34 protein-coding genes (1 of these 34 only partly in view) are annotated in these 41,750 nt (G+C 49.4%); 13 read left to right on the plus strand and 21 right to left on the minus strand.

The window, feature by feature from the left end:
* Together argA and B3A20_RS08025 are read right to left on the minus strand one after the other, a co-directional pair.
* Positions 1–467 carry the start of an amino-acid N-acetyltransferase gene (gene argA / locus B3A20_RS08020; RefSeq protein WP_290763374.1) on the minus strand. Its footprint begins 889 nt before the window's first position, so the window shows 467 of its 1,356 coding nt (coding positions 1–467); the start codon lies at positions 465–467; its stop codon lies beyond the left edge, outside the window.
* Positions 468–489: 22 nt separating this feature from the next.
* Positions 490–1,299: an FKBP-type peptidyl-prolyl cis-trans isomerase gene (locus B3A20_RS08025; RefSeq protein WP_290763376.1), complete on the minus strand. Its 810-nt coding sequence runs from the start codon at positions 1,297–1,299 to the stop codon at positions 490–492.
* A 172-nt stretch (positions 1,300–1,471) separates the two neighbouring features.
* On the opposite strand from B3A20_RS08025, the gene B3A20_RS08030 reads away from it, so the two are divergent.
* The 3 genes from B3A20_RS08030 (at position 1,472) to B3A20_RS08040 (ending at position 3,719) form a co-directional block, all read left to right on the plus strand.
* On the plus strand, positions 1,472–1,720 hold the full coding sequence (locus B3A20_RS08030; protein ID WP_290763377.1) for a hypothetical protein: 249 nt from the start codon (positions 1,472–1,474) through the stop codon (positions 1,718–1,720).
* Between the two features lie 118 nt (positions 1,721–1,838).
* Positions 1,839–2,678 (plus strand): bifunctional methylenetetrahydrofolate dehydrogenase/methenyltetrahydrofolate cyclohydrolase FolD, encoded by an 840-nt coding sequence (gene folD / locus B3A20_RS08035; protein WP_290763378.1) that lies wholly within the window; start codon positions 1,839–1,841, stop codon positions 2,676–2,678.
* Positions 2,679–2,759: 81 nt separating this feature from the next.
* The gene (locus tag B3A20_RS08040; protein WP_290763380.1) at positions 2,760–3,719 is read left to right on the plus strand and encodes an alginate O-acetyltransferase AlgX-related protein; all 960 of its coding nucleotides are present in this window, start codon (positions 2,760–2,762) and stop codon (positions 3,717–3,719) included.
* 15 nt (positions 3,720–3,734) lie between these two features.
* Here the strand turns inward: B3A20_RS08040 and B3A20_RS08045 are convergent, their stop codons facing one another.
* The 6 genes from B3A20_RS08045 to B3A20_RS15610 all read right to left on the minus strand — a co-directional run bounded on the left by B3A20_RS08045 (position 3,735) and on the right by B3A20_RS15610 (position 8,151).
* The gene (locus B3A20_RS08045) at positions 3,735–5,075 is read right to left on the minus strand and encodes a B12-binding domain-containing radical SAM protein (RefSeq protein WP_349680071.1); all 1,341 of its coding nucleotides are present in this window, start codon (positions 5,073–5,075) and stop codon (positions 3,735–3,737) included.
* Between the two features lie 30 nt (positions 5,076–5,105).
* Positions 5,106–6,086: an SIR2 family protein gene (locus B3A20_RS08050; RefSeq protein WP_290763382.1), complete on the minus strand. Its 981-nt coding sequence runs from the start codon at positions 6,084–6,086 to the stop codon at positions 5,106–5,108.
* 119 nt (positions 6,087–6,205) lie between these two features.
* Entirely contained in the window at positions 6,206–6,883 is a 678-nt protein-coding gene (locus tag B3A20_RS08055; RefSeq protein WP_290763383.1) for a histidine phosphatase family protein, read from the minus strand.
* Between the two features lie 168 nt (positions 6,884–7,051).
* Positions 7,052–7,597: a phosphatase PAP2 family protein gene (locus B3A20_RS08060; RefSeq protein WP_290763384.1), complete on the minus strand. Its 546-nt coding sequence runs from the start codon at positions 7,595–7,597 to the stop codon at positions 7,052–7,054.
* Between the two features lie 33 nt (positions 7,598–7,630).
* Entirely contained in the window at positions 7,631–7,930 is a 300-nt protein-coding gene (locus B3A20_RS08065) for a hypothetical protein (RefSeq protein ID WP_290763385.1), read from the minus strand.
* Positions 7,915–8,151: a DUF4258 domain-containing protein gene (locus B3A20_RS15610; RefSeq protein ID WP_366916697.1), complete on the minus strand. Its 237-nt coding sequence runs from the start codon at positions 8,149–8,151 to the stop codon at positions 7,915–7,917. The genes B3A20_RS08065 and B3A20_RS15610 overlap by 16 nt, the downstream gene beginning before the upstream one ends.
* Positions 8,152–8,253: 102 nt before the next feature.
* On the opposite strand from B3A20_RS15610, the gene B3A20_RS08070 reads away from it, so the two are divergent.
* A complete protein-coding gene (locus tag B3A20_RS08070) occupies positions 8,254–8,523 on the plus strand; it encodes a hypothetical protein (RefSeq protein ID WP_290763386.1) in 270 nt (89 codons plus the stop codon).
* Between the two features lie 212 nt (positions 8,524–8,735).
* Entirely contained in the window at positions 8,736–9,917 is a 1,182-nt protein-coding gene (locus tag B3A20_RS08075) for an acetate/propionate family kinase (protein WP_290763387.1), read from the plus strand.
* Positions 9,918–10,215: 298 nt separating this feature from the next.
* Here B3A20_RS08075 and B3A20_RS08080 read toward each other — a convergent pair whose 3' ends face one another.
* Together B3A20_RS08080 and B3A20_RS08085 are read right to left on the minus strand one after the other, a co-directional pair.
* The gene (locus tag B3A20_RS08080; protein WP_290763388.1) at positions 10,216–13,287 is read right to left on the minus strand and encodes an Ig-like domain-containing protein; all 3,072 of its coding nucleotides are present in this window, start codon (positions 13,285–13,287) and stop codon (positions 10,216–10,218) included.
* An 87-nt stretch (positions 13,288–13,374) separates the two neighbouring features.
* Positions 13,375–15,231 carry an ATP-binding cassette domain-containing protein gene (locus B3A20_RS08085; RefSeq protein WP_290763389.1) on the minus strand — a complete coding sequence of 619 codons (1,857 nt, stop codon included), beginning with the start codon at positions 15,229–15,231 and terminating at the stop codon, positions 13,375–13,377.
* Positions 15,232–15,419: 188 nt separating this feature from the next.
* Between B3A20_RS08085 and B3A20_RS08090 the strand changes: the two genes are divergently transcribed.
* The gene (locus B3A20_RS08090; protein WP_290763390.1) at positions 15,420–16,511 is read left to right on the plus strand and encodes a hypothetical protein; all 1,092 of its coding nucleotides are present in this window, start codon (positions 15,420–15,422) and stop codon (positions 16,509–16,511) included.
* 109 nt (positions 16,512–16,620) lie between these two features.
* Here B3A20_RS08090 and B3A20_RS08095 read toward each other — a convergent pair whose 3' ends face one another.
* Positions 16,621–17,013 carry an NADH-quinone oxidoreductase subunit A gene (locus tag B3A20_RS08095; RefSeq protein ID WP_290763391.1) on the minus strand — a complete coding sequence of 131 codons (393 nt, stop codon included), beginning with the start codon at positions 17,011–17,013 and terminating at the stop codon, positions 16,621–16,623.
* Between the two features lie 69 nt (positions 17,014–17,082).
* Here B3A20_RS08095 and B3A20_RS08100 point away from each other — a divergent pair, with 69 nt between their 5' ends.
* The 3 genes from B3A20_RS08100 to B3A20_RS08110 all read left to right on the plus strand — a co-directional run bounded on the left by B3A20_RS08100 (position 17,083) and on the right by B3A20_RS08110 (position 20,272).
* Positions 17,083–17,979 (plus strand): FISUMP domain-containing protein, encoded by an 897-nt coding sequence (locus tag B3A20_RS08100; protein WP_290763392.1) that lies wholly within the window; start codon positions 17,083–17,085, stop codon positions 17,977–17,979.
* Between the two features lie 96 nt (positions 17,980–18,075).
* Positions 18,076–19,479: a TrkH family potassium uptake protein gene (locus B3A20_RS08105; RefSeq protein WP_290763393.1), complete on the plus strand. Its 1,404-nt coding sequence runs from the start codon at positions 18,076–18,078 to the stop codon at positions 19,477–19,479.
* A gap of 133 nt (positions 19,480–19,612) precedes the next feature.
* A complete protein-coding gene (locus B3A20_RS08110) occupies positions 19,613–20,272 on the plus strand; it encodes a potassium channel family protein (RefSeq protein WP_088661365.1) in 660 nt (219 codons plus the stop codon).
* On the opposite strand, the gene B3A20_RS08115 is transcribed toward B3A20_RS08110, so the two are convergent.
* From B3A20_RS08115 to B3A20_RS08125, 3 genes are all read right to left on the minus strand, one after another.
* Positions 20,269–20,688 (minus strand): Fur family transcriptional regulator, encoded by a 420-nt coding sequence (locus tag B3A20_RS08115; RefSeq protein WP_290763394.1) that lies wholly within the window; start codon positions 20,686–20,688, stop codon positions 20,269–20,271. The two genes, B3A20_RS08110 and B3A20_RS08115, sit on opposite strands and share 4 nt — an antisense overlap.
* 77 nt (positions 20,689–20,765) lie before the next feature.
* Entirely contained in the window at positions 20,766–21,323 is a 558-nt protein-coding gene (locus B3A20_RS08120; protein WP_072830998.1) for an NADH peroxidase, read from the minus strand.
* A 228-nt stretch (positions 21,324–21,551) separates the two neighbouring features.
* Positions 21,552–22,130: a hypothetical protein gene (locus tag B3A20_RS08125; RefSeq protein ID WP_290763395.1), complete on the minus strand. Its 579-nt coding sequence runs from the start codon at positions 22,128–22,130 to the stop codon at positions 21,552–21,554.
* A 104-nt stretch (positions 22,131–22,234) separates the two neighbouring features.
* Between B3A20_RS08125 and aroC the strand changes: the two genes are divergently transcribed.
* The 4 genes from aroC to B3A20_RS08145 all read left to right on the plus strand — a co-directional run bounded on the left by aroC (position 22,235) and on the right by B3A20_RS08145 (position 26,920).
* Positions 22,235–23,320 carry a chorismate synthase gene (gene aroC, locus B3A20_RS08130; protein ID WP_290763396.1) on the plus strand — a complete coding sequence of 362 codons (1,086 nt, stop codon included), beginning with the start codon at positions 22,235–22,237 and terminating at the stop codon, positions 23,318–23,320.
* A 37-nt stretch (positions 23,321–23,357) separates the two neighbouring features.
* Positions 23,358–24,299 carry a tetraacyldisaccharide 4'-kinase gene (locus tag B3A20_RS08135; RefSeq protein ID WP_290763397.1) on the plus strand — a complete coding sequence of 314 codons (942 nt, stop codon included), beginning with the start codon at positions 23,358–23,360 and terminating at the stop codon, positions 24,297–24,299.
* An 81-nt stretch (positions 24,300–24,380) separates the two neighbouring features.
* Positions 24,381–25,880 carry a hypothetical protein gene (locus tag B3A20_RS08140; RefSeq protein ID WP_290763398.1) on the plus strand — a complete coding sequence of 500 codons (1,500 nt, stop codon included), beginning with the start codon at positions 24,381–24,383 and terminating at the stop codon, positions 25,878–25,880.
* Positions 25,881–25,969: 89 nt separating this feature from the next.
* Positions 25,970–26,920, plus strand: coding sequence for a hypothetical protein (locus B3A20_RS08145; RefSeq protein ID WP_290763399.1), 951 nt, complete (start codon positions 25,970–25,972; stop codon positions 26,918–26,920).
* A 6-nt stretch (positions 26,921–26,926) separates the two neighbouring features.
* Here B3A20_RS08145 and B3A20_RS08150 read toward each other — a convergent pair whose 3' ends face one another.
* The 7 genes from B3A20_RS08150 to B3A20_RS08180 form a co-directional block, all read right to left on the minus strand.
* The gene (locus B3A20_RS08150; RefSeq protein WP_290763401.1) at positions 26,927–27,403 is read right to left on the minus strand and encodes a hypothetical protein; all 477 of its coding nucleotides are present in this window, start codon (positions 27,401–27,403) and stop codon (positions 26,927–26,929) included.
* 21 nt (positions 27,404–27,424) lie between these two features.
* Positions 27,425–27,772, minus strand: coding sequence for a hypothetical protein (locus tag B3A20_RS08155; RefSeq protein ID WP_088661373.1), 348 nt, complete (start codon positions 27,770–27,772; stop codon positions 27,425–27,427).
* A gap of 118 nt (positions 27,773–27,890) precedes the next feature.
* Positions 27,891–29,741 carry an ABC-F family ATP-binding cassette domain-containing protein gene (locus B3A20_RS08160; protein WP_290763403.1) on the minus strand — a complete coding sequence of 617 codons (1,851 nt, stop codon included), beginning with the start codon at positions 29,739–29,741 and terminating at the stop codon, positions 27,891–27,893.
* A 113-nt stretch (positions 29,742–29,854) separates the two neighbouring features.
* Positions 29,855–30,649: a hypothetical protein gene (locus B3A20_RS08165; RefSeq protein WP_290763404.1), complete on the minus strand. Its 795-nt coding sequence runs from the start codon at positions 30,647–30,649 to the stop codon at positions 29,855–29,857.
* A 105-nt stretch (positions 30,650–30,754) separates the two neighbouring features.
* Positions 30,755–31,894: a hypothetical protein gene (locus tag B3A20_RS08170; protein WP_290763405.1), complete on the minus strand. Its 1,140-nt coding sequence runs from the start codon at positions 31,892–31,894 to the stop codon at positions 30,755–30,757.
* Positions 31,895–32,236: 342 nt separating this feature from the next.
* Positions 32,237–36,514, minus strand: coding sequence for a fibro-slime domain-containing protein (locus B3A20_RS08175; RefSeq protein WP_290763407.1), 4,278 nt, complete (start codon positions 36,512–36,514; stop codon positions 32,237–32,239).
* Positions 36,515–36,681: 167 nt separating this feature from the next.
* Positions 36,682–41,043 (minus strand): fibro-slime domain-containing protein, encoded by a 4,362-nt coding sequence (locus B3A20_RS08180; protein WP_290763408.1) that lies wholly within the window; start codon positions 41,041–41,043, stop codon positions 36,682–36,684.
* Positions 41,044–41,750 lie beyond the last annotated feature (707 nt).

Consider the following 41,750-nt stretch of genomic DNA (forward strand, 5'->3'; position numbering starts at 1 on the left):
AAGTCGCGCTGGATGCGTTCAATACGGCCGGTGCGCATGTAGTCGACACCGTTGATGACGCCCATGCTGCGTGCCAAAATCCAGTTGCCCTGAATGCCGCTAAGCCCGCTCGCCGTGAGGTGGCTCATGATACGCTGAGCCACTCCCAAAGACGCCTGCTCCACAAGCGGGAGCGCCTCTTCGTTCGTGAGTCTCACGCCGTTATGGAATTCCGTTTCAAGGCCCCATGCCTTGAGCTGAGCGTCAATGCTATTTCGCGTGCCCGGCACGATAATTATACGGATGCCCGCCTTATGCAAAAGGGCGATATCGCGCATCAGCACGGGGAACATCGGATGGTCCATCAGGCTATCGTCAATCTTCAGGACAAAAAGCTGCCCCTTGAACCTATCCATGTAGCCAAACACTTCCCGGATGAATCCGGCAACTTCGAAGTGCTGAGAATAAAAATCAGACGCTGTACTCATGCGCTAAAAAGTAGCAAAACAACTAAGGGGCTACAACATCCAACAGCTCCACTTCGAACACCAAAAGCGCGTTCGGCGGAATCGAAGGAGGAGCGCCCGTCTCACCGTAAGCCAAGGCACTCGGAATCCACGCCCTGACCTTTTCGCCAACCTTCATTTCAAGGAGCAGATCCTGCCAGCCTTCGATGACAGAGGTCACAGCAAACTCCATCGGAGCGCCGCGTTTGACACTATTGTCAAATTCAACACCGTTTAGGAGCGAACCGACGTAGTGGACTTTAACCTTGTCGGTCGCCTTGGGCTTAATTCCAGTTCCTTCCTTGAGGATGAGATACTGCACGCCCTTTTTCGTGACCCAGATTCTCGGATCCTGGATGTTCTTTGCAAGGAATGCCGCCTGGTCGCTCAACGACTTGCGTGCAGCCGACGCCTCGTCAATATCCTTTTGTATCTGCATCTGGTTGAGCAAGTCCTGAAGCGCGGCTTCTGACTGGGAATCCGTCATAAGGATTTCGCGAGAGGAATCTAAGACATCGCGCATGGCATCCATAAGGACATCAAGCTTTACGGGCACATTGATATTCGAGACAGCCCTGCCAAAGTCAACGCCAAGCGCATAGCTGTAGCGGTCTACGGCATTGTCCAAAAAGACCTTCTGTTCATGGGATTCGCCAGGTTCTGGCACCGGGTTCAAATCAGGAGCCGATGGGGCAGTTTTCTCTTCAGCAACCGGGGCGATACACGGGCTAACAGCGGGTGCAGGTTTACTGCCACCGCATGCGACAAGAGCTCCCCCAATAAAAATGATCGGCAAACAACGAAAATTTTTCATAAAATCAGATCCGATACTGAATTACGCTCCTTAAAAATACCTTTTTTAGCTAAAAAATGGAAAAAAATGTGTTCTATATCTCTAATTTACTATAAATGTAAAGAAAATCACACACTACCCCTTTAAAAATACTTACTTTTTTGCTATCTTCGCATTGAAAGGAAAATTTACAATGAATAAAAGCTTTAAGTGTTATATAGATTCGGCAACAGCACAAAAAGCGCTATTCGAAGAATCCATTAATAACGTTAAAGACGCCCTTGAAAAAGCTGTAGCGGAATCCACAATACAAGATGACCAGGAAATTCAGCTTATCAGGAAGTCTGAACCTGTCTACTCGACCGGCTGGCTAAAGGGTTCCCTCTCCTATCCGTGGGCAATCGTAAGCGTCATCATACCGTCGATCATCGAAAATCTGTAATTTAAAGTTCATACTTTAACTCCGAAACGCCCGCCCCAAGCGGGCTTTGTTTTTTTAAAGAAAAAACACCTTTGGCGGTTAGCCTATTTTTTTTATTTTTGCAAAAAACGGAGATTTTATGGCAGCACTCATTTTAGACGGCAAGGCTCTTGCCAAGACTACTGAAGAAGAACTCAGCGCCCGCGTGGCAAAGCTCAAGGAAAAGACCGGCAAGACCCCGATTCTTGCGACGATTCTCGTGGGCGACGATCCGGCAAGCGCCACTTACGTCAAGATGAAGGGCAATGCCTGCGCCCGCGTGGGCATGGAAAGCATCCGCGTGGTGATGGACAAGAATACCACGACCGAAGAGCTCCTGGGCAAGATTCAGGAACTCAACGAAAACCCGAACGTGCACGGCATTCTCTTGCAGCACCCGGTTCCGCGCCACATCGATGAACGTGCCGCATTCGAAGCCATCGACGCCCGCAAGGACGTGGACGGCGTGACCTGCCTCGGCTTTGGCCGCATGTCCATGGGCGAGAAGGCTTACGGTTGCGCAACGCCGGCCGGCATTATGCGCCTCCTCAAGGCTTACAACATTCCGCTTTCTGGCAAGCACGCTGTAGTCGTTGGCCGTAGCGCCATCCTCGGAAAGCCGATGGCCATGATGCTCCTCAACGCGAACTGCACCGTCACCATTTGCCACAGCAAGACCGAAAACCTTCCGGAATTCGTGAAGCAGGCAGACATTCTCGTGGGTGCAGTCGGCAAGCCGGAATTCATCAAGAAGTCCTGGATCAAGCCGGGTGCAGTCGTCGTGGACGCAGGTTACCATCCGGGCGGCGTCGGCGATATCGAAAAAGGCCTCGAAGAAGTCGCTTCCGCATACACTCCGGTTCCGGGCGGTGTAGGCCCGATGACCATCAACACCCTCATCTACCAGAGCGTGGAATCCGGAGAATCATTGATTAAATAGGTTTTAGGTATTAGGTTTTAGGAGTTAGGTTAAATTAGCCCGATACCTATGACCTTGCATTCTGTTAATGGTCGGTGATTAATGGTCAAGGTCGTTATTCAAACCTTCGCAAAAGGTGCCCTCGTGGCACTTTTCGCTTTATGCACTTTGTGGCCTGCACAAGCCATCGCCGCATCCGAACTCCACAAGCAGATGGTGCACGACATGAAAAAGTGCGGCAGCACCACCGAAGAAGTTGCATGCGCCATCGAAGGCAAGGACGGCTGGCTCTTTTTGCAAGAAAGCCTGCTGAACGCCACCAAGCGCTGGAACGACAACACGCCACAAATTATCGCGTTTAGGGACTCGCTCGAAGCACGCGGCATCAAGCTCATCGTCGTTCCAGTTCCAGACAAGCTCTTAGTCGTTCCCGAGCAGTATTCCGACAAAGCCAAAAAAGGAATCAAGCTCCCGCAATACAAGAAGTGGGTCGACAAACTCCGCAAAAAAAATGTCACCGTCATTGACGCGCTCGACAAGTTCAAGGAACTTCACAAAACAGGCAGCGATACGCTGATGTTCGAACCGTACGAAAGCCACTGCACAGGCCAAGCAAGGCTCGTGCTTGCAAGCATGGCCGCCGACTCCATCGCGCCGCTCCTCTACGGCATGAACCGCAAGCGTTACCCACTGCACGACACCATTGTCGATGGTACCGGAAACCTCTACGACCTGCTCCACGGCGAAGAAATCGAGTACAAAATCCAGGAACCAAAAGTTGTAGGCACCGACGGCTACAAATACCGTGGATCCAAAAAAGCGCCCATCATCGTCATCGGCGATAGCAACGTGGGGCAGGGAAAATCTTACGGAGCACAAATCGGCGCGTACATTGCGTCACTGACAAGCGTCGAAACGTTTTCCATCAGCAAAGTCGGTGGCGGCAACATCGGACCGCAAATGTTCAAAGGCAAGGGGAGCTTTTTAGAAGGCAAAAAAGCTGTCGTCTGGGTATTCGACGGCCGCGAGCTTTACGGGCATTTCAAAGCGCCGGAATTTTAAAAACCGCTGAGTTTTTTAAATGGATTTTGCTATTCTCTCAGCAATTGATCCAATCTTTTCATATGACAGCGCACGGCAGAGTTTATCTGTAAATTTTCCATATTTACGATAAAGAAAATTAAACGTAAAATAAGAAGCTCTTACACTTTTCGATTCTGGACACCGACGTATTATATTTTTCAGGCTATATATTTGCTTGTATATCCAAAGATAACCTTGATACAGTTCCTGTTTAGTCATTCCTTTCGGTTGATAAACCACATGAGCGGTATTGTAAAGCGAGAGGTCTTCAGTCAAAATTCTTCCTTCAGCTTTCATCCTGTCATAGAGAGCCGTCCCAGGATAAGGAGTCAGAATGTGCGACGTAACCGTTTCAATTTTATTTTTCACAATCCAGTCAAGCGTTGTTCTAAACGTTTCAGGAGAATCTCCGTCTAGCCCGAATACAAAACTTGCATTAATCATTATTCCTTTTTCATGAATCGCCCTAATCGCCTTTTCGTATTCCTGCGTATGGTTCTGCACTTTATGAACACCACGTACAGATTCTGGATTGATGCTTTCAAAACCGATAAATAAACTTTGGCACCCCGATTCTTTCATCAAGTCAAGCATTTCTTCGTCAAAGGCGGTATTGATGGATACCGCTGCTCTCCATTTTAAATGCAAAGGCATGATTTCTTTAAGAAACTGTTTCGTCCATTTCGGGTTTCCCGCAAAATTATCATCGATAAACATGATATGCCTTGAACGAACCGCTTTGATATCAGCCAGAACATCTTTGATATTGCGATTTACATATTGATGCGCTTTTGCGCTGTTATAACAAAAATCACAACGGAAGGGGCAACCACGGCTCGTATGTACAACATGGCAATACAAATATTCACCTTTTTTTAGAAAATCGTATGCTGGCGAAACGATTTGATTCCCTTCGAGCGCCTTTTGGCAACGATAGACTGGCTTTAAATTATTTTCCTGAAAATCCTTGATAATCTGCGGCCACGTTCCCTCAGCAGCTCCGATACAAAGTACATCAAAAACATTTTCCGGAATGGTATCATAAGCTGTAGTTATATGAATCCCTCCGGCAACAACGATACAGCCTTTTTCACGGAAACGCCGAGAAATCTCGATTGCCCGCGGCAAAGTGTCAACCGTGACCGAAATCCCAACAATATCAGGCGTATCGTCATAATGAATTTGTTGAATATTCTCATTTTCTAATTGCACTTGGTGTTCTTTTCGAACAAGATTTACAATCGTAAGCAAACCTAGAGGAGGCGCCATGTGCAACTTGATATCCGTATCCATCGGACGACGGTACATCTTAGGTTGAATCAATTTAATAAACAAACTCTTTTTCATTTACTTTATTATGGCAATTTAAAGTTTTTCCAAGAACTCTTTTGCGTCGCAGGACTCGACGAGGCTTTCGCCGAGCAGTTTCTGCAAGCGTTGCAGGTCATGGCTGCCATCGTGTTCAAAGACGACCACCTTCTTGAAGCGGTCGCGATGGCGCAACAGAAATTCCAGATTGTTGATGTCCGTCTTCGGGAATCCGTAACCGATAAAGTAAATCTCTTCGGCATTTTTCAGGTAGTAATCGGCCTTAGACCAAAGCAAGTTGAAAAGACTCCCGCGCAAGAAAGATTCCTTGGCATGCGCCATCGGAATGAAAATGGGCGTGTCTTCGCAGTAGATGGGGAAACTGCGGTCTTGCGGTTCGACTTCGCAGACATTTTTCAAATCGAGTTCATCGCTTGCACCCTTGACAGGGAACCAGTTGAGCGAGCCATGCAATTTGATAAGGTCTATGGTGCGGTTGGATTTACCGCGTTTTGCCGAGCGGTCAGCAGGGTCAATCTTTACACCATAATCAACAGAAACTTGTTCGCAAAGTTCCTTATCCTTGGCAATTGCAGTTTCAATAAGCGTGTCGTAATTGAACGAGAGCAAAAGCGTTTCGCGGGCACCCGATGCCGAATCGTTTTCGCAAGACTCCAAAAACTTTTTGAGAATCGCCGCAGCGGATTCGTCTAACACGTTGTCGCTACGGATGACACTTGCAATAAAACGCAACAGTTCAAAGCGAAGCGACGCATGGTAAAGGCGTTCACGCTCGCCCGGGAAAATCTGCGCCGAGAGAATAGAAGTCGCCAAAGGCTCAATGCCCAAGTAATCGCTATCGCCGTTGCAAAGCGTCAAAAAGCGCTTGCAGTAATCGCGAAAATGCGGGAACTCGTCCGGGATTCCAAAAGGGATAAGTTCGTTCAAGTCGCGGAGCGTAGGCATCTGCGGCGAAAAAGACTTGCTGAAACCAGAACCAAGTACAAAAATACGGCGATAACAATTCGACTGCATCATACCGTTAATGTATAAAATTAGACGAAAGAACGCTTCGCTCTCAGACGAGAGACTAGAGATTATTTAATAAGATATTTCTTTCGTCTCTCGTCTATAGGACCGCAGGTCCGTTCTCTCATCTAAAAATGCAACCAGCCGGTTTCAAGTGCGGTCACGGGAGTTACTTTCACGTTGCCCTTTTCAGGGCGTTCAAAAGCAAGCCCCGTCAGAAAATTCATCCAGCATTTCGGTTCAAATTTAAAACCGCAAAAATGCGAAAGGCACGGCACAATCCAGGCATCGTGCGTCACGAAGATGTTGAAACGCGAATCGCCTTTTGCAAACATCATCTCGCGCATCTGTTCCGCTCGCTCGTGAAGCGGCCAGAACGCGCCATGTTCACCCGATTCCAGCCACTTGCAGATACCTTCGTAAAAGCCTTCTCGCAACGTCTGCTCATACGCAGGCACATCACGAACAAAGAAATCACCAAGTTCATTGAGCGGCGTGACATTAACCGAGGCGCCCGCACAAGCCCCAAAGCCCGCGAGCTTGCGACCTTCACCAATGCACTTCGCGGTTTCCATACAACGCCCGACCGGGCTCGAAAAGTACACCGCATCGCCAATCGCAGGAATCATTTTCCCAAGCGCTACCGCCTGGCGGCGCCCACAATCCGTAAGCCCCACATGCGCACCAAAGTCCTTATCGTCCGGCGTGATGTGATTGCGTTCGGCATGGCGCAACAGCAGATAAATTTTAGAATTCCAGTCAACCTGGGCAAAAAAGTCAGAAAGTTGTATAAAGTCGTTAGTCATTGGTCGGAAGTGGTTAGTGATTAGTGGTTAGTAAACAGGATTGTAAAAATAAACCTTATCTGCAACAAAAACTGCATAAGGAGATTCCGGCATCCTTCGACCTTGCTCAGGACGGGCTCTAGCCGGAATGACGTAGCGAAATGAGAAAGTAAAAAGGAAATGCCGTTATTATGCTCCTATCGCAGCAGCGAGCGGAACCCACAAAGCGTGTCCGAGCGCAAAACTCAAGATGCCAAGCAAGAATCCGCAGACGATATCCGAAAACCAGTGCACGCCAAAATAAACACGCAAAAGCCCCCACGTGAGCGGCAACAGCATCATGATCCATCCGTACTGCGGCACGCAAAAGAACACCGTGCTCGCCACCGCCAGATTGTTCATCGTATGGCCCGACGGAAAACTGTACTTGTCGAGCGGCGGGACCTCCGCCTTGATTTGCGGATTTGCGGCAAACGGACGCGGACGCTTAGTGCTGAGCTTAACGCCTTCATAAATCAAAAGGCTCATCGCCAGCGAAACAAGCGCCTGCCAAAGAATCGGCAAAAAACTTTCCCAACCAATTTTCCAAATCAAAAACGCAATGAACAAAGCCCAAATATAGCCGTCACCCAGACGCACGTAAAACTTGAGGAACTTCGTCGTCTTCGCTGAGAAATGCCGGTTCGTCCAGTAAACCGAAACGCGATTGTCAAAATCAGAAATCTTCTTGAACATGGATGAGAATTTAGTTTTTTTCGATGATGTAAGTTACTTGGCTGCTTTAGCAAGCGCCGCTATGGCATATTCGCTATACTTCACGCCGCCTTTAGCCGCATTGCGCTTAAGGCCCTCAATAATCCACTTGGGAATCCGAAACGAAGCCATCTGGGTCGCTTCGCGAGCCTTTTTAGCCTTTATCGCCTTGACCGTTTCTTCCCAGGAACCATCGGAGACGATAGTAGAACCATCCTCCAAACCTTTACGCATTTCCTCACCAAAATCGTGATTTTCAAGATATTCCATTTCTTCTTTTGAAATATCAATATCATCCACTACTTTGAATTCCATAATACCTCCTCATCTTCATGAGAACGTCTAACTGTAATAACCGTATAAAGATCCGAGTCAGTGACAACCGACCATAACTTCGAATCAGCTTTCCCGATAATGACAAATCTTCCATTTCTCGATTTTCGGATATATTTTTTCCCTTTCAACAAGGATGAAAGCATTTCAACCGTTATTCCCCGTTCGCTCATTCGCTCGAAAGCGTGTTTCGTTATATTCATAATTTACAATTTGTAATACAATTCGTCAATACATTTAAAAGCCATTTTATTGGCTTTTCTCGAACCGAGTATCATCGGACCTTCTCAAAGAAAGACGGGTCGTTGGTTGATTCCACGATTTTCAATCCAAATGAAAAGAAAGCGATTGTATCACTTCTTCGCAAATATGCGGAAAAATACTATGCCAACGCCGATGCCATCCACATGGATTTCAAGCTGGAGCCTTCTTTTTTGAAGGACGGTATCGGTTTTGACGGGTACTCTTTCGAAATCGGCTGGCATTCCCACGGTAGCGTGATGATCGTGGTGCCTTACAAGGAAATTCTGCCCTATATGGAAACTTGGGCCCGCAGAATATATGGTTTCAATTGACGCATTCGTAATCCGCCTTAGATCCCCCCGCACCAAAATACTATTATTTAGAAAAAAGAACGGGGCAAAATGTCCTATAGACCAAAGACGATCAATTGATTAGATTCTTCGACTTCGTCCTACGGACTCCGCTCAGAATGACACCTCTATCATGTTCTGCCAGCTGAGCCGAAGGCTCCCTAATCACTAACCACTAACCACTGATTACTAAAATGCGCGTACTCGTTCTCAACTGCGGCAGCTCCTCTGTAAAATTTGCTGTCATCGATACAAAGACCCAGGAATCCATCGCTAGCGGCCTCGTCGAAAACATCGGCGTGAACGGCCACACCAAGGCCAAGGGTCCTGAAGGCAAGATTGACTTCAACTTCGACTGCCCCACGCACGCCGAAGCTGTAGACCAGGTCAAGAAATTCCTCGACGCCCAGAAGCTCACCGACACGATTGAAGCCATCGGCCACCGCGTCGTGCATGGCGGCAAGTACATCAAGAGCGAAAAAGTCTCGCAAGAAGTCATCGACTACATCCGCAGCATCACGCTCTTTGCCCCGCTCCACGAACCGGCACACGCTACCGGCATGGAATGCGCAACCAAGTTCTTCCCGGGCCTCCCACAGGTCGCCGTGTTCGATACGGCTTTCCACCAGACCATGCCGCAAAAGGCTTACCTCTACGGTATCCCGTACAAGTTCTATGAAAACGACGGCATCCGCCGTTACGGTGCCCACGGCACAAGCCACCGCTTCGTTACCGCCGAAGCTTGCAAGGTTCTCGGCACCAAGCCCGAAGAAACCTGCCTTATCACAGCTCACCTCGGCAACGGCTCCAGCTGCTCCGCCATCTTGAACGGCCAGTGCGTCGATACCACGATGGGCTTCACCCCGCTCGAAGGCCTTATCATGGGCACCCGTTCCGGCAGCCTCGACCCGGCAATCCTCTTCTACATCGCAAAGAAGTACGGCGATGAATACGGCACCATCGACAAGCTCGACCACCTCGTGAACAAGGAATCCGGCTTGCTCGGCCTCTCCGGCCTCAGCAACGACATGCGCACTCTCACGCAGGCTGCAAGCGAAGGCAACAAGCGCGCCCAAATCGCCCTCGACGTCTTCTGCTACCGCCTCACCCGCGAAATCGGCGGCATCGCCATGGCTCTCCCGCGCATTGACGCCATCGTCTTCACGGGCGGCATCGGCGAAAACAGCTTCTACGTCCGCAAGCAGGCTTTGGACAACTTAAAAATTCTCGGTTACCAAGTTGACGAAGAACGCAACCTCAAGAGCGGCAAGGAATCCAACCACCTCATCACGAAGGATGGCACGCCGAAGGCAATCGTCGTTGCAACAAACGAAGAATTGCTCATCGCTCTCGACACCGAAGCACTTGTCAAGTAACGCAAAGCAGAATAGTGAGCAACAAGTCCCATGCGTTAAGCTGGGACGGTTGCGACCTTTGGACACTTGCGCTTTAGCGCTTAGTGTACATGGCCACCTTTAGGTGGGAGTGAGCGCCAGCCCTGCACATGTTTTGCAGATTCTAGCGCGAACGGTCAGAAAAAGGCTCCGCATCGCGGAGCCTTTGCTTTTTGAATTTAGCTGGATCCTTCGACTTCGAACCTACGGTTCTTCGCTCAGGATGACACATTCAACGGCAGGAGAGTAAAACTGTCTACTTCCTACCGTCTACTGCCTACTACTTAATTGTCCAGGTCTGATTATTGACGCGGAGGATCTTGCGACCCTGAACCTTTGCAGAAGCATTGAGCACTTCAGAGGGGTTCACTGGGAGCTTTGCATTCCAGACCACGCGGCCCTTCATGTCCATAATCTTAGCCGTTCCGCGCTTTGCCATCACAGCATTCTGCCATGTGTTCTTCACCTTTGCAAGCTGCGGCTTAAGGCCTACACCATCTTTGATGATAATGTAAAGCGGAATCGTCACGCTAGACTTGCTCGGGTCAGTCACCTTCACGCCAAGAGCGTACGGTTGGCCATCCTTGAACTTGACACCCTGCACAGCACTTACAGAAAGTTCGGAACCCTTAATCGAAATCGTCATGTACTTGGTCAAGGCCGAAGTCTCATTCGGCGAGAACGTGAGCGAATCACGGTCAACATCAAATACAAGTGTATCCAAGTTCCACTTGACTTTCCAGTCCGACAGCCCGACATAAACCGTGTCGGCATGGCGCAGCACAGGCTTATCGTTTACCGGGGTGATGTTCACCAAGAATTCGAAACTCTTGGAGCCGGACTTCTTGTCCGTTGCGGTCACGACGACGTATGCCTTGCCGCAGGAATCCGGAACCGAATTGATTTCAAGAATACCATTATCCTTGATTTCAACCTTGAGCTTTCCGTCCTTACTCTTAGCGCTGTAAGACAGCGAATCGCCTTCCGGATCCTTGAACCAGGAAGCAACCACAGACTTCGTGTACTTCAAGGCTCTAGCCGTCGAGAAGTCTTCAGTAACAGTCGTATCGAGCGTTTCCGGCTTTACGACTACAGTCGGGAGCAAGTTGCGCTTTCCAACAATAATCGTTACAATAGCGGGCTTCGACTTTGTGCCATTGATGACGCTATAGTAGCCAAAGTAATCAACATCCTCAAAGTTGGCTTCCGGTTTGTATGTAAAGCTGCCGTCCTTATTGAGGGTAAGCGTACCATGAGCAGGCTTCTGGGCAATTTCAGCTTCCATTCCCTTCGTTACACCTTCCGGGTACAAATCATTTGCAAGGACACCCTTCTTGGCATCCACCGTAAGGACACTGTCGTTAAACGTCGTGTACTCGTCCTTTACCGCCTGGGCGACATCCCTCGGCGAAATAAGTTTTACGTAGAGATTGACACCCACGGAATCAGAACCATCCGATGCAAAGAAGAAGATGTTTGCAAGACCTGTAGCACCTGCAACCGGTTTTACAGAAATAAAGTAGTTGTCGGCAGTCACGCTATCGACAGTTGCGATAATCTTTGTACCAACAGCCTTGTATGTAAATGTCTGCGTTCCTTCGGTAACTTCACGATCCTTAAATACGAGAGACTTTGTCGAAATCTTGATTTGCTTGACCGTGTCTTCGTCAAAATCCATATCAAGAGCAAGCGTATCCTTGAGGAATGCGCTATCGGCAATGGCCAACGTCGGCTTTGCGTTAATCGGAAGCACATGGATGACCACAGTAGCCTTGTTACTAATCATTTGGTGGTTCGCCGTTTCCACAAGCACATAGGTCAACGTATCATCGCCACGGAAATCCTTTTCCGGGGTATAGACAAACGAGCCGAGTTCATTGAAGTTCGTCAACAGGCCATGCTTTGTAGAATCAATAGGCACGACAAGGAAATCATCTCCGTCAAGGTCTACGCCAAGTGTTGCAAGTCCACGGACAATCGGAACAATGAGGTCCGTGCCTTCTTCCATCTTGAATTCCGCATCGGCTGCAATCGGCGGGGTATTGGAGTCCTTGATTGGCACAACGAAATTGACGACAACATTCTGGATGTCTGTTTTTCCGTCCGTCGCATAGACTGCGATAATAACAGATGTATCGGCCTTGACACCCGAAGGAACAATCTTGAGCGTGTCCTTTAGAGTAGCCTTGTCAAGCGAAGTCAATACCTTCATCAGCTTTGCGGACATATCGACAACAAAGGTGAGTTTTTCGTTGTCTTCATCTGCAAAGAGGAGGCCAAGAGGAATCTTTAGCGTATCCGTTTCAAGAATCGTATCCAATGAGACAAGCTCTACATTGTACGGAGCAAGCACAACCGTCGGGTGATTTTCTGCCGGCGGATCGTCCGGGCATTCAGGATCTCCGGGGCAAGTCGGTTCGACCGGACCAGGGCCTTCCGCATTATCGGTAATCTTTATAGTAATCTGAGCCTTGACGGACTCCGTTCCGCTCAAAGCCAAAAGGGTCAGAATCAAAGACGTATCCTTGTCAAGATTCTTGGATACATAGACAAGCGTATCGCTCAAAGTCGGAGACCCTGCAGGCTTAACCATCGTCAAGATATTGGATGCAGTCAAGGATGTCGCAAGCGTCACCTCGGCACCTTCTTCTGCAGCAAATATTGTAGACAGAGGAATTTTCAAGGAGTCGGTGTCCTTCATGGTCATGGCCTGAGCCTTGCCATAAGGTTCAAGTACCTTGAGGGTCGTCTTTTCGACAGGAGCTTCGCAATCGCCAAGAGAAATTGCGGCAATTGTAACAACGTTCTTCGCAATATTTTCGGCAAAGCCTTCCTTGTAGCTCATCTGGATTGCGACTTGTTGGGTAAGATCCAAGGCCGTCTGCTGGCCCCAGCCTTCTTCCTGTGCGAAATTATGGAAATCCAGGAACTTCGCCGAGAATTCACTCTGAGCAGGCAGAACCATGCCAAAATAGTTGAAGTCGGTAATCGTGGCTTGCTTCAAATCAAGACGGAAAGGACGATCGGCCTTATAGGTTAAGCAAAGCCCAGAATAGGAGGAAAGGTCTACAGCGACATCTTCCTTGTTTGATTGCTTCCAGACAAGTCCTATGCCTGAAACACTGTATTCACTTGAATTGAGGGCCAGATTCGCAGTAAACTGCTTATATCCTTCATCGGTGTCCGTTAGCACGGCAGTTGCGCCATCGGCCTTAGGCTGAGCATAGTCATACCAATAGGCCGGCTGCATTTGATTGCCCGTTTTCTTGTCAAAACTCCAAACAGTCGTGCCGGCGAAACCCATCGTCACGCCAGCCAACGCCATCACCAAAGACAAAGATAGCGATTTCATTTTTTCAACTCCTCTAGTTAACACCAAGACCCATCAGATTAAATCTATATTATGCAATGAGTTTTGTCACTAGGGGTGCAAAAAAAATCATCCCAAATTGTCAAGGGCTTCGAAGCGCTCGTAGGCCTGTTCGAGCAAAGCCTCGTCATCGGCAATCTTTTTCTGGAGCTCCACGATGAGGGTCGCGTTCGTGTAGACCTCGGGCTTGGAAAGTTCCAGCTGGTAGTCGGCAATTTCCTTTTCAAGCTTTTCGATTTTTTCGGGGAGGGCGGCGTATTCGCGCTCCTCGTTGTAGCTGCGTTTTTTCTTTTTCGCGGGCGCGGGGGACGCGGAGGCGGCGCCGGCGCCAGCATTTGAGCGGGCTTGCTTTTCGGCTTCGCGTTCGGCGGCCAGGCGGGCGGCCTGGGCGGCTTCCTTGTCGCGAATCTTCTTGTTTGCCTCGTAATCGGAGTAACCGCCGACCGCTTCAAAGACGTGGCCCCCCTCTTCGATGGCGAGGATGCCGGTCGCCACGGAGTCAAGGAAGGCACGGTCATGACTGACAGTCAGGACGGTGCCGTTATAGTCGGCCAAAAGTTCCGCCAAGAGGTCGAGGGTTTCCATGTCCAAGTCGTTCGTCGGTTCGTCAAGCACCAGGACATTGCTCGGGTGGCTAAAGAGGCACGCGAGCAAAAGGCGGTTGCGTTCGCCACCGCTAAGCGCACTGATCGGGCCACGGGCACGGTCTGCCGAGAACAAGAAGTCTTGCAAATAACTTAACACATGGCGTTTGACGCCGTTCAAAGTAATGTAAGCCTGACCGTCGCCAATATTTTCAATAAGCGACTTGTCTTCGCGCAAGCGGGTGCGCATCTGGTCGAAATACGCAATATGGAGGTTACTGCCCAAACGCACTTCACCCGATTCCGGCTGGAGTTCGCCCAAAATCAGGCGCAAAAGCGTCGTCTTGCCGGAGCCATTCGGCCCCACAATGCCAATGCGGTCGCCACGGCTGATTTCAGTCGAGAAATCGCTAATGAGCGGGCTCCCATCGTATGAATAGCTCACGTTCTTGAGGCGCGCAACGAGGCGCCCGGAACGGTCGGCTTCCGTAATCTGCATGTTCACATTGCCCGTACGGGAGCGGCGGGCTGCGCGTTCTTCGCGCATTTTAATCAAGGCGCGGACTCGCCCCTCGTTGCGCGTACGGCGTGCCTGGATGCCCTTGCGGATCCATACTTCTTCTTCAGCCAATTTCTTATCGAAAAGCGCATTCGCCTTTTCTTCTTCGGCAAGCGCCTGGTCCCTGAACTGCACAAACTTGTCGTACGGAAAATCCCAGCTACGCACACGGCCACGGTCCAGTTCAAAAATGCGGGTCGCCGTGCGGCGGACAAATGCACGGTCATGGCTCACGAACATCACCGCACAAGAAAGGCGCGTCACAATCCCTTCCAGCCACTGGATGGCGGGAATGTCCAAATGGTTCGTCGGTTCATCGAGCAAAAGCAAGTCCGGATCTTCGGCCACGGCACGTGCGAAAAGCACACGGCGCTTCTGGCCACCGCTCAGGCTATCGTAAGACGCATCCGCATCGATGCCCGTTTTGCCAAGAACCGCCTCGGCAGTCGCATTGTGCGCCCCATCGTCCAAAATCTTTTTCGAAATCACGGAACCGCCGCTCACCACGGACACACGGCCCATCACAATGTCGCGAACAGTTCCATCGAGATGCGCCGGGATTTCCTGAATCATGCGGGAGACTTTAAGCCCCGTCTTCTTTACGATTTCTCCAGAATTCGCTTCCATCTCGCCTGTGAGCACCTTTAAAAGCGTGCTCTTACCCTCGCCATTACGGCCCACAAGGCAAATGCGGTCACCAGCCTCGATATCAAACGAGACATTGTCTAAAAGTGGCGGGCCACCAAAACGGAGCAAAATATTCTGAGCAGACAAAATGGGCATAATCAAACCCTTCTATAATTACTTTTTCCCTTTGAAAAATAGAAATTTATGGTCTAAAAACATTATTTACCAAGACAAGGCAAAATAAAAGACAGAACGTGGAGCCAATCCGCATAACATACTTTTTTTGTTTTACAGGAAAATATCTCGCTCTTGGAGTTTGTAAAAAAAATCTAAATTTGAGCGAAATGCGTTTCTTGACCCAAAAGCTAATGGCTTTAGCAGCCATCGCAACATCCGCCTTTGCTGAAGAGCAAACCGACTCCTTGGACAGTTTCCAACGGTTCTCCGCCGTTCCCGTCCTTGGCTACACCGAAGAAACGAAGTATCAATTTGGCGCCATGGCGATTATCTTCTTCAAGCCCACGTTTGAAGGAGGCAACGCCTCCGAACTCGACCTTTCTTTCTACGGGACATCGCGCAAGCAGTTCACCGGTTCCATCTCACCCAAGTTCTATATCCTGAACGACCGGATTTCCGGCACCGTAGACCTCCACTACGAAGACTGGGTCGGCAACTACTTTGGTCGTAAGAACTCCCCAGACATCGACGATTTCCGCAGGTTCGACCGCCAGACCTTTTATCTGAAGACGCTCGCCCAAACGAACTTTGGAACAAAGCAATGGCTCAGAAACTTTCGCTACGGGCTGTTTCTCGAGTTCAACCGCACCAACATCGAGTTCAACAACTACCACTATCACGGCTCCATCAAAGAACCCGAGAACACCGACGGATGGCGAAACGGCATTGGCTACCACCTCGCAATCGACGCCCGCGACAACACCAACTGGGCCCGACATGGGTACTTAGTCCAATGGGGACATTACTTCTACAACAAGGGAATCGGCAACTACAGCTACACCCACCAGGAACTGGATATCCGCGGATATTCCGAATTTATCTGGAATACATCCATGGCGGTAGGTTTCCTCTGGCAACGCGTAGACGGGGATGCTCCTTTTGACAAACTAGCAGGCTCCGATGGTCTCAAACGTTACCGCGGTGTCGAAAAGAACTTTTTCTATGGAAACCAGGCGCTTTTTTTGCAAGTAGAATTCCGCAAGAAGCTGTTCTGGCGCCTCGCTGGAGACATATTCTTCGAAGGCGGCAAGACAGGCGACTACTTCAGCGACCTTATGCGTAACAAGTGGCACAGGAGCCTAGGCTTCGGGGGCCGGTTCGCCCTCAACAAAAATGAAAACCTCTACGCCCGCTGCGAACTTTCATGGATTGACTTCAAGCACGTCGGCATGACGATGTACGTCCGCGACGCTTTCTAGAGATTAGTTATTAGTCATTGGTCATTAGTTTTTAGGGGATAAAAAAAGCGGACGCAAACCCATGGTCTGCATCCGCCATTTTGAGATAGAATAATCAACGGTTTAAGGATTAATCCTTAACGCTATTCCAGTCCAGCACACCCTTCTTCAAGAGGTAGATGTAGCCGGCTTCGAGAATCAAAAGGAAGCCAAGGAGGATGAACAAGAGTTCCCAGCCGCCAGCGAGGAACTGGATGGTCCAAGGATAGATAAAGGCGACTTCAAGGTCGAACACCAGGAATAGCATTGCCACCATGTAATACTTCACCGGATAGCGTTCGTTTGCCGTGCCGGAGACATGTGCAAGACCGCATTCGTAGGCTGAACCCTTGATAATCGTATGCTTAATCTTGCCCGGATGAAGCACCCAGTTGGCAACAAGAAGAATCGTGGGGATGCAAAGCGCCATAATCACGAGAATCGTCATGGCGAAGGTGGTGTCGAAAATTTCAACATTACTCATAGTGATTCCAAAGATAGTAAAAAACTTTTTGCTACATCAATACATTTTTGTAAACTATATTTGGTAATCATGAAGAAAAAAATTCTGTCTCTAGGTTTTATAGGTGTATCCACCCTATTTTGGGCCTGTGCGGACGACACAAGTCCAGTAGCGCCGCCCCCGACATCGTATATCGAGTCCTCGTCCTCCGTTTTTGTAGGAAATTCCTCCAGTTCCGCACAGCAACAAACGCCTACGTCTTCTTCCTCTGCCACAGCTAAAGACCCGACAATCAAGCACGTAGTCGTCACCGAACCGGCTCCAGGCGTCAACTACCCCGATATATACAACAAGCCCGTATTCTGCTTTACCGAAGGCTGTGAAAAGACGGTCACGCCGCCTTCGTCTTCGTCCAAGGCCCAACCCACCTCTTCTTCGAACGGTGGCGGTATCACCATTGACGCTCCCGAGAACAAGGAGCCCGTTGTGAACGGCATGACGATGACCGACACTCGCGACAACAATACTTACAAACTCATTCAAGTCGGCGGCAAGCTCTGGATGGCGCAAGACCTCAACTATGCAGGCGCCACAAGCGAATGCTTTAACGAACAAGAAGCCAACTGTGCCTCTAACGGCAGACTTTACACGTTCAATTCCGCCCAGAGGGCATGTCCCACCGGTTGGAGAATCCCGACCAGGGAAGAAGCACAAGCTGCACTCGACGACGAGTCCATTCCTTGGAGCTATAGCGGACGCTGCAAGGACGGCGACTGCAACTTCCTTGGCGATATGGGTTTCCACTGGACATCAGGCACTCCACAGGAAACAGACAAGAAGTTCAGCGAAAATGGCGGCAGCAACGGCGCCCTCATCATCGTGGAGAAATCTCCTGAATACATGAAGGACAAGGAAGGCGAAGACGCAAGGTTCTTCCAGGTTGACCAGAAGAACAAGCGTTTCAGCATCCGCTGCGTCCAAGAATAAAAACGAATTTCCTCCTTACAATAAAGACTCCGCGCGAGCGGAGTCTTTTCCGTTTTCCACAAGAACCGCCTCCTCAACTTTACTAAATTCCCTCTTATGCTACGTTCAAAGTACCAGATGCTCACGGATTCACTTTCCGAGAACATTTTCAAGACAAAGACTCAGGCAAACCCCATTATGCTGGTGGTGCTCGCCTATCTCCTGCTCATTGCCATCGGCACTGCGCTATTAAGCATGCCGCAAGCGACAACGCGCTCCGTGAGCCTCATCGAAGCATTTTTCACCTCCATGTCTGCCGTCTGCGTCACCGGGCTTTCCGTCGTCGACATCTCTTCTACATACACAGATATAGGGCACTGGATTCTTGTCGCCCTGATGCAACTTGGCGGGCTTGGCATCATGACCGCATCCACGACGCTCATCCTGCTTGCCGGCATGCACCCGGGCTTTAGCCACCAAACCGTATTCCTTTCAGAATTCACGCAGGAAGGTAGCATTGACGCAGGCCGCATCCTCCGCGCCGTGATCCCCTTTACGTTTGTTCTGGAACTGATTGGCGGCATCGTCTACTTCACGCAGTTCAACACGATGGAACTCTACGACCGCATCTTGTGCTCCACATTCCAGGCGGTGAGTTCTTTCTGCGGCGTAGGCTTTACACTGTTTCCCGATTCGCTCATTAGCTTCCAGTACAACCCGGCCATAAACATCACCACCTGCATCCTCGTGCTTGCGGGCGGCTTTGGATTTTTGGCCATTGCAGAACTGCGCTACCTAATAGATTTCAAGCACAAGGAAGTCCGCCGTCTCTCGTTACACACGCGCATCGCCACCTACGGAACGTTCATCGTCATTGGCGTAAGCACGCTCGTCTTTGCCTTTACCGAATGGAACAACCTCTTTAGCGGGCACACCTTCGGCGAAAATGCGCAGTCCGTCCTTTTCATGACATTCTCAAGCCGCACGGCAGGGCTCAATTCCGTAAACATCCCCGACCTCACGCAAGCATCGCTATTTTTCTTTATCATTATCATGTTCATCGGCGCAAACCCCGGTAGCTGTGGTGGCGGCATCAAGATTACGACGGCAGCAGTCATCGGGCTCCTCGGCATAAACAGGCTCCTCGGCAGGGAAAAGACCCAGGTCATGGGTCGCACCATCCCAAACAGCACCATCGACAAGGCCATTCGAATTTTCGTCGTCGCCATGGTCGTGATTGCAACAGCAACACTCATCCTCCTCTGCACCGAAATCCCCTCCGGCACCGCCTATACAGCAAACGGCACCCCGTTCCTCAAGATTCTGTTTGAAGTCGTGAGTGCGTATGCCACTTGCGGACTTTCCATGGGACTCACCGAAGAACTTTCCACTATCGGAAAAATCGTCATCTGCGGCGTGATGTTCATCGGCCGCATGGGCCCGCTCTTCCTCATTTCCGCGGTCGCAGGCAAGCTCCAAGACACCGCCTATTACGCCGAAGAAGATATAATGGTGGGGTAGCGCGCCCGATCGGGCGCAGTTGGCAGAACTTAGTCGGTAGAACTTAGATAAAACACATCAAAATCCATTTTTTTCACTCTATTTTCCAAATACTAAGTTCTAAGCTCTAAGCTCTAAGTTCTATATTTACCGCATGGCTTCTAGACAATTCGTTATTATCGGTCTTGGAAATTCGGCAAACTACCTTGCCCGTCACTTGACGTCGCTGGGTCATGACATCATGGTCATCGACTCGCATCCCGAAAAAGTCCAGGACTTCGCCAGCATGGTCTCGCAAGCCGTTGTCGCCGACAGTACCCGCAAAAAGCAGCTCGCCTCCATCCCGTCTTTAACCAAGGCGGATAGCGTCATTGTCTGCATCGGTGATAATTTGGAAGCATCCCTCCTCACCATCCTGAACCTGAAAGAACTCGGCGTAAAGCACATCATCGCAAAGTCGAGCAGTGCAGAACACACGAGCATTTTGGAAAAGCTCGGCGTTACGGACATTTTCCACCCGGAACGCGACGCCGCCATAAGCCTCGCCGAACGCTTGAACCGCCCGAACATGGTGGACTTCCTCCCGTTCATGGAAGGCTACTCTATCGTAGAAATCGTCTGTCCCAAGAACTTTGTCGGTAAAACGCTTAAGACTTTGTCGCTCACGCACAAGTACGGCGTGCAGGTGATCGCCATCCGCGACCCGCAGGAGCCGACGCCCAAGATTGGTAACATCGCAGACGTCATCCTGCAAGAAGACGACGTGCTGTTCATCATCGGGCCAAACGAAGCCCTCGACAAACTGAAAGATTAATTTTTTCCGCCCTCACCGACCGTGCACTTGTCGCATAGCCCAAACATATAGAGCGAAGTACCCTGCAAGGTAAAGCCTGCAGGAATCATTTGTGTGCAATCTGGCGGCGCCACAAAGATATCATAGACTTTGCCGCACTTTTTGCACTTGAAATGGCTATGCGGAGAGCAGTCCGCATCGTAGCGCAAGAAACCGTCGCCAAAATCAAGCGAAATCGCGAGATTGTTTTCTAGCAAAAGCTCCAATGTATTGTAGACCGTCGTGCGCGAAAGCGACGGGTATTTTGGCAAAAGCGCCATATAAATTTCATCGACCGTCGGATGCGTCTTGACGCCACGCAGGTATTGATAGACACAGACCCTCTGTAGCGACGGCCTAATGCCATGATCCTTGAGTATGCTTGCCGTTTCTTGCATATCACACCCCTTTTCAAACATTCCAAAAAAACGGCCCGAACGCCTTAAGACGTCCGGAACCGCACCACACTCCATTCTTACTTGAAGTAGCGTCCGAGCAAGCCCTGGAAAGCAGAGCCGTGACGAGCCTCGTCCTTGCACATTTCATGAACGGTATCATGGATGGCATCGTAGCCGAGTTCCTTGGCGCGCTTCGCAAGAGCGAGCTTGCCTTCGGTTGCGCCCGCTTCGGCAGCCACACGGAGTTCCAAGTTCTTCTTGGTATCGGCATAGACAACTTCACCCAAGAGTTCTGCGAACTTGGCGGCGTGTTCCGCTTCTTCAAAAGCGATGCGCTTGTAAGCTTCTGCCACTTCCGGGAATCCTTCACGATCTGCCTGACGGCTCATTGCAAGGTACATACCCACTTCGGTACATTCACCTGCAAAGTTCTCACGGAGGCCCTGTACCACTTCGGCATCCAAGCCCTGAGCGACACCGACCTTGTGTTCGTCTGCCCACACGATCTTGCCAGCAGCAGGCTGTTCGACCTTTTCAAAGAACTTGCTCTTCGGAGCATGGCACTGCGGGCATTCTTCCGGAGCTTCCGGACCCATGTGAACATAACCGCAAACTTTGCAAACCCAGACCTTCATATCTTCTCCTTTTCCGCAATGCGGAATTAAATGAAAAGTTACAAAAAATCGTTTTAATTTTATTCTTATTTTTGTAACGATTACAAATATATAATTATTTCAATAAAAGTCAATAGTTTAAAGAGAAAAAAATTTAATTCTTGCATTTTGCCGAAATTTCATTAAATCGACAGCATAAAAAAACGACCCGTAAGGGTCGATTTAGCATTTTTAGCTTTTTAGGAAATCTTAAAACGCCGCTGCTTCTGGAGCCTTTTCGCGGGTGCGCTTGGCTTCACTTTCCGTTGCAAGCTGACGGTGCGTTACAGAGCCCACTGCATAATAGCGGTTACCCTTCTGGATCACTGCGGTATAAGCATCGAGGGCTTTCACCGAGAACCATTCCTGGTAAAGATTATGCACATTTTCCTTGAGGCTCGAAAGTTCGCTGATAGCCGGAGCGCCAGAGGGTTTGCCATACTTGAGCGTAAACTGGTCAGACATGTAAGCCACGGCTTCAAAAGTCTTGCTCAAGCGGGCCCGTTCGACACGGCCTGTACGAATTTCAAAGGCATAGAACTTATCGTTCTTGTTGAAAATGAAATCGACCTGAACCGGCAGTTCACCGAACATATAAACAGGAATCACCACGCGTTCGCCAATGCCCGTCTGACCGTAAGGTTCGTAACCTTTTTTCATCATTTCTTCAATGACAGTCTCGCGAGTGGAGCCAAAAGGAATGCCCGCAAAATTATTCTGAGACTGCGCTTGCACATGAAGCGAAAGCACAAGAATCAAAAAAGTGATGACAATTCCAAACTTGGACACGATAGACTCCTCTAGATATTGTAAAAGATAGTAAACTTTTTCTAAGTAAGCAAAAATTTTTCATAAAAAAAAGTTTTTTTAGTCCAGAATTTATATTTGGTCACATGTCAAGCACGTTTGGAAAGATATTTTCTGTCACAACATGGGGCGAATCCCATGGTCCTGCTGTCGGAGCCGTCCTCGACGGATGCCCCGCCGGTCTTACAATCACCGAAGAAATGATTCAGGCAGAACTGAATCGCAGGCGCCCGGGCCAGGGGAAACTCACGACTCCCCGTAACGAAAAAGATACGGTGAAAATTCTTTCCGGCGTTTTCGAAGGCAAGACGACTGGCACGCCCATCTCGTTCGTCGTATTTAACGAAGACCAGCACAGCAAGGACTACGCCGACATCGCCAAGTGGTACAGACCGGGGCACGCAGACCTCTGCTACGACCTCAAGTACGGGTTCCGCGATTACCGTGGCGGTGGCAGAAGTTCCGCCCGCGAGACCATCGGTCGCGTCGCCGCAGGCGCCGTCGCAAAAGCGTTTTTGAAAACCGTTGCAGGCACGGAATTCCTCTCGTGGGTTTCTTCCATTGGCACTGTCGATGGAGCCATGCCCGACTTGAATACGCTCTCGCTTGAACAGATTGAGGCCTCCCCCGTCCGCTGCCCGGATGCAGACGCCAGCTCCAAGATGGAACAAGCCATCCTGGAGGCGAAGTCCAAGGGCGATAGCGTCGGCGGAACAGTTGCGCTCCTCGTGAAAAACGTTCCCGCCGCCCTCGGCGAACCGGTGTTCGACAGGCTCGACGCACTCCTTGCACAGGCGATGCTTTCCATACCGGCATGCAAGGGTTTTGAAATCGGCAGTGGCTTTGCCGCAGCCCGCATGCACGGCAGCGAACACAACGACGAAATTTATGTTGAAGGCAACACCTACCACACGCGTACGAACAACGCGGGTGGTAGCCTTGGCGGCATCTCCAATGGTGAGCCGATTTATTGCCGTATGGCGTTCAAGCCGACCGCCACGATTTCGCAGTTGCAAAAGACCGCGGGCCGCGGTTACGAGAATGGTGAACTTGCCGCCAAGGGAAGGCACGATCCTTGCGTTGCTGTCCGCGCTCCCGTGATTGTCGAAAGCATGGCCGCGCTTGTGCTTGCAGACCTCTACCTGCAACAGAAGCGCAATTGCCTTGACTAAGAGCTTATGAAAAGGTGATGCCGGATCGGAGTCCGGCATGACAAGCATCAGCGCATTGGCAATGACTCTCTTAGCAAAACCTTTTCACCTTGTCGCTTCCGCATTCTACCGGCTTGCGTACAAGCTGCACCACAAGCTCTTTTTGCGACCGCAACCGCCTATCCAGGTTCCTGTCATCATCGTCGGGAGCTATTTGGCTGGCGGTGCCGGTAAGACGCCGTTTACCATCTGGTATGCCAAGCTTCTTCAAAGACTAGGCAAACGCATAGCCGTTCTTTGCCACAGCGTCGCATGGGATGAATTTATCATGATGCAGCGGGAATTTGGCAATGACAGATTGCATTCTGCCGAGCCATTTCAAATAAAAGTTTTCTCGACCAAAAACCGCTACAAGACTGCCAAGGAAATTCAGGACAAGTTCGATATCATCCTTTGCGATGACGGATTTGAAGACACGCGTTTCGCAGGCGTCCACTACATTTGCCTCGACTGGCACGAGCCCCCGACCTCTTGGAAAAGCCTTTTGCCGAGCGGTCCATTTCGCAGTCTCAAGCAAGACCACGACGAACGCAAAGTCATCCACATCGATTGCCTTGGCGCAAACGGCATTCCTCCCGACATCCGCTTCTATATCAAATCCATAACAAATTACATTCCCGGAGAGCCATTATCCGCCACAATTGTTTGCGGTCTCGGCACTCCATATCGTTTCATCGAAGACATCAACGCATTCACCAAAACGTCAGAAAATGCATCCAACATCCACATCAAAAAAATAATCATCCGTCCCGACCACGACAAGCATTTTACGCACATAGTCCAAAGCGAACTTTTCTGCGGTAACGACATTATTATTTCTCAAAAAGACGCCTGTCGCCTACCTCAGCAACTTCTTTGTTCTCCTAAAATTCATATTGCCATCCAGGAAACTAAAATTTCTGACAAAATTCTAGAGCTTTTATTAAACATTCCCTCCTAACATTACGTTCCTTGCAAATAATCGACAACCGTTCTCTCTTTTTTATTGTATTTTTAAAAAACAAGAACTAGGGAGAAAAATATGAATTTGCGCCAGCGCTTTGCCGAACTTCTTCAAATCATCACCAAGGACATTCCCGAAAGAGAATACTACGTGCAGTTGGGATTTCTCACTGCGCTGATTCAGGAACCATTCTACCTTTACGGTCGTCCCGGCTGCGGAAGCTCCCTTTTCATCCGCAGGATTTCGAGCGCATTCAAGGACGCAAGGATTTTAAAACTCGGAAAAAAGCAAAGACAGCTTCCAGACAACATCAATGACTTTAACCTGATTATCTTTGACAACTTCACGCCCGGCGACGAAGTCAGCAAAAACAACCTCCAGATTGTCATTCACGATCACGAAAAAAATTCCATCATCATCTCGGGCGACCAAAAGCCGGAATCCGCACTGAGCCGTTCCGAAGTAAGCGACCAGGTGACGCTCACTATTATGCTCCCCGATAGCATTTCTTCTGAGGCTCTTTGCAAGCTACTCCAGCTACACGGCACAGACAGTAACGTCACCGTACCGCCCGCACTCGCCATCAGCGCCGAAGAACAGGCACAGTGGATTCAGGCCATCAGCAAGGTAACACTTTCTCCAAATACGCTCGCTGTCATTGGCAAGGTCGCAGAGACTTGTGAAAAGAACTGCGTCTACGTGCCCATCCGCAGATGGCTAGCCCTCTCGAACATGATTAAGGCAATCGCATTTCTCAACGGACGCACCGAGACAAAACTCATCGACACGTTCTTCCTCGGCACATCCATCTGGGGCCGCAGCGCCTCGAACACCGCCATTTCCGAAAGTTACAAGCAAATTCTCAAAGCGCAGCTTTACAAGAACACGCCGAGTCTCCTCGACACGCCTTACGATGCAGGCGACTTGCTCATGCGCGTAAACCACCTCGTCCACAGTTCGAACAATCTTTACGAAACAAAACCATTCAACGGAGAAAAATGCCTCGCCTACCGCATTACCATCGCAGGCGAATCCGTCCCACTTTACGTCCCGCTCAAATACATCGAGACCGACACCAATTTCAATCCTTACAACGAGCTCCGTCAAATTGAAAAACGCGTTGTCTGCAATTACCACGGCACCTCAAACTGCACCATTTCCATCGATCCGCAAGTGCGCACTAGCGGGCTACGCAGCTCTGTAAACCACGCAAACGCCACATGCGCCAAGTTCGAAGAGTTCGGAACACTCAATACGTACATCTTGAGAGAAAACGCTCCCGAAATCATTGAAGAGAAAAAGGTCCTTCGCGACACGTTAAGCACCGAAATCAAGGAATCCATGGAACGCGAAACAGCGAACCTTGTCGCCCTCCGAAATACGTACAAGCTATTTAACGAATCGAAAGACGACTTGTTCTGTTTCAAGCAGATGTTCTGTGCAGTCCAGGACGACATCAAGAAACAATTTGACAACACGGCAAATATCATCAAGACTATCAAAAAAGCAAGCGACACAATCGCCACGTTACAGAACATCATGCTCAAGACTCCGAATCTGGTCGGGAAAACTCACTAGCTTCCACAAAACAAGCTGAAGTATCCCATTCACTTCACCTCGCCCGCCTCTGGCGGGCTTTCTTATTTTTAAAAAATTATATTAGCATCGTGAACTTAATCCTCCTTTGGGCGGGTATCGCCTTCATTTGGCTACTATGCATCTGCACGACTAAAAAAGGTCGTGCAGTTATACGCATTCTCTGGAGGAGCATCAAGGTAAAACTCGCCATCATCGCTTGTGCATTGAGCATTGCGGCCATCACAACCGCCTACGCCATACACCCCGAAGAGACCCCGCGAGAGACTATCGACGAAAAACTCGAATACCAGAAATACACCACGTCCGCGATTCAAAAGCTTTGCGACCAAGGCGAACTCATTATCGACATGAATTGCGACCTCGACAGCGCCGCTGCAGAACTCGCCTACATTCTCCCCACCATAATCAACAATTACAATCTCGTCGTCACGCGCCCCACCACGCCGATTCTTGAAAAAATCAAGGACACGCTCCAAATCAAGATGATCGGCTACAAGAAATTCAAGAACAGAGGCATTCGTCTCACAAAAGCGCTACAACGCGATCTCGGCATCCGCTACGATATCGAAATCATTTCCGAAGACACGGACCACACGCTGAAAATCACATACAACGGAAAGCGCTGGGACAGCGAACACCTTTGCAACTTGCCCGTGCTTGAAGCATGCCTCCGCGAACGCACGGACCCTGCTGTTCTCATGTCCATCATCCATCATACTTCCGGATTCCAGATGAACTACCAGGGCAAAAACAACACATCTGGGCTACTCGCACTCGATACAGGCAAGGGGCTAGAACAAATTGACATAGGCGCCCGCCGCCTCCACAAAGTCCTCGCAACATCGCCCACGCTCGCCGACGCCATCGCGCAATTTTATCCAGAAACAGAACACCGCAACAGATTCGAGAACTGGCGCAAGGACCCGCAAAAACATTACTGGGTGGGTCAAGTGCTCACCGACATTCAATACTACCGCAGCAACGGGATGACGCTCAAGCCACGCAAACGCGTGGAATAAGCACTTTTATTTTATCGGTTGATCCCAAGGATAATTCACAAGCGAAGAATCCTTTGGACCGACATTTAAAACAACTTCTTTAGGAAACGTTCCATAAACTCCCGAATGTTTCGATGGAGTTAAAGCAAAGTACGTAATTGTATATAACGGGAAAGTCGTCAGCACATCACCTAACACTTGCAAGCCCTGTCCCGAAGTAGAAGGCGGATTCCAGCCACTCAAAGCGCTTCCAGATGATGAAGTGTCTCCTTCTCGATATACATTCACACCGCCATAAATAACACCATTCCTACGGACTTGCAAATAGACATGGTCATCATTCGTCATAGTCTTCACAACGCAATTGTCGCTTGTCGCACAAGCCAATTTACCATCGCAGTAAATAGAATAATCGTCACGACCATCAGCAACACGCACAGCTATAGAAGCGCTCATGCACCCGACAAACAAAAGAGAAAGAATAAGCAACAAACAATATTTCACTTTACGCCCCACTGCATAAACTCACTTTATCTTGCGAGAAACGTAACTGACAATAGGAATAAAGTCGTTCGGCTCATAAGCGATGTGCCCGTAATTCCAAACGAGCTTTCTATCCTTATTTCTTTTTTCGATAATAACAGCCACACCGACTTCTTCTCTAATCAACTTAATTTGCAATAGATAATCGCAATCATCTTTTTTAGGAACAATGGCATAACCATCTATCGTTGCATATTCCTTGACCAGCGCAACAATTCTTTTGGCGTAATCGCTGTGGACACCATGCAACTGCACAGGCAAAATAAAGTATTCTGTCTTCGCCCACAAAGCAGATGCAAACAGCAATGTTATCGCAACAAATCGGAACATGTATCTAATATAACATTTATCCGCACAAACGCCTAACCCACGCACGTGTCATGCCCGACTTGATCGGGCATCTCCCTTCATAACTAATGACCATTGACTACTGACTAATAACCAACCACTAGTCTAACTTGTACTTGTCTTTCGCGGCTTCAAGTTCGGCACTTGCCTTTTCCCAGGCGGCGTAAAGTTCTTCGGTCAGCTTCTTGTTTTCGTCCATATCTTTTGCGATGGACGTAATCGCATTGCCGTCGCCAGATTCCGAAGCGGCCACAAGCTTTGCTTCAAGTTCGCCGCCGAGAGCTTCGGCCTTCGCGATTTCTGCTTCGAGGCGCGCGGTCTCTTTTTCGAGCGGCTTGATGACCTTGCTGCGTTCGGCAATGTAGTCTGCTCGCGCCCTGCGGTCTTCCTTGGTGCGCGGCGTCGAACTCACGGGCTTGTCGTCCGTGACGTCGATATTCGAGACCTTGATGTTTGCGGAGTTCGCGCCGCCCGGCTTCTTTTCAGAAGCCCAGCCAACCTTTTCAAGGAAGTCCGCGTAAGTGCCTTCGAAGATACGGCACTTACCACCGTCGAAGACGATGAGGCGCGTCGCAAAAGCGTGCAGCAGTTCTTCGTCATGCGTCACGACAAGCGCGGTGCCATCGTAATCTTCGAGCGCATCAATCAAGCTCTCGATGCTTTCCATGTCCAAGTGGTTCGTCGGTTCGTCAAGCAAAAGCATGTTGCTTTCGTTCGCCAAAATCTTGCCCAAAAGCACACGGCTGCGTTCACCACCCGAAAGCACCTTGACCTTCTTCATGGCAGTGTCGCCGCTGAACATCATCACACCCGCGAGGCTACGCGCACGGCTCTTCTGCGACACATCCGCAATCGCACTTGCAATTTCTTCTTCGACCGTATTTTCAAGATTCAGACGGTTGATATTCGTCTGTCCAAAGTAATTTATCTTGAGGTTCGGATTGTAATTGATTGTACCCTGGGTCGGTTCAAATTCTTTCGCAATCAAGTTCAAGAGCGTCGTTTTACCACGACCGTTCGGGCCGATAATCGCAATGCGGTCGCCCTTGAACACTTCCATTTCAAGGTCGCTAATCAGCTCCGGACCGTAACCGTTTTCGTTCTTGTACGCAAAATGGAGTCCATGGATTTGCAACATGCGCTTGCCCGGAAATTCCGCATTCTTGAAATTGAAATCCAGGTTGCGTTCGTGCGTGAGACGCTCGCCCGTCGCAAGCTTTGCCGCAGCCTTAATCTTTGACTGCACCATCGCAGCCTTTGCCGCCTTGTAACGGAAACGTTCAATGACACGCTCAAGCTGTTCCTTTTTGCGCTGCTCGTTTTCTTGCGTGCGCATTGCCACTTCTTCTTCTTCGGCAATCGTCTCGCGCAGCTTTTCGACCGAACCCTTGACCTTGCGCATCTTGTGGCGGTGAATCCCCACCGTGTGCGTACAGACCTCGTCCATAAAATGGTGGTCATGCGTAATCAAGAGCACTTCGCCCTTCCACGCGCGCAAAAAGCGGCTGAGCCAACGCATGGAAACAATGTCCAGATAGTTCGTCGGTTCATCGAGCAAAAGCATGTCCGGTTCCGACGCCAAGACCTTCGCCAAATTCAGACGGATCTGGAAACCGCCCGACAAAAGCATCGGGTCTTTCTGCATGCTCTCTTCGTCAAAGCCAAGACCAAAGAGAATCGCCTCGACCTTGTGTTCTTCGAGCCAGCCGTCCTCATTCACCTTGAGCACGCTGCACGCTTCTTCGTGAACCGTCGGGTGCGTGAACTTGATGTGCTGCTGCAAATAGCCAATCGTATAGCCCTTCGGGATGTCGATGTTACCGCCATCAAGACATTCCTGCCCGAGAATCATCTTGAAAAGGGTCGATTTGCCGCAACCGTTGCGACCTACAAGACCGACGCGTTCATGGTCGGCAACAAGCATGCTAGCGCCATCCAAAAGGACCTGCATGCCAAAAGACTTAGATACATTCTGAATTTGAATCACGAAACCAAAGATAGATTTTTAAAAGGGAGAACTTAGAACTTAGATCTTAGAACTTAGTCAATGTGAAGATAATTGCTTTATTTCAGCATTATCACTTTCTCTTGAATTTTTAAAATGGCGGGGAGCATCGGCGTTTGGATTATTCCCGAACGCACCCATCCTTGTTGCAAAACGCTACCATTCAAATCAAACAACGTATAAGCATCGTCACTTTTCACACCTTGCAAGTAAAACCTATTCTTGCCGATTTTCAAAGCTCGGACACCAATCGATTTGATTTTAACCAACGGCAAAAACATTCTTGACGAATCAACTAACGAACAACAATTTGCCATATCAGGTCCTATTAAATAGTAAGCGCCCTCTTCTTCATTATAATACACCAAATCAATATCTTCACAACCAGACACATTCTTCATTTTATCGATTTCTTGAAGTAGGAAAACTTCTAACGAATCACGATTATTTTGAATCACTCCATATTTTTGCAAACGCATAAGTTCAGCAAAAAGAACTTCGCTAAACAGAGCTGTTCCAGGCGTGCCTTCGGCTACAGCACCTGTAGAAACATCCTTACAAATCTGATTTTCCCTTCTCACCTTCAAATAGGCGGCTTCATTTATATCTAAAGAAAAAACAACTGAATAATCCAACGGCGAATTATATTCAATAACATCACCCATTGCAACGCATAAAGCACGATACCTAGATGTTTCAAACTTAGGTAACCCAGCATAAATAGAATCGCATATTTCATCGCCAATTTGCGACACATCGATTTTCAAAGACTTGAAAATTATTTCATTCGTCTTTGGGGATACAGCAAAAGAAATTTCCGCAAACACAGCAATGATAAGCAATAATTTATCCATTCAATCACTCCATTAGCATCCATTAAAAATATTCTCAATAACATATAATAAAAAAAAGCGACCCCCAAGCCAATGGGAGCCGCTCCTAAACTCAATAGAGCGAGATTACTTCCAGTCGAGAACTTCGCGGTTCCAGGAAACCGGAGAACCCGTCATGATCAATTTCTTATCAAAGCCGCTGCCATTGCTCATCTGCTTTGCAATAAAGCCAGACTTGTACATGGTAGCCTTCTTGCCGTCCTTGTTCTTGCCATCATAGACAATGTCAAATCCGACCCATCTGTAAAGAATAAAGCCGAAGAAGTTTCTGCGGTATTCCCAAGAGTCGCTCGTGATGATGAGCTTCTTCACCTTGTAGCCCTTCACGAGAGCCTTGAGTTCCTTTTCAATCTTCGGACCCTTCCAGGTCTGCTTCGGGAGATCAGCCATCTTGACCGGAGTCGGGCCACGCTTGATAGCTTCCTGAACTTCTTCGATCGGAGACTTGCCCACGATTTCCTTGAAGTCAGTCACTTCAACTTCGTAGAACTTTTCCGGGAAAGCAACGCCCTTGTAAACACCCTGATCGATATAGCCGTATCCTTCCGGCACATAGAAAAACTTGCCACCCTTCTTGTAAACGAAAGCCATCGCAAAAGCGTTCTTGTCGTTGTACTTCATGATGGAGCCAAAGCGGTAAGCGCGCACGAATTCGCTTTCACCCTGTTCCTTGTCGGACGGGCCAATCCAGCGGGACTTGAGATTTCTGATGTCGTTGTCCTTCGTGATCATGTAGACTTCAGCCGGCAATTCGCCTTCGAGCATCGTCTTAGTGGTATCGTCGATTTTCTTCGGATCCCAGTCATACACGAGAGCCTTCGGGGTATTCGGGGTCGGGCCATCGACAACGGGCTTGCCAAAGCACTTCACGCACTTTGCAACATGGTCCTTCCAGAAAACAACGTTGCTATCGGCGTCCCTGTAAAGCACGTCGTAGTTCAACACGTCCGGTTCGCGTTCTTCGGCAAGTTCATCCGTGTGGATAAACACCTTGATGATGCCCTTTTCCTTGTTGTCCTTCCAGTGATAGAAAATGCGTTCGAGGTAACGGTTCGAAATATCGGCGCCTACCGGGAGTTCGCTTCTAGCCATCGTCGGCTTGTCAGAAGCAGGGGCCAAAGCGGCATCGGCAGGGACGTCATCCTGAGCATTCGCCATAGAGAAGGCGAAAAGTCCTGCGGCAAGAGTCTTGAGAATCAGTTTCATTCCATTCAACCTTACGGGTTCCAAATGACAAACGACATTCCTGGCGAACCCGCATTTGCCAAGAATGTGAAATTTTTCGAACAATGTAAAAACAAACGAAACATTTGTCAATAAATTATCACAAAATTAATACAAAAAACTTTATTTTTTCAACAATCTTCAACATCTATCAACACCCTTTGTAAATAAAATTCAGGCATAAAGAAAACCCCGCGTGTAACCCGTTAAGTTTCAAAGAGTTACTTTCCGCGAGGCCTATTCTTAAACTGTTGATAAAATGTTTATATATATTTTTTTCTAAGTTCTAACAACTAAGTTCTGCCAACTGCGCCATAGGCGCATTTATTTCTTGCCGTGACGGCGAATGCCCAAAGTAAACGTTTCGTCGACACTCCCAGCCACATTACCATCCGAGAATATCTTGAACTTGAGCTTGGCGATATACACGCCCGTTCCGACCATGCGACCCTTATTGCTATGGCCATCCCACATCAAGAATACGTTACCCGGATTATCCACGCAGTCCGTCCCGAATATAGACTTGTCGTTACATGCCACGGTGCCACTCTTCTTGTTCACAAAGTGCCCAAGGCTCGAGAAGTATTCCACTTCCCACCTGATCTGCACCTTCGAGAGCAGAACTTCTCGCGGTTCGTCCGAATTCAGCAACAGCGACTTGCCCACTTCGCTCAAGTCAAATGTAATCAACTCGCCAGGATACCCCTTCTCGGTCACAACATCCTTGATTTTCTTGGTCACATCGACACGAACCGGAGCCACATCGTCCTTGTACGGCCACGTTTCCGGAGTCCAGTTGGCGGGGTCAATTCCCACAACGCCCGGCGATTCCACGCCAACACGCTGTTCGCCTTCAATACGACGCCAGGGATTGTTCACATGCGGCACGTTTCCATTCAAGTCCGGGAGCACACCCGGAATCAGGCGCACCATGAAACCAACTTCCGGCAAAATCGTAAAGTCCGTTTTCTTGAACATTACGTCATAATAGTTGCTCTTCCGGCTCGGAGAAACCGATATTGCCGAAATCAGCGACGGATCCACCAGCGCTCCGGACTTGTCCTTAAATTCAAGGAATGGTATTCCGTTAAGCACGTCCGCCTGGGCAGCCTCGCTAATATAGACCGTCAACTTGCTTACACCATCCGATATAGGCTTGATTATAGGCTTTTCCAGAAGAATGGCTCCCATGCGGTCTTCAATGGCAAGCCCATCCAAACTAAGCTGCGTCATCTGCCCCGTTTCCTTGTCCATGTACGTGTAATGGTACCTGAAGGACCCCTGATAAACGTCCTTGTTCCCCCCCGTAAATACCATGGGCTGCAAGCTATCCGCAAAGATAGTGAGGCTGTTATCCCGGTCAACCAACGCCATCACGTTCATCACAGAAGCCGTCGTGTGCCAGTCATCGCTTCCAAAAGTCCACGCAATCGTATCCGGAACCGTCTCGCCAAAAGGCTTGTTGAACACGATAGAAATACTGTCGAGCACGCCATCGCCATTGCGGTCAAATGCTTCGCCGCCATTAGCAAACGGCACCGGGGGCTCCTTGAAATGGATGTTTTTCCACGCAATGACATTCGCAACACCGCTTCCAGAAATTTCGAAGCTGGCATTCGTCACCGAAGAATCCCCCACCACGTAGAACTTCGCGACACCGGTGGAATCGGTTATCAGCTTATTCACGCGCTGCTTCTTTTCGTCGAGGAACGTCATCGGGTACGCCGTCTTCAAATCAAGCACCGCAAAACAGTCCTTGCAGAGATTTGCAATGTAGAACACGCCCACCTGCAAAGGAACCGTATCCGGGTAAGCCACGTGGGTCAAAAGCGTATCGTTCGCGGAGCCGTCAAACGGGAGACCGCGCAAGCTAATGCCGGTCGGGTCAAAAACCTTGACAGAATCCGTACCGCTAAATACATCGACAAAGGCAATGTCCGGGAGCGGGTACGCAGGCACCGTAAAGTAGACTTCGCTAGACTGCCCCGGATCGCTAGCCAAGGAGAACTGCAACATGTAGGAACCCGGCGCCAAAGAGCGGTTACGCACAATTGCCACCGTGTCAATCACGAAGCCCGCCATGTTCGCGTCGATATTGATTCCCGCAATCGTACCCGGCAAAAGCTCCATGCCCGTCGAAGGGATTCTATCGTCGTCGCCATACAGCACAAACGAAGACTGCGCAGGCATCGTGTCTATTTTCGAGGTGCTCGACACATCACAGCTGATAGATTCATCCATCAACAGCTGCAAAATCGTGTACTTGATAGTTCCATCCGTCGTCTTTTCTTCAACCGGATAATATGTCTTTTGCGTCTGCAAGTTGATAGACGTACGCATCTTGAAGTTCGAACCCGTTGCATTGCGTTCCGAGAAGAAGATGTGGAACGGGTACTCGCGGCCTTCAACAAGCTTTAAAGACGGATCATTCTGCCCAATCGTATCCAGGTTCACGCCGCCCTCGACAGGGCTATGGCAACCGCCGATATCAACGACAAGGCGATTATTGATAAACACCCAAACGTCATCGTCGCCACGGAATTCAAAGTACTGTCCCTTCACATAGCGGAACTGCGCCGAAACCTTCATCGCAAAGCTGTAGTTGTGGTGGCACCCCTGGATGTTCCAGTCAAATTTCGGGTTCAGCACGGTCTTTGCAGAGTCCAGATACTGCAAGTCGTCAATCGGATAAAAGCCCGGATTGATGGTGTCGTTACAGTCGCCTTCTTCGTTCGTAAAGTCCGCCTGCCAGAATCCTTCTTCATCAAGCGTAAGGCTAATGTCGCGGCAAACGCCATTCTTGTACTCATTGCCCAAAGCATCCTTCGCCACCACCTGCGGGATAAACCACTTCTCGATTTCATGGGCCGCAGAGCACTGCGACCACGGATAAACAAGGGAGTCCACTCGAGCAGGAGCCCCATTCACAAGCGTGTCCTGCACCATGCCCGGCACATGGCCACTACAAGTTTTAAGTTCCGCTAGCTCGCCATTTTGGTTCAAGCCCATAACGGTCGTATAGGCGTTACCGCCGTAAATGCCGCCAAAGTCCACGTCGATGCTGTCATCATGGGATTCACCCGCCCAGTCGAGAACAAGCGCCGAAATCTTGAGAGACGGGCAAATGCCGAGAATTCCCGGATAGCGGGTCGTATCGCTCGGCTCGTAACGCTGTTTCGGATTCGGGTAAACCCAGACCGTATCATGCAACGCCATGAGGGAATCCAGGGAAATCAGGGAATCGAGATTATCAAGTTCAGCAACAATGCCCTTGCCGCCATAACGTTCCATGCCAAAAGTCTGCTTAAAGTAAACGCGCCAGTCCGTTGCATGCTTGTAAACAGTACCGGTATACCAGCCGCAGGTGTCTGCAAGCGGGCCCATCTTGATGACATCGCCAGTCGATTCAATCACCATCGAAGGGGACTGATTTTCCCATGGGCTCTTGAGGCGGATTACCTTGGGCTCCGGCGGATAAAACACGAGGTCCAGCGTTTCCAGCGAAGTGGATGTGTACATCCAAGTCTCGTAAATGCCAGTCGGGAAAAGCTCGCCTGCACGCGGACGAGACGTTTCCGGGAAATATGGATGCTGCGGCCAGTCGTTCTTGCCACGCAGAATCTGTACAAAAGTTCCCTGGGCGTTCCACTGCGAAGACCCAACCACGGAATCCGCAAAATCAATGTGGCGCCAGTACTTGTATTCGCCTTCAGTGCTAAGCCCCGTCGGTTCGTTCAAGATGTTGTTGTCTATCTTGATAAAGAATGTGCTATCGCGGAAAGTCGTATTCGTACGCCACGGATGATAGATGTGCAGCCTGCGAGTCGGATCAAAGCATTCACCCGGCGTACCGATTTCAGCAGAAACCACAGGATTTTCGACTGTTCCGTCCACAAACAGCGTATCCTGAGACTGCATAATTCCCACAAAGTCCACAAAGGAATCCCTGTCGGCAGGCACCGTATACCACGGAGCCTTGTAGCGCATAAAGTACCCCGTCAAAAGCGGGTTTGCGGCAATCATCGAAGGCGTAAGCGCCCCATAGAACCAGCCGCACTTATCCTTATCGCCCTCGCTAAAGCGCATCAGCACGGAATCCGCACCGAAAACCATCTGAGGGAGCACCTTGTTGCCCCACGGGCTCTTGAACCAGACAATCTTCGAACCCGGCGCCATAAACGACTTTTTAAAGGACTTGTCTGTCACGTCCGTATAAAGCCAAATTTCCGTTTCCGTACCAAAGAATGCGGTAATTCTAGTCTTCCCGCCTTCCTTCCACGAGACGCAGTTGTTGTTATTGTAATTGTAGTCGTCCGTGTTGGGGCACGCCTTGAATTCAAAATCCTGCCAGTCCTGGAAATCGGCAACCGTCTTGCCTTCCCAGGTATAGGCATACCAGTCGTTGCCCTCGCTTTTCATCATCGTCTTGGACGCAGCACCAAATCCCGGATTGTAATCCGTGACGCCACCGACAATATGCGGTATTAAATCAGAAGAAGTCGCATCATCGCGGTAAGGAGACTGCAGATGAACAGTCAAGTCTGCCCATGCGGAAGCAGCCAAAAGCAATGGAGCGACAATACCCAAACAACAGTGTTTCATTCAACACCCTCTTAAATTGTCCCACACTTTTCATTTAAAATATATTCAAGGACAATAAATTCACAACAGAATAATGAAAAAAAATGCTTTTTCTGTAAAAAATCCCGGCGCTACGGCCGGGATAAAGTTTTGGGCGCCCTTTGCTACAGGGCAAATAAAGACTCAGGCTACCTGATTTTCTTTGTACCGGTCTCGTATTTCTCGTTTCGGCGGATACCGAACGTGAACGTTTCCTCGCCCTTGCCCATAACTTCCTTGTCCGAGAAAATCTTGAACTTGAATTTTGCGATGTACACGCCCGTACCGACCATACGGCCCTTGTCGCTCATGGCATCCCATTCAAAGAACATGTTGCCCGCATTCTGGATGCAGTCCGTACCGAAAATGGACTTATCGTTGCAGGCGAACTCGCCCTTGATCCAGTTCACGTACTGTCCGAGACTCGAGAAGAATTCAATATCCCAGCTCACCTTGACCTTGCTCAGGATTTCGTCCCTGCTGGCGTTATCGGCCCCCAGCAAAGTCGTCGTCGCATAATCATCCAGCTGGAACTTCACCAATACACCAGGCAGACCCTTCGATTCAATAATTTCCTTAAGGGTGAGGCCCGGGTCCACACGAACAGGAATCACATCGTTTGTATCGCCCGGCCACGGATTTTCCTCGTTGAACATGCCCGGATTTACAGTCACGACCTTCGGACGTTCCGTTTCAAGCGGCTGTTCACCTTCAATTCGTCTCCACGGGTTCAGCTCATGCGGAGTATTGCCATTCTTGTCCGGCAAGACTCCAGGGATAAGGCGAATCTTGAAGCCCACCTCCGGAGCAATCAGTTCCGGGGACTTCTTGAACAGCAAGTCATAATAGTCGCTTTCCGCATTAGGTCCAACACTGAGCAAAGCAAACTTCGACGGATCTACCAGATTATCGTTCTTGTCCTTCAGCTCAACGAAGAGATTATATCCGATGAGGGTCTTGTCGCAAGCCTCGGACAGCTTGATAGTCACCTTGATGGCGTTATCCGAGACAATCTTGAGCATCGGCTTTTCAAGAATGATAGCACCGATTCTGTCCTGAATCTTCGAGAACAGCGTTTCCGATTCCTGCGTCGAGCCAGACGCCTTGTCCAGGTAAATGTAGTGGTAGCGGAAATTACCTTCTACAATATTCTTCGCATCGCCTGTAAAGACAGTGTCAATCAACTTTTCAGCAGTTATGGCGACAGTCGAATCATCCTTGACAAAACCTTCAATATCGTCAAAGGTGGCGTACTCATGCCAATCCTTGCTGCCAAAATTCCAGGCAATCACGTCGAGGTCGTGCTCGGCAAGAGCGCCATATTCAAACGGAACAAAGATACTGTCTGCAATGCCATCACCATTGCGGTCATAAATGCCACCCGTCTTCGCAAGCGGCACTTCAGGATCCTTGAAGCTGATATTATCCCACTTGAGCGAGTTTTCGACACCGCTAATGCCTACAACACTGAACGAAGCCCCACTAATAGCGCCATCGCCCATCACGTAGAAACGGGCTCGGCCAGTTTCATCCGTAACAACAGTATTCTTCTGCTCATCGGCCTCGGTATAGAACACCAAGCGCGGATCGCTAGGCACCAAGTCCAGCACGACATTGCAGTCCGTGCAAATGCTTCCCATGTAAGTCACCATGACTTCAATGTACGACATATCTGGATAGCGCACGTGAGTCATCAGCGTGTCATTCAGGCCAGTGACAATCGTCTCGCCCTTCAAATTCTTGCCCTTCGGGTCGAACTCGACAGGAGCGCCACCGCCATTTCCATTAAACACATCGACAAAGGCGATTTTCGGCTTCGGATATTCAGGAACCGTAAATTCATAGACATCGTTCAAACGCATGTCGCTTTCAAGATAGAAGAACAAATAGTATGTACCCGGCTGCAAAGAGCGCTGCTTCACAATTTCATCGATATCGATAGCGAAGCTCGACTTGTCGTCGTTAATCAGGATACCGCCATAATTGAGACCGACCTTCAGTTCAGCCTCTCCGGAGAAATTGCCGCCGTCGAGATAGAAAACAGACGGAGCATCAGTCGTATCCACCGGAGCAGCAGCCTTCGGGTTGCAGCTAATCGCCTCAGCATCCATCTTCAGCCTAAGGACACCGGTAACCTTGCTCTTCTTCGAATCGTCGATGCTCGTAAGCAAGGTGTTCTGCCTCTGCAAGTTGATTGAGGTACGCATCTTGAAGTTCGAGCCCGTCGCATTGCGTTCGGCATAGAAAATGTGGAACGGATATTCGCGGCCTTCCTTCAACGCCAAGGACGGATCATTCTGCCCAATCGTATCGAGATTAACGGCGCCTTCAATCTTTTCATGCACACCGCCGATATCCACTACGAGCCTGTTATTGACATAAACCCACACGTCGTCGTCACCGCGGAATTCAAAATACTGACCCTTCACATACTTGAAGCTTGCGGAGACCGCCATGGTATAGCCATAGTTGTGCTTGCAAGTGTCATTCTTGCCGTTGGCCTCGCCAGCCCACTTGACCCATCCTTCGACATCCCAGTCAAATTTCGGGTTCGGTATCGTTTGTGCAGAATCGAGATACCTAAAGTCATCCAGCGGGAAAAATCCCGGGCTTACCGGGTCATTGCAGTCACCCGATTCATTCGTGTAGTCGGCATACCAGAACCCTTCGTTGTCAAGCTGGAGTTCAATGTCCTGGCAGCGGGAGTTCGTATATTCCTTGCCACCAACAGTAGCGACAACTTCCGGCACAAACCACTTGTCAATCTCGTGACCTGCAGCGCACTTGCTCCACGGGAAATCTGTAGAATCCACTCGTGCCGGGCGACCATTTACAAGCGTCTGCTTCACCATGCCCGTTACAGTTCCGGCCTGGCAAGAACTATCCTTCCCGACCTTAGTATAGGCATTACCGCCAAACACATGGCCAAAGTCAATATCAATACTGTCGTGATGGCTTTCGCCCGCCCAGTCCAAAAGCATCGCAGAAATCTTCATGCTCGGGCAATCCCCAAGACGGCCAAGAGGATACTTCGATGATACATCCGGACGGCTGTAGCTCTTATTCTTGTCAGAAGGGTAAACCCAAACTGTATCGAGCTTGCTCAAGACAGAATCCAAGTCCACAAGGACTTCCACCTCGCTACCTTCCCTTACAACCCCCTGCATCGAATACCTTTCAAGGCCAAAACTCTGCTTAAAATAGACCTTCCAGTCCGGAGCATGCTTGTAGTAAGTGCCTTCAAACCAACCGCAAGTATCCTTCGAAAAAGCAGACATCCTCACGACATCATTATTTGCGCTGATAACAAACGAAGTCGGCGTATTTTTCCAGGGTGAAAGCAGACGGACGACCTTGCGTTCAAGCGGGGCAAACGAAATATCAAAATCTTCCATCGTGGTGCTTGCAAAGAACCAAGCTTCATAAACACCTGGCGGGAACAAGTCGCTTGCAACCGGGCGATTCTTTTCACTGAAATAGTGAATCTTTATATTTTCATTGAAACTACGGGTCAACTGCACCTTGGCATCTGCAGATTTCCAAGCCACCCTAGAAACAAGGGAATCCGGGAAATTCATGGAAAGCCAGTACTTGTCACCCGTGTCAAATTCCAGCCCAGCCTGCGCAGGCCCGCCAATCAAAGTGTCCCCGTTCAGAATAGAATCACTCCACACACCGTCAATGCTCAAATAAACTGTGCTATCTCGATAGACGCTGTTCGTGCGCCACGGATTATACACATGCAGGGTACGGCTCTTGTCAAAGCATTCGCCAGTCGTCCCCATGCTAGTCCCCACCGAGGGGACCGGTAAAGTACCATCTACATAAACAGTATCCTTCTTCCTATCCAAAAAAGAAGCTAACTCGATAATTGACTTTTTATCTGCTGGAACAGTCAGCCAGGGAGCCTTAAAACGTGTGAATATAGCGGTCTTGAGAATATGCTTTTCAAGCATTGCCGGCGAAATAGCGGCATAGAACCAGCCACACTTTGCCTCGTCATCGGAAAAATGCATCAAAACAGTATCTTGTCCGAAAATCATTTGCGGAAGAGCCTTATTCCCCCATGGACTCTTGAACCACAGAATTTTGGACCCCGGAGCATCAAAAGTCCTCACATAGGTTTCCATGGCTGCATTCGTATAAATCCAGGCTTCGGAACTGCCCTCAAAAAAATCATGAACATTGAATTCCAGCCCATCAGCAAAATCAATGCAAGTGATGCTATTGGTCGTATTCTCAGGACAGCCCAAGATTGTGAAAGTATCCGAGGCCTTGAAGTCGGTCAAGGATTTTTTCCAGGTATACGAAAACCATTTATCGCCTTCCGACTTCATGACCGTAGAGGAAGTCGCGCCAACATCTGGCGCTGCACCGTTAAGAACAAGATGCGGAATTATTTCTGAAGTAGCAGCTGCGCCAAAAGGAGACTGCAAGTGAACAGTCAAGTCAGCAAAAGCCGAGGACGCAAACGCGCCCAAAACACAAAAAGCCAAATACAGGTGTTTCATATAACACTCACCTTATAGTTATTCCACACCCGTAAGTTTAAATTTACATCTTTTTTTTGTAAAAAAAATAAAAATATTAAAAAAAAAAGATTTCTTTTCGGCAAAAATTATGTATAGAAAATCTTATTTCAAAATATCGTGAGAAAAAGCCCCAAAAAAGGGCTAGTGCACACAAAGTAATCTCAGGCAACCGACATAATAGGTTTAGAACAAACTATGAGCATGGGAGATAGTTAGTAGTCTGTAGTCGATAGCTGATAGAACAAATATTAACAACTTCTCGGAAGGGAACGCTCGACCGTAACTGCCCGCCACAGGAGCAAGAGCATGTATGCATGCATACCAGAAACTGAGTGGGAACTCGCGCGGGGACGCACTAGCCCCAGGCCCCAATGGCTATGGGAATTCAGGCCGAAATGCGTATGCTGAGCGGGATGCGCAAGCAATGTATCCAGGACAAGGTAAAGAAGTTACTAGTTGTTAGTTAGTAGTAAGTGGTCATTGATCGCTAGACATTTGTCAAGCCCCGCTTGACGGGGCTTCCCCGTCTAGCATTGCAAAGGGGATTCCCGGTCGGTGCCGGGAATGACAGGCGCGGCGGTGCCGCGGGATTCGCGGGGGATATAAACGCGCGGCGGGCAAAGAAAAAGCCCCGCCCGACGTGCTGCGTCAGGCGGGGCGTGAATCCAGCGGCGACCTACTCTCCC

The organism is Fibrobacter sp. UBA4297, assembly GCF_002394865.1.
Taxonomy (GTDB): domain Bacteria; phylum Fibrobacterota; class Fibrobacteria; order Fibrobacterales; family Fibrobacteraceae; genus Fibrobacter.

Coding starts and splice junctions, on each gene's coding strand:
- B3A20_RS08160 (WP_290763403.1), bottom strand. CDS start 29,741: ATGCAGGTCCTTTTGGATGGCGCTAGCATGCTTGTTGCCGACCATGAA.
- B3A20_RS08100 (WP_290763392.1), top strand. CDS start 17,083: ATGAAGAAAAAAATTCTGTCTCTAGGTTTTATAGGTGTATCCACCCTA.
- B3A20_RS08075 (WP_290763387.1), top strand. CDS start 8,736: ATGCGCGTACTCGTTCTCAACTGCGGCAGCTCCTCTGTAAAATTTGCT.
- B3A20_RS08115 (WP_290763394.1), bottom strand. CDS start 20,688: ATGCAAGAAACGGCAAGCATACTCAAGGATCATGGCATTAGGCCGTCG.
- B3A20_RS08155 (WP_088661373.1), bottom strand. CDS start 27,772: ATGTTCCGATTTGTTGCGATAACATTGCTGTTTGCATCTGCTTTGTGG.
- B3A20_RS08080 (WP_290763388.1), bottom strand. CDS start 13,287: ATGAAATCGCTATCTTTGTCTTTGGTGATGGCGTTGGCTGGCGTGACG.
- B3A20_RS08105 (WP_290763393.1), top strand. CDS start 18,076: ATGCTACGTTCAAAGTACCAGATGCTCACGGATTCACTTTCCGAGAAC.
- aroC (WP_290763396.1), top strand. CDS start 22,235: ATGTCAAGCACGTTTGGAAAGATATTTTCTGTCACAACATGGGGCGAA.
- folD (WP_290763378.1), top strand. CDS start 1,839: ATGGCAGCACTCATTTTAGACGGCAAGGCTCTTGCCAAGACTACTGAA.
- B3A20_RS08180 (WP_290763408.1), bottom strand. CDS start 41,043: ATGAAACACCTGTATTTGGCTTTTTGTGTTTTGGGCGCGTTTGCGTCC.
- B3A20_RS08140 (WP_290763398.1), top strand. CDS start 24,381: ATGAATTTGCGCCAGCGCTTTGCCGAACTTCTTCAAATCATCACCAAG.
- B3A20_RS08175 (WP_290763407.1), bottom strand. CDS start 36,514: ATGAAACACTGTTGTTTGGGTATTGTCGCTCCATTGCTTTTGGCTGCT.
- B3A20_RS08110 (WP_088661365.1), top strand. CDS start 19,613: ATGGCTTCTAGACAATTCGTTATTATCGGTCTTGGAAATTCGGCAAAC.
- B3A20_RS08120 (WP_072830998.1), bottom strand. CDS start 21,323: ATGAAGGTCTGGGTTTGCAAAGTTTGCGGTTATGTTCACATGGGTCCG.
- B3A20_RS08040 (WP_290763380.1), top strand. CDS start 2,760: ATGGTCAAGGTCGTTATTCAAACCTTCGCAAAAGGTGCCCTCGTGGCA.
- B3A20_RS08170 (WP_290763405.1), bottom strand. CDS start 31,894: ATGAAACTGATTCTCAAGACTCTTGCCGCAGGACTTTTCGCCTTCTCT.
- B3A20_RS08055 (WP_290763383.1), bottom strand. CDS start 6,883: ATGACTAACGACTTTATACAACTTTCTGACTTTTTTGCCCAGGTTGAC.
- B3A20_RS08090 (WP_290763390.1), top strand. CDS start 15,420: ATGCGTTTCTTGACCCAAAAGCTAATGGCTTTAGCAGCCATCGCAACA.
- B3A20_RS08030 (WP_290763377.1), top strand. CDS start 1,472: ATGAATAAAAGCTTTAAGTGTTATATAGATTCGGCAACAGCACAAAAA.
- B3A20_RS08065 (WP_290763385.1), bottom strand. CDS start 7,930: ATGGAATTCAAAGTAGTGGATGATATTGATATTTCAAAAGAAGAAATG.
- B3A20_RS08165 (WP_290763404.1), bottom strand. CDS start 30,649: ATGGATAAATTATTGCTTATCATTGCTGTGTTTGCGGAAATTTCTTTT.
- B3A20_RS08095 (WP_290763391.1), bottom strand. CDS start 17,013: ATGAGTAATGTTGAAATTTTCGACACCACCTTCGCCATGACGATTCTC.
- B3A20_RS08085 (WP_290763389.1), bottom strand. CDS start 15,231: ATGCCCATTTTGTCTGCTCAGAATATTTTGCTCCGTTTTGGTGGCCCG.
- B3A20_RS08025 (WP_290763376.1), bottom strand. CDS start 1,299: ATGAAAAATTTTCGTTGTTTGCCGATCATTTTTATTGGGGGAGCTCTT.
- B3A20_RS08060 (WP_290763384.1), bottom strand. CDS start 7,597: ATGTTCAAGAAGATTTCTGATTTTGACAATCGCGTTTCGGTTTACTGG.
- B3A20_RS08050 (WP_290763382.1), bottom strand. CDS start 6,086: ATGATGCAGTCGAATTGTTATCGCCGTATTTTTGTACTTGGTTCTGGT.
- B3A20_RS15610 (WP_366916697.1), bottom strand. CDS start 8,151: ATGAATATAACGAAACACGCTTTCGAGCGAATGAGCGAACGGGGAATA.
- B3A20_RS08135 (WP_290763397.1), top strand. CDS start 23,358: ATGACAAGCATCAGCGCATTGGCAATGACTCTCTTAGCAAAACCTTTT.